Annotated in this window: 51 protein-coding genes and 1 pseudogene (2 of these 52 running past the window's edge); 32 read left to right on the forward strand and 20 right to left on the reverse strand. The window is 66.2% G+C overall.

What is annotated here, in order from left to right; all coding sequences use genetic code 11:
* From AC3A6Y_RS07215 to AC3A6Y_RS07245, 7 genes are all read left to right on the forward strand, one after another.
* A protein-coding gene (locus AC3A6Y_RS07215) for a TRAP transporter small permease subunit (protein WP_487867507.1) crosses the window boundary here: on the forward strand, positions 1 to 315 show its 3' portion. The gene continues 306 nt to the left of window position 1, outside the view; only the last 315 of its 621 coding nucleotides appear in the window; the start codon falls outside the window, past its left edge; its stop codon occupies positions 313 to 315.
* Positions 312 to 2285 carry a TRAP transporter large permease gene (locus tag AC3A6Y_RS07220; protein WP_487867508.1) on the forward strand — a complete coding sequence of 658 codons (1974 nt, stop codon included), beginning with the start codon at positions 312 to 314 and terminating at the stop codon, positions 2283 to 2285. The genes AC3A6Y_RS07215 and AC3A6Y_RS07220 overlap by 4 nt, the downstream gene beginning before the upstream one ends.
* 58 nt (positions 2286 to 2343) lie before the next feature.
* Positions 2344 to 3288 carry an extracellular catalytic domain type 1 short-chain-length polyhydroxyalkanoate depolymerase gene (locus AC3A6Y_RS07225; RefSeq protein ID WP_487867509.1) on the forward strand — a complete coding sequence of 315 codons (945 nt, stop codon included), beginning with the start codon at positions 2344 to 2346 and terminating at the stop codon, positions 3286 to 3288.
* Between the two features lie 126 nt (positions 3289 to 3414).
* Positions 3415 to 5394, forward strand: a complete 1980-nt coding sequence (locus tag AC3A6Y_RS07230) for a DUF6600 domain-containing protein (RefSeq protein ID WP_487867510.1) — start codon at positions 3415 to 3417, stop codon at positions 5392 to 5394.
* Positions 5395 to 5463: 69 nt separating this feature from the next.
* Entirely contained in the window at positions 5464 to 6819 is a 1356-nt protein-coding gene (gene gorA / locus AC3A6Y_RS07235; protein ID WP_487867511.1) for a glutathione-disulfide reductase, read from the forward strand.
* Between the two features lie 49 nt (positions 6820 to 6868).
* The gene (locus tag AC3A6Y_RS07240) at positions 6869 to 8386 is read left to right on the forward strand and encodes an AMP nucleosidase (protein WP_487867512.1); all 1518 of its coding nucleotides are present in this window, start codon (positions 6869 to 6871) and stop codon (positions 8384 to 8386) included.
* Positions 8387 to 8506: 120 nt separating this feature from the next.
* Positions 8507 to 9502, forward strand: coding sequence for a Bug family tripartite tricarboxylate transporter substrate binding protein (locus AC3A6Y_RS07245; RefSeq protein WP_487867513.1), 996 nt, complete (start codon positions 8507 to 8509; stop codon positions 9500 to 9502).
* Between the two features lie 15 nt (positions 9503 to 9517).
* On the opposite strand, the gene AC3A6Y_RS07250 is transcribed toward AC3A6Y_RS07245, so the two are convergent.
* Positions 9518 to 10204, reverse strand: coding sequence for an ArsR/SmtB family transcription factor (locus AC3A6Y_RS07250; RefSeq protein WP_487867514.1), 687 nt, complete (start codon positions 10202 to 10204; stop codon positions 9518 to 9520).
* A 52-nt stretch (positions 10205 to 10256) separates the two neighbouring features.
* On the opposite strand from AC3A6Y_RS07250, the gene AC3A6Y_RS07255 reads away from it, so the two are divergent.
* Positions 10257 to 11414 (forward strand): cytochrome P450, encoded by a 1158-nt coding sequence (locus AC3A6Y_RS07255; protein ID WP_487867515.1) that lies wholly within the window; start codon positions 10257 to 10259, stop codon positions 11412 to 11414.
* Positions 11415 to 11429: 15 nt separating this feature from the next.
* Here the strand turns inward: AC3A6Y_RS07255 and AC3A6Y_RS07260 are convergent, their stop codons facing one another.
* The gene (locus AC3A6Y_RS07260) at positions 11430 to 12386 is read right to left on the reverse strand and encodes a flavin-nucleotide-binding protein (RefSeq protein WP_487867516.1); all 957 of its coding nucleotides are present in this window, start codon (positions 12384 to 12386) and stop codon (positions 11430 to 11432) included.
* Complete coding sequence (locus AC3A6Y_RS07265) at positions 12383 to 13018, reverse strand: glutathione S-transferase family protein (RefSeq protein WP_487867517.1); 636 nt, start codon at positions 13016 to 13018, stop codon at positions 12383 to 12385. The genes AC3A6Y_RS07260 and AC3A6Y_RS07265 overlap by 4 nt, the downstream gene beginning before the upstream one ends.
* Before the next feature lie 108 nt (positions 13019 to 13126).
* On the opposite strand from AC3A6Y_RS07265, the gene AC3A6Y_RS07270 reads away from it, so the two are divergent.
* The 4 genes and pseudogenes from AC3A6Y_RS07270 to AC3A6Y_RS07285 all read left to right on the forward strand — a co-directional run bounded on the left by AC3A6Y_RS07270 (position 13127) and on the right by AC3A6Y_RS07285 (position 15836).
* The gene (locus tag AC3A6Y_RS07270; protein WP_487867518.1) at positions 13127 to 14011 is read left to right on the forward strand and encodes a LysR family transcriptional regulator; all 885 of its coding nucleotides are present in this window, start codon (positions 13127 to 13129) and stop codon (positions 14009 to 14011) included.
* A 120-nt stretch (positions 14012 to 14131) separates the two neighbouring features.
* Positions 14132 to 14632 (forward strand): annotated as a pseudogene (locus AC3A6Y_RS07275) (ATP-binding cassette domain-containing protein); the annotation flags it as partial.
* A gap of 15 nt (positions 14633 to 14647) precedes the next feature.
* Entirely contained in the window at positions 14648 to 14986 is a 339-nt protein-coding gene (locus AC3A6Y_RS07280) for an ATP-binding cassette domain-containing protein (protein ID WP_487867811.1), read from the forward strand.
* Between the two features lie 88 nt (positions 14987 to 15074).
* Positions 15075 to 15836 carry an ABC transporter permease gene (locus tag AC3A6Y_RS07285; RefSeq protein ID WP_487867812.1) on the forward strand — a complete coding sequence of 254 codons (762 nt, stop codon included), beginning with the start codon at positions 15075 to 15077 and terminating at the stop codon, positions 15834 to 15836.
* A gap of 37 nt (positions 15837 to 15873) precedes the next feature.
* Here AC3A6Y_RS07285 and AC3A6Y_RS07290 read toward each other — a convergent pair whose 3' ends face one another.
* Together AC3A6Y_RS07290 and argE are read right to left on the reverse strand one after the other, a co-directional pair.
* Positions 15874 to 17001, reverse strand: a complete 1128-nt coding sequence (locus tag AC3A6Y_RS07290) for a DUF445 domain-containing protein (protein WP_487867519.1) — start codon at positions 16999 to 17001, stop codon at positions 15874 to 15876.
* An 89-nt stretch (positions 17002 to 17090) separates the two neighbouring features.
* The gene (argE, locus tag AC3A6Y_RS07295; protein WP_487867520.1) at positions 17091 to 18302 is read right to left on the reverse strand and encodes an acetylornithine deacetylase; all 1212 of its coding nucleotides are present in this window, start codon (positions 18300 to 18302) and stop codon (positions 17091 to 17093) included.
* A 108-nt stretch (positions 18303 to 18410) separates the two neighbouring features.
* Between argE and AC3A6Y_RS07300 the strand changes: the two genes are divergently transcribed.
* Complete coding sequence (locus AC3A6Y_RS07300; RefSeq protein WP_487867521.1) at positions 18411 to 19625, forward strand: M20 aminoacylase family protein; 1215 nt, start codon at positions 18411 to 18413, stop codon at positions 19623 to 19625.
* On the forward strand, positions 19622 to 20713 hold the full coding sequence (locus AC3A6Y_RS07305) for a M14 family metallopeptidase (RefSeq protein WP_487867522.1): 1092 nt from the start codon (positions 19622 to 19624) through the stop codon (positions 20711 to 20713). Before AC3A6Y_RS07300 ends, AC3A6Y_RS07305 begins: the two co-directional genes overlap by 4 nt.
* A gap of 6 nt (positions 20714 to 20719) precedes the next feature.
* Here the strand turns inward: AC3A6Y_RS07305 and AC3A6Y_RS07310 are convergent, their stop codons facing one another.
* Positions 20720 to 21844, reverse strand: coding sequence for an ABC transporter substrate-binding protein (locus tag AC3A6Y_RS07310; protein ID WP_487867523.1), 1125 nt, complete (start codon positions 21842 to 21844; stop codon positions 20720 to 20722).
* Between the two features lie 80 nt (positions 21845 to 21924).
* Between AC3A6Y_RS07310 and AC3A6Y_RS07315 the strand changes: the two genes are divergently transcribed.
* The 3 genes from AC3A6Y_RS07315 to AC3A6Y_RS07325 all read left to right on the forward strand — a co-directional run bounded on the left by AC3A6Y_RS07315 (position 21925) and on the right by AC3A6Y_RS07325 (position 25510).
* Positions 21925 to 23955 (forward strand): molybdopterin-containing oxidoreductase family protein, encoded by a 2031-nt coding sequence (locus AC3A6Y_RS07315; protein WP_487867524.1) that lies wholly within the window; start codon positions 21925 to 21927, stop codon positions 23953 to 23955.
* A gap of 78 nt (positions 23956 to 24033) precedes the next feature.
* Positions 24034 to 25176 carry an aminopeptidase gene (locus tag AC3A6Y_RS07320; RefSeq protein ID WP_487867525.1) on the forward strand — a complete coding sequence of 381 codons (1143 nt, stop codon included), beginning with the start codon at positions 24034 to 24036 and terminating at the stop codon, positions 25174 to 25176.
* Entirely contained in the window at positions 25169 to 25510 is a 342-nt protein-coding gene (locus AC3A6Y_RS07325; RefSeq protein ID WP_487867526.1) for a polyhydroxyalkanoic acid system family protein, read from the forward strand. The genes AC3A6Y_RS07320 and AC3A6Y_RS07325 overlap by 8 nt, the downstream gene beginning before the upstream one ends.
* 18 nt (positions 25511 to 25528) lie before the next feature.
* Here AC3A6Y_RS07325 and AC3A6Y_RS07330 read toward each other — a convergent pair whose 3' ends face one another.
* The 4 genes from AC3A6Y_RS07330 to AC3A6Y_RS07345 all read right to left on the reverse strand — a co-directional run bounded on the left by AC3A6Y_RS07330 (position 25529) and on the right by AC3A6Y_RS07345 (position 27977).
* Positions 25529 to 25783: an acyl-CoA-binding protein gene (locus AC3A6Y_RS07330; RefSeq protein WP_487867527.1), complete on the reverse strand. Its 255-nt coding sequence runs from the start codon at positions 25781 to 25783 to the stop codon at positions 25529 to 25531.
* 65 nt (positions 25784 to 25848) lie between these two features.
* Positions 25849 to 26679 carry a hypothetical protein gene (locus tag AC3A6Y_RS07335; RefSeq protein WP_487867528.1) on the reverse strand — a complete coding sequence of 277 codons (831 nt, stop codon included), beginning with the start codon at positions 26677 to 26679 and terminating at the stop codon, positions 25849 to 25851.
* Between the two features lie 7 nt (positions 26680 to 26686).
* On the reverse strand, positions 26687 to 27361 hold the full coding sequence (locus AC3A6Y_RS07340) for a TetR/AcrR family transcriptional regulator (RefSeq protein ID WP_487867529.1): 675 nt from the start codon (positions 27359 to 27361) through the stop codon (positions 26687 to 26689).
* Between the two features lie 112 nt (positions 27362 to 27473).
* A complete protein-coding gene (locus AC3A6Y_RS07345; RefSeq protein WP_487867530.1) occupies positions 27474 to 27977 on the reverse strand; it encodes a phasin family protein in 504 nt (167 codons plus the stop codon).
* Between the two features lie 198 nt (positions 27978 to 28175).
* Here AC3A6Y_RS07345 and rfbB point away from each other — a divergent pair, with 198 nt between their 5' ends.
* Genes rfbB through AC3A6Y_RS07370 form a run of 5 tightly spaced genes read left to right on the forward strand, consistent with a single transcriptional unit; the run spans position 28176 to position 33289 of the window.
* Positions 28176 to 29237, forward strand: coding sequence for a dTDP-glucose 4,6-dehydratase (rfbB, locus tag AC3A6Y_RS07350; RefSeq protein WP_487867531.1), 1062 nt, complete (start codon positions 28176 to 28178; stop codon positions 29235 to 29237).
* The gene (gene rfbD, locus AC3A6Y_RS07355; RefSeq protein WP_487867532.1) at positions 29234 to 30124 is read left to right on the forward strand and encodes a dTDP-4-dehydrorhamnose reductase; all 891 of its coding nucleotides are present in this window, start codon (positions 29234 to 29236) and stop codon (positions 30122 to 30124) included. The genes rfbB and rfbD overlap by 4 nt, the downstream gene beginning before the upstream one ends.
* A gap of 21 nt (positions 30125 to 30145) precedes the next feature.
* Entirely contained in the window at positions 30146 to 31033 is an 888-nt protein-coding gene (rfbA, locus tag AC3A6Y_RS07360; RefSeq protein WP_487867533.1) for a glucose-1-phosphate thymidylyltransferase RfbA, read from the forward strand.
* A complete protein-coding gene (gene rfbC, locus AC3A6Y_RS07365; RefSeq protein ID WP_487867534.1) occupies positions 31030 to 31578 on the forward strand; it encodes a dTDP-4-dehydrorhamnose 3,5-epimerase in 549 nt (182 codons plus the stop codon). The genes rfbA and rfbC overlap by 4 nt, the downstream gene beginning before the upstream one ends.
* Positions 31579 to 31600: 22 nt before the next feature.
* Positions 31601 to 33289, forward strand: coding sequence for a hypothetical protein (locus tag AC3A6Y_RS07370; protein WP_487867535.1), 1689 nt, complete (start codon positions 31601 to 31603; stop codon positions 33287 to 33289).
* A gap of 227 nt (positions 33290 to 33516) precedes the next feature.
* On the opposite strand, the gene AC3A6Y_RS07375 is transcribed toward AC3A6Y_RS07370, so the two are convergent.
* Genes AC3A6Y_RS07375 through rfbF form a run of 9 tightly spaced genes read right to left on the reverse strand, consistent with a single transcriptional unit; the run spans position 33517 to position 42199 of the window.
* Positions 33517 to 34929, reverse strand: coding sequence for a hypothetical protein (locus AC3A6Y_RS07375; protein WP_487867536.1), 1413 nt, complete (start codon positions 34927 to 34929; stop codon positions 33517 to 33519).
* A gap of 11 nt (positions 34930 to 34940) precedes the next feature.
* A complete protein-coding gene (locus AC3A6Y_RS07380; RefSeq protein WP_487867537.1) occupies positions 34941 to 35888 on the reverse strand; it encodes a glycosyltransferase family 2 protein in 948 nt (315 codons plus the stop codon).
* Positions 35885 to 36247 (reverse strand): GtrA family protein, encoded by a 363-nt coding sequence (locus AC3A6Y_RS07385; protein WP_487867538.1) that lies wholly within the window; start codon positions 36245 to 36247, stop codon positions 35885 to 35887. Before AC3A6Y_RS07385 ends, AC3A6Y_RS07380 begins: the two co-directional genes overlap by 4 nt.
* A 4-nt stretch (positions 36248 to 36251) precedes the next feature.
* A complete protein-coding gene (locus tag AC3A6Y_RS07390; protein ID WP_487867539.1) occupies positions 36252 to 37169 on the reverse strand; it encodes a transketolase family protein in 918 nt (305 codons plus the stop codon).
* Positions 37166 to 38020 carry a transketolase gene (locus AC3A6Y_RS07395; RefSeq protein ID WP_487867540.1) on the reverse strand — a complete coding sequence of 285 codons (855 nt, stop codon included), beginning with the start codon at positions 38018 to 38020 and terminating at the stop codon, positions 37166 to 37168. The genes AC3A6Y_RS07390 and AC3A6Y_RS07395 overlap by 4 nt, the downstream gene beginning before the upstream one ends.
* Positions 37975 to 38997, reverse strand: coding sequence for an NAD-dependent epimerase/dehydratase family protein (locus tag AC3A6Y_RS07400; RefSeq protein WP_487867541.1), 1023 nt, complete (start codon positions 38995 to 38997; stop codon positions 37975 to 37977). The genes AC3A6Y_RS07395 and AC3A6Y_RS07400 overlap by 46 nt, the downstream gene beginning before the upstream one ends.
* A 22-nt stretch (positions 38998 to 39019) precedes the next feature.
* The gene (rfbH, locus tag AC3A6Y_RS07405; protein WP_487867542.1) at positions 39020 to 40351 is read right to left on the reverse strand and encodes a lipopolysaccharide biosynthesis protein RfbH; all 1332 of its coding nucleotides are present in this window, start codon (positions 40349 to 40351) and stop codon (positions 39020 to 39022) included.
* The gene (gene rfbG / locus AC3A6Y_RS07410) at positions 40344 to 41429 is read right to left on the reverse strand and encodes a CDP-glucose 4,6-dehydratase (protein WP_487867543.1); all 1086 of its coding nucleotides are present in this window, start codon (positions 41427 to 41429) and stop codon (positions 40344 to 40346) included. Before rfbG ends, rfbH begins: the two co-directional genes overlap by 8 nt.
* Positions 41429 to 42199, reverse strand: coding sequence for a glucose-1-phosphate cytidylyltransferase (rfbF, locus tag AC3A6Y_RS07415; protein WP_487867544.1), 771 nt, complete (start codon positions 42197 to 42199; stop codon positions 41429 to 41431). Before rfbF ends, rfbG begins: the two co-directional genes overlap by 1 nt.
* 298 nt (positions 42200 to 42497) lie before the next feature.
* Here rfbF and AC3A6Y_RS07420 point away from each other — a divergent pair, with 298 nt between their 5' ends.
* Genes AC3A6Y_RS07420 through AC3A6Y_RS07445 form a run of 6 tightly spaced genes read left to right on the forward strand, consistent with a single transcriptional unit; the run spans position 42498 to position 48927 of the window.
* Positions 42498 to 43721 (forward strand): FkbM family methyltransferase, encoded by a 1224-nt coding sequence (locus AC3A6Y_RS07420; protein ID WP_487867545.1) that lies wholly within the window; start codon positions 42498 to 42500, stop codon positions 43719 to 43721.
* Positions 43718 to 44371, forward strand: a complete 654-nt coding sequence (locus AC3A6Y_RS07425; protein WP_487867546.1) for an acetyltransferase — start codon at positions 43718 to 43720, stop codon at positions 44369 to 44371. Before AC3A6Y_RS07420 ends, AC3A6Y_RS07425 begins: the two co-directional genes overlap by 4 nt.
* A complete protein-coding gene (locus AC3A6Y_RS07430) occupies positions 44368 to 45405 on the forward strand; it encodes a glycosyltransferase family 4 protein (RefSeq protein WP_487867547.1) in 1038 nt (345 codons plus the stop codon). The genes AC3A6Y_RS07425 and AC3A6Y_RS07430 overlap by 4 nt, the downstream gene beginning before the upstream one ends.
* Positions 45402 to 46436 carry a glycosyltransferase family 4 protein gene (locus AC3A6Y_RS07435; protein WP_487867548.1) on the forward strand — a complete coding sequence of 345 codons (1035 nt, stop codon included), beginning with the start codon at positions 45402 to 45404 and terminating at the stop codon, positions 46434 to 46436. Before AC3A6Y_RS07430 ends, AC3A6Y_RS07435 begins: the two co-directional genes overlap by 4 nt.
* A complete protein-coding gene (locus AC3A6Y_RS07440) occupies positions 46433 to 47743 on the forward strand; it encodes a glycosyltransferase (protein WP_487867549.1) in 1311 nt (436 codons plus the stop codon). The genes AC3A6Y_RS07435 and AC3A6Y_RS07440 overlap by 4 nt, the downstream gene beginning before the upstream one ends.
* A 35-nt stretch (positions 47744 to 47778) precedes the next feature.
* Entirely contained in the window at positions 47779 to 48927 is a 1149-nt protein-coding gene (locus tag AC3A6Y_RS07445; RefSeq protein WP_487867550.1) for a DegT/DnrJ/EryC1/StrS family aminotransferase, read from the forward strand.
* An 88-nt stretch (positions 48928 to 49015) separates the two neighbouring features.
* Here the strand turns inward: AC3A6Y_RS07445 and gmd are convergent, their stop codons facing one another.
* Positions 49016 to 50053 (reverse strand): GDP-mannose 4,6-dehydratase, encoded by a 1038-nt coding sequence (gene gmd, locus AC3A6Y_RS07450; RefSeq protein ID WP_487867551.1) that lies wholly within the window; start codon positions 50051 to 50053, stop codon positions 49016 to 49018.
* Positions 50054 to 50476: 423 nt separating this feature from the next.
* Here gmd and AC3A6Y_RS07455 point away from each other — a divergent pair, with 423 nt between their 5' ends.
* The 4 genes in view from AC3A6Y_RS07455 to AC3A6Y_RS07470 are tightly spaced (at most 55 nt apart) and all read left to right on the forward strand, a layout consistent with a single transcriptional unit that may run on beyond the window.
* The gene (locus tag AC3A6Y_RS07455; RefSeq protein ID WP_487867552.1) at positions 50477 to 52891 is read left to right on the forward strand and encodes a glycosyltransferase; all 2415 of its coding nucleotides are present in this window, start codon (positions 50477 to 50479) and stop codon (positions 52889 to 52891) included.
* Positions 52892 to 52896: 5 nt separating this feature from the next.
* On the forward strand, positions 52897 to 54033 hold the full coding sequence (locus tag AC3A6Y_RS07460) for a glycosyltransferase (RefSeq protein WP_487867553.1): 1137 nt from the start codon (positions 52897 to 52899) through the stop codon (positions 54031 to 54033).
* Positions 54034 to 54088: 55 nt separating this feature from the next.
* Positions 54089 to 55045 (forward strand): GDP-L-fucose synthase family protein, encoded by a 957-nt coding sequence (locus AC3A6Y_RS07465; protein WP_487867554.1) that lies wholly within the window; start codon positions 54089 to 54091, stop codon positions 55043 to 55045.
* Positions 55038 to 56464: the 5' portion of a glycosyltransferase family 4 protein gene (locus AC3A6Y_RS07470; protein ID WP_487867555.1), read on the forward strand. Its footprint extends 721 nt past the window's final position; only the first 1427 of its 2148 coding nucleotides appear in the window; it begins with the start codon at positions 55038 to 55040; the stop codon falls past the right edge of the window. Before AC3A6Y_RS07465 ends, AC3A6Y_RS07470 begins: the two co-directional genes overlap by 8 nt.

Here is a 56464-nt window from a genome sequence, read left to right on the forward strand (position 1 = left end):
ATCGTCGCGCTGACCTGGGCCGGCTGGATCTACGCCGGCGAGTCGCTCTCGATCCGCGAGCAGACCTTCTCGGCCGATCCGATCCCGCTCTATCCCTTCAAGTACGTGATCCCGCTGGCCGGCCTCACGCTGCTGTTGCAGGGCATGGTCGAGATCGTGCGCTGCGTGCAGTGCATCCGCGACGGCGAGTGGCCCTCGCGCGAGCAGGACGTCGAGGAAGTCGACGTCGAGAAGCTGAAGGAAATGGTGCACGTCGACGATGCCGACATTCGCGCCCTCGACCAGGTGGTCGTCGCGAAGGGGGCGAAGCCATGATCCGCCGCGAGCTCTGGTTCGGCCTGTCCTTCATGGTGCTGATCGTCGCCGCGGCGGTGATCATGCTGCTGCGGGTGGAGACCATCACCAACGGCCACCTCGGCCTGCTGATGCTGTCGCTGGTCGTGGTCGCGATCATGCTGGGCTTTCCCACCGCCTTCACGCTGATGGGCATGGGCATGATCTTCACCTGGTTCGCCTACGACCGGAACACCACGCACACGCTCGACCTGATGGTGCAGGCGGCCTACAAGACGATGGCGAACGACGTGCTCATCGCGGTGCCGCTGTTCGTCTTCATGGGCTACCTGGTGGAGCGGGCCAACCTGATCGAGACGCTGTTCAAGAGCCTGCACCTGGCATTGGCGCGGCTGCCCGGTGCGCTGGCGGTGGCCACGCTGGTGACCTGCACCATCTTCGCCACCGCCACCGGCATCGTCGGCGCGGTGGTGACGCTGATGGGCCTGCTGGCGCTGCCGGCCATGCTGCGCGCGGGCTACAGCATTCCCCTGGCCGCGGGCTCGATCACGGCGGGCGGCTGTCTCGGCATCCTGATCCCGCCCTCGGTGCTGCTGATCGTCTACGGCGCCACCGCCGGCGTGTCGGTGGTCCAGCTCTATGCGGGCGCTTTCTTCCCGGGGCTGATGCTGGCCTCGCTCTACGTCGTCTACGTGATCGTGGTGGCCAAGCTCAAGCCCGCCTGGGCGCCCCCGCTGTCGGCTGCCGACCGCGCGGTGACGCTGCCGCCGTTGACACGGCGGCTCACCGCCGATTCCGATCGCCATGCGCTCGCCGGCCTGGTCGGTGCGCTCAAGGGCCGCCGCAATGCCGAGGTGCCCGCCGGCTTCCTGCTGCGGCAGCTGGGCATCGTGTTGCTGCCCGGCCTGCTCTTCGCGCTGCTGGCCGTCACCAGCTACGAGGCCGTGACCACGGTGGCGGCGGCGGCGAAGTACGACATCCAGGAGATCGGCGCCGGGCGCAGCGCGCCCGAGGCGGCTTCGGGTGGCGTGCAGGAGCCGCCGGCCGAGAACGAAGGCGGCCTGCAGGAGCCGCCCGGCGAGGGCGAAGGCGGGCTCGCCGAGCCTCCCGGCGCTGGCGGTGTGCAGGAACCCCCGGGAGCGGCCGGGAGTGCCGTGCAGGTGCCGCCCGGCAGCACTGCCGCCACGCCCGCGGCGGAGCCTGGTGCCGCTGCGGCCACGGATGGCAGCTCCATTCGGCCGGCGCCCACCTGGTGGTGGGTCTGCTTCGCGGTGATCGGCGCCATGGTCGCGCTGTTCTACCTGTTCCTGAGCTTTGCGCGGCTCGAGATCTTCAAGATGCTGCTGGCCTCGTTCTTCCCGCTGATGATCATGATCCTGGCCGTGCTCGGGTCCATCGTGCTGGGCCTGGCCACGCCCACCGAGGCTGCCGCCATGGGCGCACTCGGGGGCTTCCTGCTGGCCGCCGCCTACCGCCGGCTGACGCTGGGCGTGCTCAAGGAGTCGGTGTTCCTCACGGCCAAGACTTCCGCCATGGTGTGCTGGCTCTTCGTGGGCTCGGCCATCTTCTCGGCCGCCTTCGCCCTGCTCGGCGGCCAGCAGCTGGTCGAGGAGTGGGTGCTGAGCATGAACCTCTCGAAGGTGCAGTTCCTGGTGCTGAGCCAGGTGATCATCTTCATCCTGGGATGGCCGCTCGAGTGGACCGAGATCATCGTGATCTTCATGCCGATCTTCATCCCGCTCCTGGACAACTTCGGCGTCGATCCGCTGTTCTTCGGGCTGCTGGTCGCCATGAACCTGCAGACCGCTTTCCTGTCGCCGCCGGTGGCGATGGCGGCCTTCTACCTGAAGGGCGTGAGCCCGCCGCACGTGACGCTGAACCAGATCTTCCTCGGCATGCTGCCTTTCATGGGCATCCAGGTGCTGGCGATCCTGATGCTGTACATCTGGCCGCAGATCGGGCTGTGGCTGCCGCAGCTGCTCTACAAGTAGGGCGGCGAGGCGGGGGCGAGGGCTGGCCGACAATCGGCCCTTTTTTCCCGTACCCGACGTGACAACCCTGCTCGAACGACTGGCGCGCTGGATGCGCGCCGTGCCGCGCGCCATGCGGCGCATCGGCCTGCTGCGGCCCGCGGCGCCGGACCAATGGCTGGACGGCCATTTCGAGCACCAGCACCGCAGCGTGGCCTACAAGCTCTTCGTGCCGGCCCGCCGCGCGGGCGGGCCCCGCCCCTTGCTGCTGATGCTGCACGGCTGCACCCAGGACCCGGAGGACTTCGCCACCGGCACCCGGATGAACCGGCTCGCCGCCGAGCTCGGCTTCCTCGTGCTCTACCCGACGCAGACCCAGAAGCACAACCCGGGCAAGTGCTGGAACTGGTTCCTGCCGCAGCACCAGCAGGCCGGGCGCGGAGAGCCTGCGCTGCTGGCCGCGCTCACGCAGGCGGTGATGCGCGAGCACGGCGCCGATCCGGCGCGCGTCTACGTGGCCGGCCTGTCCGCCGGCGGCTCGATGGCCGACATCCTGGGGCGCGTCCATCCCGAACTGTTCGCCGCCATCGGCGTCCACTCGGGGCTGCCGGGCGGCGTGGCGGACAACCTCGTCTCCGCCATGGGCGCGATGAAGAACGGCCCCGGCAAGTCCACGGCCAACGGCCCGATGCGGCCGACCATCGTCTTCCACGGCGATGCCGACGAGACCGTGCATCCGCGCAACGGGGAGCAGGTGGCGGCGGATGCGGTGGCACGCCTGCTGGCGGGCGGCGAGCATCCGCCTGCCCACGAGATGCGCGGGCGCTCCGAGGGCGGCCGCGCCTTCACCCGCTGGACCTATGCCGATACCCGCGGCGTCATCGCGGTCGAGCACTGGCTGCTGCACGGTGCCGGCCATGCCTGGGCCGGCGGCAGCGCCGACGGCTCCTTCACCGACCCGGCCGGGCCGGACGCCAGCGCCGAAATGCTGCGCTTCTTCCTCAGCCATCCGAGGCTGCGATAAGTCCCTTGCTTACACGCGGTTGCGCCGCAGGCAGGATAGTTCCAAAGTAGTTCCGAAGCTTTGCAAAGCAGATGCCAGCGCCGGCCTGCGCTGGCGCGTTGCAGGGTCTGGACACGAGGACCCATCATGAAACATCGCACCCATGCACACGCCATCCGCCGTGCCGCCGGCTGGCTGCTCGGCCTGGTGCTGCTGCTCGCAGCCGGCGCAGCAGCCTGGGCGCAGCAGGACCCGCCGGGACGCGTGGCCCGCATCAACGAGCAGCAGGGCACCGTCAGCTTCTCGCCGGCCGGCGACGACAGCTGGTACGACGCGGTGCCCAACCGGCCGATCACCACCGGCGACCGCCTCTGGACCGACCGCAACGCCCGCGCCGAGCTCTACGTCGATTCGACCGCCCTGCGCCTGGACGACCAGACGCAGCTGGTGGTCAACGAGCTCGACGACGACAGCGCCCGCTTCACCGCCACCCAGGGCCGCTTGCAGCTGCGCGTGCGCGAGGCCCCCGCCGGCCAGCGCCTGGAGATCGGCACCGCCAACCTCGCGATGGTGGTCGAGGTTCCCGGCGACTACCGCATCGAGGTCGATCCGGCCGCCGGCACCACGCGCGTGGCGGTCGCTGCGGGCGGGGTCACGCTGTTCGGCGAGAACGGGGAATCGGTGGCGCTGGGCGCCCACCAGCAGCTCACCGTGACGGGGCGCCAGCTGGCAGCCGTGAGCGGCGCCGCGGTGCGTGCCGGCGACAACGCCTTCGACCGCTGGGTGGCGGAGCGCGACCGGCTGGAAGACCAGTCGATCTCGGCGCGCTATGTCCCGCGCGACCTGCTCGGCTACCAGCAGCTCGACCGCTACGGCGAGTGGCAGAACGATCCCACCTACGGCAACGTCTGGGTTCCGCGCAACGTCGACGCCGACTGGGCCCCTTACCGCGACGGCCAGTGGGCCGACATCCAGCCCTGGGGCTGGACCTGGATCGATGCCGCGCCCTGGGGTTTCGCGACCTCGCACTACGGCCGCTGGGCGCGCATCGGCCCGCGCTGGTGCTGGGTGCCGGGGCGATCGACCGCGCGGCCGGTGTATGCGCCGGCGCTGGTCGGCTTCGTCGGCGGCGGCGGCCATGCCAACGTGGTGGCCGGCGGCCGGCCGGGCGTGGGCTGGTTTCCGCTCGCGCCCGGCGAGCCCTGGCGGCCGGGCTTTCGCGCCAGCCAGCACTACATCGACGCGGTCAACCGGGCCATCGCCCACCAGCGGCAGCTCGCGCGCGCCGACTACCTGAACCGCAACACCCCCGGGGCGCTCTCGCTGGTGCCGATCGACATCTTCGGCCGCGGGCCGATCGCCCGCCGCGACTTCCTGCGCGTGCCGGAGGATCGCGTCGCGCAGCTGCCGATCACCACGGCCGTGCCGATCTCGCCGCGCGGCGAGCGGCACTTCGGCGGCTTCGGGCGCTCGGCCGCGGCAATGCCGCCGCCCGACCTGCGGCCACGGCAGATCCAGGAGCTGCAGGCGCGGCAGCTGCAACAGGCCCAGCAGGCCCAGCAGGTCCAGCAGCAGTTGCTGTTCCAGCAGCGAGCCGTACAGGCCCAGCAACAGCAGCAGCTTCAGTTGCAACAGCAGCAGGGCGTGCGTGCGCAGCAGGAGATGCAGCAGCGCGCAGCCCAGGCGGCGCAAGCCCAGCAGCTGCAGCAGCTGCAGCAGGCGCAGCAGTTGCAACAGATGCAGCAACGCGCCGCGCAGGCCCAGGCCCAGCAGCAACTCCAATTGCAACAGCAACAACAGGCGCTGAGGGCCCAGCAGGAAATGCAGCAGCGGGCCGCGCAAGCGGCGCAGGCCCAGCAGCTGCAGCAGATCCAGCAAATGCAGCAGATGCAGCAGCAACAGCAGACGCTGCGGCAGCAGCAGATGCAGGCGCAACAGCAGGCCCAGCAACAGGCCCAGCAGCTTCACCAGCAGCAGCTCAACGCGCAGCGCCAGGCGCAGGAGAGCCATCAACAGCGCGCGCTGCAGCAGATCCAGCAGATGCAGCAGCGCGGCGCCGAGGCGCGCGCCCAGCAGCAGCAACGCATGATGTCGAGGGATTCCGCCCAGCAGAACGACCGGCCCTGACACCGGATCGAGGCGCGCGGCAGCCCGCCCCGCGGCCGGCTACAGTCGGCCGCAAGGAGCGGGCCTTCCATGCGCACATTCGACTTCGACCTCTTCGTGATCGGCGGCGGCAGCGGTGGCGTGCGCGCGGCACGCATGGCGGCCCAGCGCGGGGCCCGCGTGGCGGTCGCGGAATGCGCCGAGCTGGGCGGCACCTGCGTCAACGTCGGCTGCATTCCCAAGAAGCTGTACAGCTACGCGGCCGGCTATGCGGAGTCGTTCGAGGAGGCGCCCGGCTACGGCTGGACCCTCGACAGCCCGCCGCGCTTCGACTGGGACCGGCTCAAGGCCAACCGCGCCAGGGAGATCAAGCGCCTCAACGGCGTCTACCGCAACCTGCTCGAAGGCGCGGGCGTCACGCTGATCCAGGGTTGGGCGTGCCTGGCCGATGGCCATACCGTGCAGGTCGGCCAGAAAAAACACACGGCGCGCCACATCCTGGTGGCCACCGGCGGCATGCCCTTCGTGCCGGAGCTCGCGGGGCGCGAGCACGTCGTGGTGTCGGACGCGATGTTCGACCTCGACCCCTTTCCCGAGCGCCTGCTGGTCGTGGGCGGCGGCTACATCGCCTGCGAGTTCGCCTCCATCTTCAATGGCCTGGGCGCGCAGGTCACCCAGCTGTACCGCGGGCCGCACCTGCTCAACGGCTTCGACGAGGACCTGCGCCAGTTCCTCGCGAAGGAGATGGGCCGCGCCGGCGTCGACATCCGGTTCAACTGCGAGATCGACATGATCACGCGCCTGGACAGCGGCCTGTGCGCGTTGCTCTCGCGCGGCCAGCGCGTGGAGGCCGACGTCATCCTCTATGCCACCGGCCGGGCGCCCAACACGGAAGGCCTGGGCCTGCAAGCCGCCGGCGTGGCGCTCGACGAGCGCGGCGGCGTGGTGGTCGATGCGCACTACCGCAGCTCGGTGCCGTCGATCTACGCCGTGGGCGACGTGTCGACGAAGCAGCAGCTCACGCCGGTGGCGCTGGCCGAGGCCATGGTGGTGGTGGACACCCTGTTCGGCCCGGGGCCGCGCGAGCTCGACTACGAGTTCACGCCCACGGCCGTCTTCACCCATCCCAACATCGGCACCTGCGGCTACACCGAGGCCGAGGCGCGCGCGAAGTTCGGCAAGATCCGGGTGTTCTCGAGCGAGTTCAAGGCCCTGCGCCACACCCTCTCGCAAAGCGGCGAGCGCACCTTCATGAAGCTGGTGGTCGAGCGCGACACCGACCGCGTGGTGGGACTGCACATGGTGGGGCCCGATGCCGGCGAGGTGGTGCAGGGCTTCGCGGTCGCAATGCGCGCGGGCGCGACCAAGCGGGTGTTCGACAGCACCATCGGCATCCACCCGACGGTGGCGGAGGAGTTCGTGACCCTGCGGGAACCGATGCCGTGACAGGCCCGCTGTCGCGTCGGGCATCCGCGGCAAGCTGCACAATCGCCGAATGCCCTACATGCCCACCTTCATCGCCCCGGCCCGCTTCACCGACCCCGTTGCCGCGCTCGAGCAGGTGCGGCTGATCTACGGCAGCGGACTCGCGCACCTGCGCGACGCGATGCAGCGCTTCGTCGCCGGCGAGAGCATGCCGGGCCGGGTGCGGGCCTGCTATCCCTTCGTGCGGGTGCACACCCACACCGTCTCGCGCCGCACGCCGGTGGCCAACGCCTGGCTCAGCTACGGCTTCGTGGCCGGCCCGGGCCGCTACGAGACCACGCTGACGCGGCCCGACCTCTTCGAGCGCTACTACCGCGAGCAATTCCGCCTGCTGCTGGAGAACCACGAGGTCGAGCTCGAGGTCGGCACCAGCACCCAGCCGATCCCGATCCACTTCTCCTTCGCCGACAACGAGCACATCGAGGGCGACCTGAGCCCGGAGCGGCGCGCCCTGATGCGCGACGTCTTCGACCTGCCCGACCTGGGCGCGATGGACGACGGGATCGCCAACGGCACCTTCGAGGCCCGGCCGGGCGAGGCGCAGCCCCTGTCGCTCTTCACTGCGGCGCGGGTGGACTACTCGCTGCACCGGCTGCGCCACTACACCGGCACCGCGCCCGAGTGGTTCCAGAACTTCGTGCTCTTCACCAATTACCAGTTCTACATCGACGAGTTCGTGCGCCTGGGCCGGGAGGCCATGGCCGACGAGAACAGCGAATACATCGCCTTCATCGAACCCGGCAACGTGGTCACGCGCCGGCGGGGGCTGGAGGCCGGCTCGAGCACCTTCTACGGCTCGATGCTCGACGGCAGCCAGGGCACGCCGCCCGGGCGCCTGCCGCAGATGCCGGCCTACCACCTGGTGCGCGAGGACTGCAGCGGCATCAGCATGGTCAACATCGGCGTGGGCCCGGCCAACGCCAAGACCATCACCGACCACGTGGCCGTGCTGCGGCCGCACGCCTGGATGATGCTGGGCCACTGCGCCGGCCTGCGCCAGGGGCAGCAACTGGGCGACTACGTGCTGGCCCACGCCTACGTGCGCGAGGACCATGTGCTCGACGAGGAGCTGCCGCTGTGGGTGCCGATCCCGGCCCTGTCGGAGATCCAGCTCGCGCTCGAGAAGGCGGTGGCCGATGTCACCGGCATGCAGGGCACCCAGCTCAAGAAGATCATGCGCACGGGCACCGTGGCGAGCACCGACAACCGCAACTGGGAGCTGCTGCCCGGCAACCAGCCGCAGCGCCGCTTCAGCCAGAGCCGGGCGGTGGCGCTGGACATGGAGAGCGCCACCATCGCGGCCAACGGATTCCGCTTCCGCGTGCCCTACGGCACCCTGCTGTGCGTGAGCGACAAGCCGCTGCATGGCGAGATCAAGCTGCCGGGCATGGCCAACCACTTCTATCGCGAGCGCGTCGAGCAGCACCTGCGCATCGGCATGGCCGCGATCGACGTGCTGCGCCGCGAGGGATCGAGCCGGCTGCACAGCCGCAAGCTGCGCAGCTTTGCCGAGGTGGCGTTCCAGTAGCTGTCCGGCGCGCGATTCCGTGAAATCCTGAACCCCGCCCGACGTTTTCGTGCCACAGGCGCAGGCCTGAGGCAGCGATGCCTGGCTACGATTTCCAGGATCGAAATTCCGGGAGACATCATGGTCCAGCCGACGCGGCGCCTCTTCACCTCGTGGCTCGCTGCCACGGCCGCCGGCGTCTTGCCGGCCGTGGCCTCGGCCCAGGCCCCGCGTCCGGCCGCGGCCCCGGCGGCGACCCTGCCCAGGCTGCGCATCGTCATCCCCGCCAACGAGGGCGGCGGCTGGGACCAGACCGGCCGCGCCCTCGGCGCCGCCATGGTGGCCGCCGGCGCGGTGGCGCAGATCGAGTACGAGAACGTCGGCGGCAAGGGCGGCACCATCGGCCTGGCGCGCTACGTCGAGAAGTACGACGCCGACCCCGACACCCTCTTGATGAGCGGCATGGTCATGGTCGGCGCCGTCGCGCTGCAGAAGCCCGCGGTCGACATGAGCCGCATCGCGCCCATCGCGCGGCTGACCAGCGACTATGAAGTCGTCGTGGTCAAGGGCGACTCGCCGATCATGACCGCGAAGGACCTGATCGCGAAGATGCGCAGCGATCCGGCCAATGCCGCCATTGCCGGCGGCTCTGCGGGCGGGATCGACCACATGTTCGCCGGCATCCTGTCGCGCGCCACCGGCAATACCGCCGCGCTGGTCTACCAGCCCTTCGCGGGCGGCGCGCAGGTGGTGTCGGCGGTCGAGTCGGGCAAGGCCATTGCCGGCATTTCCGGCTACAGCGAGTTCAGCGAACACATTGCCAGCGGCAAGCTGCGTGCGATCGGCGTGTCCGCGAGGAATGCCTTCATGGGCGTGCCCTCGGTGCGGCAGCAGGGCGTCGATGCCGACCTCGCCAATTGGCGCGGCGTTTTCACGGGCAAGGGCGTGCCCGCAGCGCGCCAGGCCGTGCTGCTCGAAGCCGTGCGGCGCGGCGTGGCCACCGATGCGTGGCAGAAGGCGCTCAAGCGCAGCAACTGGGACCACTACTGGATGGAGGGCAAGGACTTCCAGTCCTTCCTCGAACTGGATCAGTCCATGGCGGGCGTGCTGACCTACATCCTCAAGCTCAAGACCTGAACCGGCGCGGCGCCCTCAGGCCAGTCCGAAGAGCTCCGGCATCTCCCGCTGCGCCTTGGGCGTGAGCGTGAGCGCGCGACCGTCGAGCGCCTGTCGCACCCAGCCTCGGCGCAGCGACAGCTGCAGCCAGGCCGCACCCAGCGCGCCGCCCAGGTGCGGCCGCCGCTCGCTCCAGTCGAGGCAGGCGCAGGCGAAACGGCGGCGCGAACGGCGCGCGCTTTCGATGTCCAGGCCCAGGCTTTCCAGCGCCACTGCGCCCTCCGCGGTCAGTTCGTAGACATCGCCCTCGGTCCTGAGCCATCCCTGGGCATGCAGCCGGTCGTGCAGCGCGACGCCGGCCGTGCCGGCCATGTGGTCGTAGCAGGTGCGCGCGGCGCGCAACCGGCTCGGGGTGCCGGGCTGGAACCCGCTGCGCGGCGCGCCGGCCACCACCAGCAGTCCTTCGAGCACCGCGGCGACCTCGCTGCCGGCCAGGCGGAAATAGCGGTGCTTGCCCTGCGCGACGGATTCCACCAGCCGCTGTTCCTTCAGCCGCGCCAGGTGCGCGCTGGCGGTCGAGGCGGCGACCTCGCCGACCGCCGCCAGCTCGGTCGCGGTGCGGGCATGGCCGTCCAGCAGGCAGCACAGCATGCGGGCGCGGGCCGGCTCGGCGATCGCGCCGGCCAGGCGCGCGAGGTGGGTGTCGGCACTCGGTGCATCCATGATTCGATGCTAAGCGAAGTGTGGGCGCGCGCGAAGGACGACACTGCGCGGCATGGAACAAGCGCACATCGACCCGCCTGCCGACGCCATCGCGGCCGTCACCCACCCCGACCCCTATCCCTGGTACGCGCGGCTGCGCGAGGGCCCTGCGCTTGCGCGCGACGAGCGCCTGCGCCTCTGGATCGCGAGCCGCGCCGAGGTGCTGCAGGAAGCCTTTGCCCATCCCGCGCTGCGCGTGCGCCCGGCGGCCGAGCCGGTGCCGCGGGCCATCGCGGGAACGCCGGCCGGCGAAGTCTTCGGCCGGCTGGTGCGCATGAACGATGGCGCGGCGCACGCCGCCCACAAGCCGGTGCTGCAGCGCGCGCTGGGCCGGCTCGATCTCGGCGGCGTGCGCTCGGCCATGCCGCGCATCGCGGCGCAGCTCCCGGCGCCCACGGTGGACGAGGCCTGCTTTGCCTGGCCGGTCGCGGGCGTGGGCCACCTGCTGGGATTTGCCGACGAGGCGCTGCCGCTGCTTGCGCACTGGACGCGCGATTTCGTCGCGTGCCTCTCGCCGCTGTCCACCGAAGCCCAGTTGCACGCCGCCGGCGAGGCCGCGGCCGCGCTGATGGCGCGCTTCGAGGCCCTGGTGGCGGCGCGGCCGGGGCGCGAGGGCAGCCTGCTGGCCGCGGTGCGCGCAGAGGCGCCCGGCGATGCCTCGCGCGCGCTGCTGGCCAACCTCGTCGGCCTGTTGTCGCAGACCTGCGAGGCCACGGCCGGACTGATGGGCAACAGTCTGGTGGCGCTGGCGCGCGAGCCGGGCCTGGCAGATGCAATCGCCGCGCGCGCGGAACGGATCGCGGCCCTGGTGGAGGAAACGGCGCGCCACGACCCCTCGGTCCAGAACACCCGCCGCTTCGTCGCCGAGGCCACCACCGTGGCGGGTACGCGGCTCGAAGCGGGCGATGCGGTGCTGCTGGTGATGGGGGCGGCGAACCGCGATCCGCTGCTGAACGCGCAGCCCGAGCGCTTCATGCTCGAGCGCAGCGATCGCCGCATGCTGGGTTTCGGCCATGGTCCCCATGGCTGTCCGGGCCAGGCGCTGGCCTGCGCGTTGGCTGCGGCCGGGGTCGAGGCCTTGCTGGCGCGTGGCGTGGACGTCGCGGCGCTGCGCCGGCGCGGCTGGGTCTATCGGTCCTCGGTCAACGGCCGTATTCCCATCTTCCGATAGGAAGGGAGCAAGCCATCAAACCCCGTCGGGCCAGCGTCCGGTGGCTTCCAGAAAGGGCGAGAGGCTTGCCGCCCCGAAGCGCAGCGGCAGCGCGGCTGGCGCATGCTGTGCGCACAGCACCTCCATGCGCAGCAAACGTTCGGCGCCTGCGAAGGCATCGACCTCCGGCCCCTCCCACAGCACCTCCGCCTTCACCGACAGCTGCAGCAGGTCGCCCGTCTCGAAGTCGACGAAGAGCAGGCCGGCCATCGGATTCAACGCGATGTTGCCCAGCGTGTTGAAGAAGGTGTTGCCGACGAAATCTGGAACCGTCAGCGTGCCTTCGCCTTCGATCCGCACGAAGCCCGGCCGTCCGCCGCGGTGCGAGACGTCGACGCCTTCTGCGGGCGAGCGTGGATGGCCCGCCGAAGGATGCGCCGTGGCGATGAAGAAAGTATCGGCCGCGCGCACCATGTGCCGGGCTGCCGCGTCGAGGCCCTGCACGCGTGGTCCGAAGCCCGCGCCCGGCACGCCGCCGACGAACACCGGCTCGCGCGCCTGGATGTACTTCGGGCAGTTGCCGAAGCTCTGACCCACCGCCACGGAAAAACCGCGCGCATCCAGCGCCTCGACCGTGCCGTTCATCCGGTTGCGCCGCCGCGTATGCGGCTCGATGCCGAGCAGCCCCAGGGGTGCGCCGCCCGCCAGCGCTTGCGCCAACGGATCGTTGGCCAGGGGCAGTGCATCGACGCGCAGATGCCGCGGGTCGGGCGAGTGCGCAAAGCCGGGCGGGGCCGCCAGGACGCTGGCCCAGGGCCGGCCTTTCTCATCCAGGCTGCCCGCAATCAGGAAGGGCAGCTGCGCGAAGAAGCTGCGATGCTGCTCCGGCATGTGGTCGCGCAGCACGCGCGGCCCGATCTCGGCCATGCGCGCGGCGATGCCGGCACGCGCTTGCAGGGCGCGCTCGCCTTGGTGCCAGGCGGGCGTGTTCATGCTGCCAACCCGATCGGCGAGGCGACCATCGGCACAAAGCCCGGCAGCGCCTCGATGCGCCGCAGCCACTGGCGAACCCGCGGGTAGGGCTCCAGCGAAACGTTGCCTTCGGGAACGTGGGCCACGTAGCTGTAGTTCGCAATATCGGCCAGCGTCACGCTGGCGCCCGCGAGGAAGGGCTGCTGGGCGAGCTCCGCTTCCATCACCCGCAACAGGTTGTGCGAGCGCGCGATCACGTCGGATGGGTCGGCGGCCAGGCCGAAGAGCACGATCACGCGCGCCATCGACGGGCCCTGCGCCAGCGGGCCGGCCGCCACCGAGAGCCAGCGCTGCACGCGCGCCGCGCCCAGCGCATCGCGGGGCATCCAGCGCGCGGGGTCGGACGCATAGCGCTCATTCAGGTACAGCAGGATGGCGTTGGAGTCGGCCAGGGTCACCTCGCCGTCCTCGATCACCGGCACCTGGCCGAAGGCGTTGCGGCGCAGGAAGTCGGGGCGGCGCTGTTCGCCGGCGCGCAGGTCGACCTCGACAGTCTCGAAGGGCTGGCCCAGCAGCGAAAGGAACAGCCGCACGCGGTGGCAGTGGCCTGAGATGGACGAGTTGTAGACGGTGATGGGACGGGCTGTGGGCATCGATGTTCTCCGGTCAGGGTGGATGAAGACGATTGTTCTTTGAGCCGGTCTGCGGAGTAATGGCGCAATTTGCATTTCACTGCTTCGATATACGGTCTAATCGCCTTCATGGACCGCCTCAAAGCCATGCAGACCTTCGTGCAGATCGCCGAGCAGGGCAGCCTGACCAAGGCTGCCGATGCGCTGGAGAGCTCTCTGCCGGCGGTGGTGCGCTCGCTCGCGGCCTTGGAAGCGCACCTGGGCGTGCGGCTGTTCCACCGCACCACCCGGCGCATCTCGCTCACCGAGGAAGGGCGCCAATACCTGCAGAGCGCGCGCGAAGTGCTGGCCGCGGCCGACGCGGCCGACCGCGCGCTCACGCTGGAGTCGGCCGAGCCCGCCGGGCAGATCACCGTCACCGCGCCGGTGCTCTTCGGCCACATGTACGTGGCGCCGGCAATCGTCCGCTTCCTCCAGCGCTACGAGAAGGTGCGCTGCAGCGTGCTGCTGCACGACCGCACGGTGAACCTGCTGGAAGAGGGCATCGATGTCGGCATCCGCATCAGCCCGCTGGAGGATTCTTCTCTCGTGGCCCAGCAGCTCGGCACCATCCGCCGCGTGACCGTCGCGAGCCCGGACTACCTGCGCGCCCACGGCACGCCCCGGCATCCGCGCGAACTGCCGGGGGCCAACTGCGTGCGGGTCCAGCCGAGCGCACCGGTGCATTTCCGCGAGAACGGCCGCAACTTCGCCGTCGCTGCGCGTGGCAACCTGGAGTTCAACCACATCGCGCCCGCGGTCGAGGCCTGCGCGGCCGGCATGGGCTTCGGCTTCTTCTTTTCCTACCAGGTGCTGCCGTTGGTGCGGGCGGGGCGGCTTCGCATCGTGCTCGAGGATTTCGAGCTGGCGCCGCGGCCGGTGAGCGTGATCTACCCGCATGCGCGCCTGCTGCCGGCGCGCACGCGGGCTTTCATCGACTGGATGAAAAACGAGTTCCAGGGCTTGCACCTGTAGGAGTCTGTGCGGCCCAGGCCATTGCGCCACAATGCCCCGGTGCCCAGCCCTTCCGCCCCTCTCTTCCAAGCGAACCACCTGCACAAGCGCTACGGTGCGACCACCGTGGTGGACGACCTCTCGTTCACCATCGCACCCGGCGAATGCCTGGGCGTGATCGGACCGAACGGCGCGGGCAAGACCACCACCATCCGCATGTGCCTGGGCCTCACCGCGCCCGACGGTGGCAGCATCGAGGCACTGGGCGGGCTCTCGATGCCGCGCGACGCGCGCGCCATCAAGGCGCAGCTCGGCGTGGTGAGCCAGTTCGACACCCTCGACCCGGACTTCAGCTGCGCCGAGAACCTGATGGTCTATGCGCGCTACTTCGGCATGAGCCGGCGCGAGATCATGCCGCGCATTCCGCAGCTGCTGGATTTCGCTTCGCTGTCGCACAAGGCCGACGTCCGGCCGGGCGAGCTGTCCGGCGGCATGCGGCGGCGGCTGTCGCTGGCGCGCGCGCTGGTCAACGACCCGAAGCTCCTGATGCTCGACGAGCCCACCACCGGCCTGGACCCCCAGGCGCGCCACCTGATGTGGGAGCGCCTGCAGTTGCTGCTGCAGCAGGGCAAGTCGATCCTGCTGACCACGCACTTCATGGACGAAGCCGAGCGGCTGTGCTCCCGGCTCATCGTGATCGACCACGGCCGCAAGATCGCCGAAGGCCGGCCGCGCGACCTGATCGCCGAGCATCTCGAGCCCGACGTGGTCGAGGTCTACGGCAACGGCGCGCTGGGGCTGGCGCAGTCGCCGCTCAAGGACTATGCCGCGCGCGTCGAGGTCAGCGGCGAGACGGTGTTCTTCTACACGCAGGATGCGCGCGGCCTGCTGAACGCGCTCGATGGCCACAAGGGCCTGCGCACCTTTCATCGGCCTGCGAACCTGGAGGACCTGTTCCTCAAGCTCACCGGCCGCCAGATTCGGGAAGACGGTTGAAGATGACCGCTTGGAGAAATACGTGAGCGCCCTGATCGACGACGCATTGCCGCCCGCGCCTTCCGTGTGGCGTCCGCCCGAGCTCTCGATGCGCTGGTGGCCGGTGTTCCTGCGCAACCTGCTGGTGTGGCGCAAGCTCGCGATCCCCAGCCTGATCGGCAACATCGCCGAGCCGCTGATCTGGCTGGTGGCCTTCGGCTATGGCATGGGCGCGCTGGTGGGGCAGGTGTCGGTGGAAGGCACGCAGGTGCCCTACATCCTGTTCCTTGCCAGCGGCTCGATCTGCATGAGCTCGATGAACGCCGCCTCCTTCGAGGCGCTCTACTCCGCCTTCTCGCGCATGCATGTGCAGAAGACCTGGGACGGCATCATGAACGCGCCGGTGGGGCTGGACGACGTGGTGCTGGCCGAGATGCTGTGGGCCGCCTTCAAGGCCATCTTCACCACCACCGCCATCCTGTTCGTGATGCTGGGGCTGGGCATCAGCCACAGCCCCAAGCTGCTGGTCGCGTGGCTGGTGCTGGGCGGAGTGGGCGTGACCTTCTCGTGCATCGCGCTGATCTTCAATGCGCTGGCGAAGGGCTACGACTTCTTCACCTACTACTTCACGCTGTTCATGACGCCGATGATGTTTCTGTCGGGCGTGTTCTTTCCGCTGGAGCAGCTGCCCGACGTGGTGCACCGGTTCGCGAACTGGCTGCCGCTCGCGAACGCGGTGGCGCTGGTGCGGCCGCTGTTCATGGACCAGTGGCCGCAGGACTGGTGGCGGCATGCGGTCGTGCTGGGGGTCTACACGGTGGCGGCCTTCTGGGTGGCGCTGGGCCTGACGCGCAAACGGTTCCGGGCGTGACCCCGGCTTGTTCCCTCCCCCGGAAAGGGAGGTGGATTCAAGCCAGCGCCTGGGTGATCGAGTGAATGAGCAGACCCACCAACCCGCCCACCAGCGTCCCGTTGACCCGGATGAACTGCAGGTCCCGCCCGATGTGCTTTTCCAGCTCCACGCTCATCTCCTCGGCGTTCCACTGCCCCACGCGCTCCACGATGTAGCGCCGGATGTCCTCCCGGTAGCGCTCGATCGCCCGCGGCGCCGCATCCACGATCTGCTCGTTGATCCAGCGCCGCATCGCCTCGTCGGCTTCCAGCCGCGCGCCGAGCGTGCCGGCCATCGCGACGACGCGCTGCCGGATCGCCGAGTCGCTCTTCGCCAGGTCTTCATGCAGCCAGCCCAGCAGCTCGCTCCACAGCCCGTGCAGGTACTCGCCGATGGCCGGATGCGCCTGCAGCTCCGCGCGAATCGCCTCGCCGCGGCGCTGGAACTCCGGGTCGGTCTTGAGCTTGTGGACGAACTCCTGCATGAACGCGTCGAAGCGCTGCCGCATCGGATGCGCAGGGTCGCTCGCCATCTCGGCCACCGTGCGCGCGGCGGCCGCCACGATCTTGCGCGTGGCCAGCCGGGCCGTGACCTGGTCCAGGCCGACGTAGCGCAGCGCCCGGATCTCGCGCGCGATCGCCTCGGTGATCTGCAACTGCACTTCCTCGCCCTCGACCGCGGCCGCAACCTGGGCCAGCAGATCGTCGAGCAGGGCCTGATGCCGCCCGTGGGCGGTCAGCGCATCGAGGGCCTGCCCCGCCAGCCGCGCCATGTCGACCTGGGCCAGCCCGGCCGCTGCCGCACGGGCCAGGAATTCGCGCACGCGTGCGTCGTCGAAGGCGGCCAGGCCGTAGCGCGCCGCCCCCGCCAGATGCCCGCCGAGCGTGGCCGCATGCGCGGGCTGCGACAGCCAATGGGCCAGCCGCGCGGCAGGATCGAGCTGCTCGAGCTTGGCCAGCACCTGCGGCGTGCTCAGGAAGTTGTTGCAGATGAAGCCCGCCAGCCGGGCGCCGATGCGGTCCTTGTTGGACGGGATGATCGCGGTATGCGGGATGGGCAGTCCCAGCGGGTGCCGGAACAGCGCGACCACCGCGAACCAGTCGGCGATCGCGCCCACCATCGCGGCTTCGGCGAAGGCGGCCACGTAGCCCCAGGCCGGATGACGCGCCGCCAGCGCCGTCGCCGCCGCGTAGAGCAGGGCAGCGGCGCCGAGCAGGCCGAGGGCGACGCGCTTCAGCGGATCTCCCGGGTCGCCGCGAGCCCCTGCAGGAACTGCTCGCAGCGTGCGAGTTGGGCCAGCGTGACGTACTCGTCGGGCTGGTGCGCCTGGGTGATGCTGCCGGGGCCGCACACCACGGTCGGGATGCCGGCCTGCTTGAAGAGGCCGGCCTCGGTGCCGAAGGCGACCAGCGTGGTGCCCGCTTCGCCGGCCAGCCGCTGGGCCAGCCGGGTGACGGGGTCGTCGGCCGTGGTCAGGAAACTGGGGATCTCGCAGATGGTTTCGAAGCTGAAGCCGGCCTCGGGCGCGATCTTCTTCATGCCGGCCTCCAGGCGGTTGGCATGCAGCCGCATCTCCCGCTGCATCTTCTGGGCGTCGGCCGTGGGCAGGTCGCGGAACTCGTAGCGGAACTCGGCGTCGCGCGGCACCACGTTGTCGGCGATGCCGCCGTGGAACTGGCCGACGCTGGCGGTGCTGTAGGGCACGTCGAAGCCGGCGTAGCGGGGCTCGTCGCGCTCGAAGCCCTCGGCCATGTCGCGCAGCTTGCCGACCAGGCGCGCCGCCATCTCGATCGCGTTGACCGAACGCGGCGTGAGCGAGGAATGGGCCTCCTTGCCGCGCACGCAGCAGCGGTAGCGGTAGACGCCCTTGTGCGCGATGGCCGGCACCATCATCGTGGGCTCGCCGACGATGCAGGCCAGCGGCCGGATGCCCTGGTCCTTCATGTCGGCAATCAGTTCGCGCACGCCGAAGCAGCCCACCTCCTCGTCGTAGCTGAAGGCGAAGTGCACCGCGAAGGGCGAGTCGCTCTCGACGAAGCGCTCGGCGTTCGCCAGCGCAATGGCGATGAAGCTCTTCATGTCCGCCGAGCCGCGGCCGTAGAGGCGGGGCTCGACCTGCATCGCCTCGCCGTCGTGCTCGTCCTGCGGCCAGTCCTGGACCAGGGCCGAGAGCGGGTCCACGCTCCAGGCCTGTCCGTCCCAGGGCACGGTATCGGTGTGGCCCGAGACGATCACGCCGGCCGGCTTGCCCGCGCCCAGGGTGGCGAACAGGTTGGCCTTGGTCTTGTCGGCGTTGTAGGTGAGGCGGCTGCGCACGCCCAGGCCCGCCAGGTGGTCGCGCGCGAAGTCGATCAGCTCCAGGTTGCTGTGGGTGCTCACGGTATTCATGCGAACCAGCGTCTGCGCGAACTCGAGGCTGCGGGTGGAGAGAGGGGGAGACGGCATGCGGGCCATTGTCTCGGAACTTGTCCCGCGGCCGTAAGGAAATTGGCCTCTGACTCGACAGAGCCACGGGCTTTGCGAGTACTTCCGGCTAAGCCTAGACTCTTCCCCATGAAACTCATCGACTCCCTGGTCACCCAGGCGGGCGGCATCGCCGCCGTTCGACGTGACCTGCACGCCCACCCTGAACTCTGCTTCCAGGAGCAGCGCACCGCCGACGTGGTGGCGGCCAAGCTCACGGAATGGGGCATCCCCGTCCACCGCGGGCTGGCCACCACCGGCGTGATCGGCATCGTGAAGAACGGCAGCAGCGCCCGCGCCGTCGGCCTGCGCGCCGACATGGACGCGCTGCCGGTCACCGAGCTCAACACCTTCGCCCATGCCAGCAAGCACCCCGGCAAGATGCACGCCTGCGGGCACGACGGCCACACCGCGATGCTGCTGGCCGCGGCGCAGCACCTGGCGAAGAACCGCAACTTCGACGGCACGGTCTACCTCATCTTCCAGCCGGCGGAGGAGGGCGGCGGCGGCGCGCGCGAGATGGTCAAGGAGGGCCTTTTCGAGCAGTTCCCGATGGAGGCCGTGTTCGGCATGCACAACTGGCCCGGCATGAAGGCGGGCCAGTTCGCCGTCAGCCCCGGGCCGGCAATGGCCTCGAGCAACGAGTTCACCATCACCATCCGCGGCAAGGGCGGCCATGCGGCGCTGCCGCACACCGGCATCGACCCGGTGCCGATCGCCTGCGAGATGGTGCAGGCTTTCCAGACCATCATCTCCCGCAACAAGAAGCCGACCGAGGCCGGCGTGATCTCCGTCACCATGATCCACGGCGGCGAGGCGAGCAACGTGATCCCCGATCGCTGCGAGCTCAAGGGCACGGTGCGCACCTTCACGCTGGAGGTGCTGGACCTGATCGAGGCGCGCATGAAGAAGATCGCCGAGCACGTGAGCGCGGCGCACGACGCCGAGTGCGACTTCCACTTCCACCGCAACTACCCGCCCACCATCAACACCGCGGCCGAGGCCAACTTCGCGCGCCGCGTGATGGCCGGCATCGTCGGCGAGGACAACGTGCTGGCGCAGGAGCCGGCGATGACGGCCGAGGACTTCGCCTTCATGCTCCAGGCCCGGCCCGGCGCCTATGCCTTCATCGGCAACGGCGACGGCAGCCACCGCGCGCTGCACCATGGCGGCGGCCCCTGCATGCTGCACAACGCGAGCTACGACTTCAACGACGAGCTGATTCCGCTGGGCGCGACCTGCTGGGTGCGGCTGGCCGAGGAGTTCCTGAACAGCCCGAAGCCGGCCCAGGGAAGCGCCGCATGATCGGCGTCGGCGAGGCGTTTGCGCCGCGCTACGCACAGGCCCGCCGCAAGTTTCTCGAAGCTTGCGCGAGCGCGGGCCTGGCCGTGCAGTCCCATGTGCATCCGCTGCGTGGCCGCGACGGCGAGGAGCTGGCGATCGACGTGGCGCTCGATGGCGATGCGAATGCCGCAAGCCTGCTGATCGTGAGCAGCGGCTGCCACGGCGTCGAAGGCCATTGCGGCAGCGGCGTGCAGGTGTTCGCGCTGTACGACGCCGAGTGGCGCGAGAAGGCACGCGACCAGGGCGTCGCGGTGCTCTACGTGCATGCGCTCAATCCGCACGGCTTCTCGCACGGGCGGCGCGTCACGCACGAGAACGTGGACCTGAACCGAAACTTCCTCGACTTCTCGAAGCCGCCGCCCGTGAACGAAGCGTATGCCAGCCTGCATGCGCTGCTGGTGCCCGAGCAGTGGCCGCCGTCCGCGGCCAACCAGGCAGCCATCGACAGTCTCATCGCGCGCGAGGGGCTGGGCTTCTACCAGGCCGCCGTGTCGCGCGGCCAGTACCAGTTCGCCGACGGCCTGTTCTACGGCGGCAACGCGCCGACGTGGAGCAACAGGAGCGTGCGCGAGGTGCTGCGCACCCATGCAGGCCGGGCACGCCGGCTCGGCTGGATCGACCTGCACACCGGCCTCGGGCCCAACGGCATCGGCGAGCGCATCTTCGCCGGCCGCAACGACAAGGCCGCGTATGCGCGAGCCAATGCCTGGTGGGGCAGCTCGGCGGCGCCGGTCACCTCGATGTACGACGGCTCCTCGACCTCGTCCTTCTTGACCGGACTGATGTGCTACGCGCTGGACGACGAATGTCCCCAGGCCGAGCACACCTCGATCGCGCTGGAGTACGGCACCGAGCCGATGCTGGAAGTGACCGCCGCGCTGCGCGGGGACCACTGGCTGCACCGCCACCCGGAGGCGCCGGCCGAGCTGGCCGAGTCCATCCGCGCGCGCATGTTCGCGGCCTTCTACAGCGACACCGATGCCTGGCGCGGGCAGGTGATCAGCCAGGCGCGGCAGGCGATGTTCCAGGCGGTCGACGGCCTGGCGTGACGTCCCTCAAGTCCGGATGCGGCCATCCCCGGTGATCATCGACAGCTCCACGAACTTCGATGCCACGTGGTTGCGCGGCGAGAAGGACACCTCGAAACCGCCGAACTGCTGGCGGTCGATGCTCTCCAGCCCCGCGATCAGGCTCTCGCGCGTGAGCTTGCCGGGCGCGCGGCGCAGGCCTTCGGCCAGCACCTTGGCGGCCAGGTAGCCCTCCATGCTGGAGAAGTTGGACTGGACCGAGCCGCCGCTCTTCTTCACCGCCTCGTTGAACTCGCGCGTGATCCCGTTCGCGGCGTAGTAGGGGGAGGGCACGACCTGGGTGACCACCACCCCGGCACCATCCTTGCCCAGCTCGTCGGCCAGGGCCTGCGTGCCGACGAAGGACACGTTGTAGAAGGTACCGCCATAGCCCGCCTTGCGCGCCTCGCGGATGAAGGCGGCGCAGGACTTGTAGGCGCTGACCTGGACCACGGCGTCGGGCCGGGCGGCCACGATGGTCTTCACCGCCGCGGCGACGTCGACCGTGTTGCGCTCCACCGTCGCCAGGGCCGCCGGCTTCAGGTCGAGCTGCGCGAGGGCCAAGGTCACGCCGTCCAGGCCGGCCTTGCCGTAGGCGTCGTTCTGATAGAAGACCGCGATCTTCTTCAGGCCCAGGTGGGTGAGCTGCTTCACGATCAGCGCCGTCTCGTCGTTGTAGGAGGCGCGCAGGTGGAACACGTTGCGCTGGAACGGCTCGCGCAGCGCCATGGCCCCGGTGAAGGGCGCGATGAAGGGCACCTTGGCATTCACCGCCAGCGGCAGGGCCGCCAGGCTGGTGGGCGTACCGATGTAGCCGAAGAGCGCGAACGCGTCTTCGTCGATCAGCTTCCTGGTGTTGGCGGCGCAGCGATCGGGCTCGTAGCCGTCGTCCAGGAACTTGATCCGCACGTCGCGGTGGCCGGAGGTCGCGTTGTACTGGTCGAGGTACAGCTTGGCGCCCTGGTGGAACTGGATGCCCAACTGCGCCGCCGGCCCGCTGAAGGGCGCCGACTGGCCGAGTACGACGGGCGCTTCGCTCTGGGCCCTCGCAAGGTTGAAGCCGCCGAGTGCCGCGGCACCGGCCGCCATCGAAAAGTGCCTGCGATGGATCATCGTGAAAACTCCAGAGCGCCGCTGCGGCGCAGAACTTAGACTCGACCGGTCGCTCTTGTTGTTGTTGCCCGGCCCATTTCATGACCTCCCCGACCCAGGTGCTCGGCGCCTGTCCCCACGACTGCCCCGACACCTGCTCCCTCCTCACCACCGTGCAGGACGGCAAAGCCGTCAAGCTGCAGGGCAACCCGGCACATCCGCATACGGCCGGCGTGCTGTGCACGAAGGTCTCGCGCTACATCGAACGCAACGACCACCCCGAGCGCCTGCTGCAGCCCCTCAAGCGGGTCGGCCCCAAGGGCAGCGGCCGCTTCGAGCCGGTGAGCTGGGAAGCGGCCCTGTCCGACATCGCCGAACGCTTGAACGTGTTACGGCGTAACAATTCGTCAGAATCGATTCTGCCCTACAGCTATGCGGGAACCATGGGTTTGGTGCAGGGCGAGTCGATGGATCGTCGCTTTTTCCACAAGATCGGCGCATCCCTGCTGGACCGCACCATTTGCTCGACGGCAGGGGGTGAGGCCTTAAGTTTTACCTTGGGCGGCAAGGTCGGCATGCGCGTCCAATTTTTTGCCGAGGCGAAGCTGATCCTCATCTGGGGCAGCAACTCGATCGCGAGCAACCTGCATTTCTGGCGCCATGCGCAGGCCGCCAAGCGCGCCGGCGCCAGGCTGGTGTGCATCGACCCGCGCCGGACCGAGACTGCCGACAAGTGCGACGAGCACATCGCGCTGCTGCCGGGTACCGACGCGGCCCTGGCCTTTGCCCTGATGCACGAGCTGATCGTCAACGACTGGCTGGACCACGACTACATCGAGCGCCACACCCTGGGCTGGGAGCAGCTGCGCGAGCGCGCCCTGCAATGGCCGCCCGCGCGCGCGGCCGCGGTCTGCGGCGTGCCGGAGGCGCAGATCGTGGCGCTGGCGCGCGACTACGGCACCACCCGGCCGGCGGCGATCCGCCTCAATTACGGCATGCAGCGGGTGCGCGGCGGCGGCAACGCGGCGCGCGCCATCGCCTGCCTGCCCGCGCTGGTCGGCGCCTGGCGCGAGCGCGCGGGCGGGCTGCTGCTGAGCAGCTCGGGCCAGTTCCCGGTGGATCGCGCCGCGCTGCAGCGGCCCGACCTGCTCGCCGGCCGGCGCCCGCGCACCATCAACATGAGCACCATCGGCGATGCCCTGCTCGACACGGCGAACCCGGTCCGCGCGCTGATCGTCTACAACAGCAACCCGGTGGCGGTCGCGCCCGAGTCGGCCAAGGTGGTGGCCGGCTTCGCGCGCGAAGACCTCTTCACCGTGGTGCTGGAGCAGTTCCAGACCGACACCGCCGACCATGCCGACTACGTGCTGCCGGCCACCACCCAGCTGGAGCACTGGGACATCCACACCAGCTACGGCCACACCGACGTGCTGCTGAACCGGCCGGCGCTGGCGCCGCGCGGCGAGGCGCGCAGCAATGCCTGGGTGTTCCGCGAGCTCGCCCGCCGCATGGGCTTCGACGAGCCCTGTTTCTCCGACGACGACGAAACGCTGTGCCGCAGCGCTTTCGCCCCCGGCACGATCGATGTCGAGGAACTGCAGGCGCAGGGCTTCAGCAGCCTGAAGCTCCCCGACGCGCCCTTTGCCGAAGGCGGCTTCCCCACGCCCTCGGGCCGCTGCGAGTTCTTCAGCGCGCGCCTCGCGGCGCAAGGCCAGGACGGGCTGCCCGACCACCTGCCCAACTACGAGCCGGCCGGCAGCTCGACGGAGTTTCCGCTGGCGATGATCTCGCCGCCGGCGCGCAACTTCCTCAATTCGAGCTTCGTCAACGTCAGGAGCCTGCGCGCGATCGAGGGCGAGCCGCTGCTGGAGATCCACGAGGACGATGCCGCCGCGCGCGGCATCGTCGACGGCGCGATGGTGCGGGTCTTCAACCGGCGCGGCGAACACCGCTGCCGCGCCGAAGTCTCGCGCCGCGCCCGGCCCGGCGTGGTGCACGGCCTGGGCATCTGGTGGCGCAAGCTCGGGGTGGACGGCACCAATGTCAACCAGCTCACCAGCCAGCGGCTGACCGACATCGGCCGCGGGCCCACCTTCTACGACTGCCTGGTCGAGGTGGCCCCCGATGCCTGACGAGCGCAAGGCCTTCTTGCTCCCTTCCCGCAACCGGGAGAGGGAGCAAGAGGCGGTGCGCAGCAAGGGGGTCGACCGATGAGCCGGTGGCGCGCGGTCTTCGCGGCCACGGCCGTGCTGGCCCTGGGCGGCTGCGCCGACCTGGGCTATTACTGGCAATCGGCCAGCGGCCACCTGGCGCTCATGCGCGCGGCGCGGCCGGTGCCCGAGTGGCTGCACGACCCGAAGGCCTCCGAGGCGCTCAAGGCCAAGCTGGAGCTCGCGCAACGCATCCGCCGCTTTGCGGTCGCCGAGCTGGGCCTGCCCGACAACCCGAGCTACAAGGCCTACGCCGACCTGCACCGGCCCGCCGCCATCTGGAACGTGGTGGCGGCGCCCGCTCATTCGCTCACCCTCAAGACCTGGTGCTTCCCGGTCGCCGGCTGCGTCGGCTACCGCGGCTACTACGACGAGGCCGCAGCCCGCGCGGAGGCGGCCGCCCTGAGCGCCCAGGGCCTGGAAACGGTCGCCTATCCGGTGCCGGCCTACTCCACGCTGGGCTGGATGAACTGGGCCGGCGGCGACCCGCTGCTGTCCACCTTCATCGGATATCCCGAAGGCGAGCTGGCCCGCATCGTGTTCCACGAGCTGGCGCACCAGGTGCTGTACGTGGCCGGGGACACCACATTCAACGAGTCCTTCGCGACCGCGGTGGAGCGCATCGGCGGGGCACGCTGGCTGCAGACCCAGGCCAGCGAGACGGCGCGGCTCGAATACGCCCAGTTCGACGGCCGGCGCCAGCAGTTCCGCGCGCTCACCGCGCGTACGCGCCAGGTGCTGAAGGACATCTACGCCTCGAAGGAGGCGCAGGCCCAGGACTGGGCGGCTGTCGATGCGCAAAAGAAGGCCGCCATGGAAGACTTCCGCCAGCGCTACGCGGCCATGCGCGCCGGCTGGAGCGGTCCGCGGCAGGGCGCCTACGACGGCTGGGTGGCCCGCGCCAACAACGCCCTGTTCGGCGCGCAGGCCGCGTACGACGAGCTGGTGCCCGGCTTCGAGGCCCTGTTCGAGCGCGAGGGGCGGGACTGGCAGCGCTTCTATGCAGCCGTCAAGCGCCTGGCCGCGCTGCCCAAGGACGAGAGAATGGCGGCGCTGCGCCCCGGGGCCGTCGCGGCGCCCGCGGCCCGCGAGCCGATCGAAGAACCCCAACACCCAAGCCGACAGGGAGGGCCCGGTGCCTGACATCCACATCGAACGCAGCCATCAGCTCGGCATCGACGCCGCGCGCGCCATCGCGCGCAAATGGGTCCGCCAGGTCGAGCAGGAATACGGGCTGGAATGCAGCTACGAGGAAGGCCCCACCCGCGACCTCGGCCGCTTCAGCCGCGCAGGCATCGACGGCAGCGTCGAGGTCAGCGGCGACAGCTTCAGGCTGCAGGCGACGCTGGCCGGACTGTTCGCCAGCTTCAGCGGGCAGATCGAGCAGCGCCTGCGGCAGAAGCTGGACGACCTGCTGGGCCGGCGCAAAGACGAAGACGAAGACGACGACGCCTACAACGACAAGGACTGGTTGTAAGGCCGCAGCGCCTGCTGCTCAGCGCAGCGACTCGATCAGGTCGATGTACTTCTGCTTGGCCTCGTCGGCGCCGAGGCCCTTCTGGGCGGTCCAGGCGTCCCACTTGGCGCGCGCGACGATGTCGCTGAAGCTGGGCTTCTTCTCGGTGTTGTCGCCCTGCGTCGCCTGCTTGAACAGGCCGTAGATCTTCAGCAGCGTCGGGTTGTCAGGACGCTCGGCGAGCAGTTTGGAGTTGGCTTGGGCGGCTTCGAAGCGGGCGTTCAGGTCGGACATGGCGGCAATCGTTGGGCTGGGGCCCGCATCTTAAGTGACGATGCCGTTTACAAAGCGGCCGGAGTTCATTCGGACAGCCCCGCGCGCGCCAGCTCGACGTCGAGCCGCTCGCGCGCGTCGACCGGCTCGATGGCGGCGGCCCGTTCGTAGAGGGCGGTGGCCTCGGCCGTGCGTGCCTCGCCTTCCAGCATCAGCAGGCCGCGGGCGTATTCCATCAGCGCGCCCGGCGAGTTCGGGTGGAGTTCCAGCCCGTGCTTGAACAGCTCGATGGCGGTTTCTGCCCGTACGCCGTAGGTCATGCGCCCGACCAGCGCCCCGACCTTGTCGATCACCTCGGCGTGGAAAGCAGCCAGCGCCACATGCGCGGCGGCATGCCGCGGCTGCAGTGCGATCACGCGTTCCAGTGCGCCCTTGACCTTCGAGCCCAGGCCCTGCGCGAGCGCCCTTGCCACGCTGATCCCCTGGCTGTAGCGGCCCAGCGCGTAGGCCTGCCAGTACAGGGCCTGCCAGTTCTCCGGTTCGTCTTCGACCTGGGCGGCGGCGCGCTCGGCGACCTGCTTGAACATGGCCTGCCGGCATGCCTCCCGCGGCTCCAGGTAGTTGGCATAAATGGCCGTGGCCTGGTTGGCCAGCACCAGGCCTTCGCGGCCATGCCGCAAGCCCAGGTTGGCAGCCCGCTCGAACTCGCCGCTGTGGTAGAGCGCCCAACCCTCCGCCAGCGGGCCGGGGGCCGGCGGCGGCATCCCGTGGCCGACATGCAGCCGCCGCCACTGCTGCAGCACCGTGGCGGCATCGAAGCGCGGCGCGTCCCGATAGGGCATCGCAGCCCAGGGCTCCATGCCCGGCACCGTGTCGGAGGCCAGCAGCGAGAAAGGGTGAAGGTCGGGGTGGGCCATGCGATGTTCAGACGATTGCCGCCTGATCTTCGCCTGTGTAGGCGCTGCTCAGTGTCAGCAAATGCCGTCGTTGTTCGGCGGCGAGATAGGGAGCGAGCAGATGCAGCGTGTGGTGCGCGCCGCGCAAGAGGGCACCCTGGGCATGGCCGGGCTCCAGCGCCTCCCGCGGATTGCGCACGTACTCGAAGCTCAGCCAGTAGGTCAGCACCACCACCATGCTCTGGGCCAGCGGATCGACCTCGCGCGGGTCGATGTCCAGGTGGCCGGCCCGGCTCATGCCGGCAAGCAGGGTCCGGATGGCGCGTGCCTTGTTCTGCAGCACCAGCTGGAACTGCATTTCCAGGTGCCGGTTCTTGGACAGCAGGTCGTTGAGATCGCGGTAGAGGAAGCGGTAGCGCCAGATCAGCTCGAACAGGCTGTGCATGAAGAACCAGGCGTCTTCCACGTCGTGCACGCCTTCGCTGGCGTGCAGCAGCTCGTTGAGCTCGGTCTCGTAGCTCTCGTAGAGCCGGTTGATCAGCTCATCCTTGGCGGGGTAGTGGTAGTAGAGATTGCCGGGGCTGATGTTGAGCTCGCCCGCCACCAGCGTGGTCGAGACGTTCGGCTCCCCGAACCGGTTGAACAGGTCCAATGCGGCTTCGAGGATGCGTTGCGCAGTGCGTCGTGGCGCTTTCTTGGCCATGTGCTCGTAGCCCCCGGGTTGTCTCTGCAGGCGACTCTAGCGCAAGTCCCGGGCCGCGGGGGATTGCTGCACTGCGGCGGGACCGCCGGTGGTCCCGCCGGGCCGGCGGGGGTCAGGCGTCGCTGCTCGGCTTGCGTCGCCGCGAAGGCTTCGCCGCAGCTTCGGCCGGATGGCGAGCGGCCGTCTTGCGCGGGGCGCGCGCGGGGCGGGTGGCGCCGTCCTTGTGCTTGAGCTGGGCTTCGAGCGCCTCCACGCGTGCCTTCAGCGTCGCGACCTCCTCCGCCGAGGGGATGCCGAGCTTTTCGAGCGCGCGCGCCACGCGGTCCTCGAAGATGGATTCCAGCTTGCCCCAGCCGCCCGCGGCCCGGTTGCCGAAATCGCTCGCGAAACCGCTCATCCGGGCCTGGGCCTGGGCCAGGGTTTCCTCGGCGGCCTGCTGCGTCTTCTTCTGGACGCCGAGACCGTCGTTGACCAGCGCCTCGAAAGCCTTGCTGCCTTCCTGCTGCATCTTGGCGAAGGCGCCGAGGCCGGCGAGCCAGATTTGTTGGGCGGAGTCCTTGATGCGCTCGGACTTGTCGTCCGGCTTGTCGTCGGGCTTGTCGGTTGGCTTTTCCATGGGTTGACCTCCGGATGCGAATGGGGCGACTTTAGAGCACGAGCTCCGCGGCTTTTAGAGCCGGATGCTCATCTGCGTCAGACGTCGTGCTGGAGGCGGATCGACGGCCGGCGGGCGGACCGACCCCTGTCTCGCGATGGGATAATCCCCGGCTGCCGGCGCAAGGCGGGCTTTTCACATTCCACAACGGGAGACTGCATGATCCTGGTTACCGGCGGCGCCGGCTTCATCGGCGCCAACTTCGTTCTCGATTGGTTGGCTCAAAGCGACGAGCCCGTTGTCAACCTCGACAAGCTGACGTACGCCGGCAACCTCGAGACGCTGGCGTCGCTCGACAACAACCCGAAGCACATCTTCGTGCAGGGCGATATCGGCGACAGCGCGCTGGTCGACGGGCTGCTGGCCGAGCACCAGCCGCGCGCCGTGCTGAACTTCGCGGCCGAGTCGCATGTGGACCGCTCGATCCACGGGCCCGAGGACTTCGTCCAGACCAATGTGCTCGGCACCTTCCGCCTGCTCGAATCGGTGCGGGGCTACTGGGGGGCTTTGCCGGCAGAGCAGAAGGCCGCCTTCCGCTGGCTCCATGTCTCGACCGACGAGGTCTACGGCTCGCTCTCGGCCAGCGACCCGGCCTTCACCGAAGAGAACAAGTACGAGCCCAACAGCCCCTACTCGGCCAGCAAGGCCGCGAGCGACCATCTGGTTCGCGCCTGGCACCACACCTACGGCCTGCCGGTGCTCACCACCAACTGCTCCAACAACTACGGCCCCTTCCACTTCCCCGAGAAGCTGATCCCGCTGATGATCGTCAACGCGCTCGCCGGCAAGCCGCTGCCGGTGTACGGCGACGGCATGCAGGTGCGCGACTGGCTCTACGTCAAGGACCACTGCAGCGCCATCCGCCGCGTGCTCGAGGCCGGCCGGCTCGGCGAAACCTACAACGTGGGCGGCTGGAACGAGAAGCCCAACATCGAGATCGTCCACACCATCTGCATGCTGCTCGACGAGCTGCGCCCACGCGCCGACGGCCGCAGCTACCAGCAGCAGATCAGCTTCGTGACCGACCGGCCCGGCCACGATCGGCGCTACGCCATCGACGCCCGCAAGCTCGAGCGCGAGCTGGGCTGGAAGCCGGCCGAGACTTTCGACAGCGGCATTCGCAAGACTGTCGAGTGGTACCTGGACAACGCAGCCTGGGTGCACAACGTGCAAAGCGGCGCCTACCGCGACTGGGTAAAGAAGCAGTACGAGGCCGCATGAAGCTGTTGCTGCTCGGCAAGACGGGGCAGGTGGGCTGGGAGCTGCAGCGCAGCCTGGCGCCGCTCGGCGAACTCGTGGCGCTGGGCTCCGCGAGCACCGATTTCGCGGGCGACCTGCGGCATCCGGAGCAGGTGGCGCAGACGGTGCTGACGCTTCGGCCCGACGTGATCGTCAATGCCGCCGCCCACACCGCGGTCGACAAGGCCGAGAGCGAGCCCGAGCTCGCGCGCACCCTGAACGCGACCGCGCCCGGCGCCATCGCGCAGGCTGCCCAGGAGGTCGGTGCGCTGATGGTGCATTACTCCACCGACTACGTGTTCGACGGCAGCGGCGAGCGCCCCTGGCAGGAAGACGATGCCACGGGGCCCCTCAGCGTTTACGGCCGCACCAAGCTCGAGGGCGAGCAGCTGATCGCCGCGCATTGCCAGAAGCACCTGATCTTTCGCACCAGCTGGGTTTATGCCGCGCGCGGCGGCAACTTTGCCAAGACCATGCTGCGGCTGGCCAAAGAGCGCGAGCGGCTGACCGTGATCGACGACCAGTTCGGCGCGCCGACCGGCGCCGAGCTGCTGGCCGACGTGACGGCCCATGCGATTCGCGACACGCTGCGCGATCCGGCCAAGGCCGGGCTCTATCACCTGGCGGCCGGTGGCGAGACCACCTGGCACGGCTATGCGCGCTTCGTGCTCGAGCAGGCCGAGGCGGCCGGCATGGCGTTGAAAGCCGGCCCTGCCGCGGTCGACGCCGTGCCGACGAGCGCATTCCCGACGCCGGCGACGCGTCCGCGCAATTCGCGCTTGAGTACGATCAAGCTCCGATCGGCCTTCGGCCTCAGCCTCCCGCACTGGCAGACCGGCGTCGCGCGCATGCTGCACGAGACGCTCTGATTCAAGACCCGAGAAAAATCCATGACGCAACGCAAAGGCATCATCCTCGCCGGCGGCTCCGGCACGCGCCTGCATCCGGCCACGCTGGCGATCAGCAAGCAGCTGCTGCCCGTGTACGACAAGCCGATGATCTATTACCCGCTCAGCACGCTGATGCTGGGCGGCATGCGCGACATCCTGATCATCAGCACGCCGCAGGACACGCCCCGCTTCCAGCAATTGCTGGGCGACGGGAGCCAGTGGGGTATCGACATCCGGTATGCGGTGCAGCCGAGCCCGGACGGGCTGGCGCAGGCCTTCATCATCGGTGACAAGTTCGTGGGGAATTCGCCGAGCGCCCTGGTGCTGGGCGACAACATCTTCTACGGCCACGACCTCGTGCCCCTTCTCGCCGATGCTGATGCCAAGGACAAGGGCGCCACTGTCTTTGCGTATCACGTGCAAGACCCTGAACGCTATGGCGTGGTGGCCTTCGATGCGAACGGCAAGGCCAGCAGCATCGAAGAAAAGCCGGCCAAGCCCAAGAGCAGCTATGCGGTGACCGGCCTTTATTTCTACGACAACCAGGTGGTCGACATTGCCAAGGCGGTGAAGCCCAGCGCGCGTGGCGAGCTGGAGATCACGGCCGTCAACCAGGCCTACCTGGAGCGCGGCCAGCTCAACGTCCAGATCATGCAGCGCGGCTATGCCTGGCTGGACACCGGCACCCACGAGAGCCTGCTCGAAGCCGGGCAGTTCATCGCGACGCTGGAGCACCGGCAGGGGCTCAAGATTGCTTGCCCCGAGGAAATCGCGTGGCGCAATGGCTTCATCACCACCGAGCAGCTCGCGATGCTGGCCAAGCCGCTGGAGAAGAGCGGGTATGGCAAGTATCTGAATCACCTGATGAAGGATGAGGTGCGCTCGTGAAGGTCACGCCTACTGCGATTCCGGATGTGCTCGTGATCGAGCCGAAGGTGTTCGGCGATGCGCGCGGGTTCTTTTATGAGAGCTTCAATGGAAGGGCCTTCGATGAGGCGGTCGGCCGCCACGTCGAGTTCGTGCAGGACAACCATTCGCGATCGGTCAAGGGTGTTCTGCGCGGGCTGCACTACCAGATCCAGCAGCCGCAAGGGAAGCTGGTGCGCGTGGTGCGCGGCGCGGTTTTCGATGTCGCGGTGGATATTCGCAAGTCATCGCCGACCTTCGGAAAGTGGGTGGGCATGGAGCTTACTGAAGAGAACCACAAGCAGATGTGGGTGCCTGAGGGATTTGCGCATGGGTTTCTGGTGATGAGCGAGTCGGCGGATTTTTTGTACAAGACGACGGACTACTATGCGCCGGCGCATGAGCGGTGCATTAAGTGGGATGACGAGCGCCTGAGCATCCGCTGGCCGGACGTTGGCGCAGCACCGCAGTTGTCGGCAAAGGATCAGGCGGGCGCTGCGCTCGTCGAGGCCCAACTCTTTGCCTGAGGCAAGGCCGAAGCTGGCGGCCTTGCCGCCACTCGTGCTCGGACTTTGCGTCGCGGCACTCGCCTTTCGCATTACCCTCGGCGTCGACTTGGGAGACGAGTCCTACTACGCCGCCTTCATCGACGGATGGCTGAAGCGGGGCTTGGATGGCTCCCCGTTTCTGATGGTCCACCAGACCGCCGATCTCCTCGTCTATCCGCTGGCGCTTCTCTATCGAGCGGTGCGCGGGAATCCGGAAGGTCTTGTTCTGTTCCTGCGGGCTGTCTATCTGGGCGTCTCCGTTCTCTCGGCTGCTTGCTTGTATCGCGCAGTCGCTGCTTATCGAGGCGGGGTTGCAGCCACGTTGGTCGCGGCATTCGCACTTTTGTTCATTCCCTTCGGCTTGCCGGCCCCTTCGTACAACACTTTGGGCATGTGCTCTTTCGTCGGGGCAATGTCACTGTTTGCCATCGGAATGAGTCGTTCGTCGGCCGAGCGCATTCCTGCTGCTGGTTGGATTGCTCCCTCGCTGTGGCTCTCGGCCGTCTGGTGGGCGGTTGCATGTACCGCCTACCCGCCTTTGCTGGCGCCGCTGGCGGTATTCCTTCTTCTTGCACTGGCTGCACTGCGAGCCCCCGCCCAGCGATCGCTCATCGTCCGCTACGGGATTGCGTGCGCTTTTCTTCTCGCAGTGGCAGCTTTGCTGCTCTGCTGGGTGCTGGGGCCCTCACGCCTGCTTGAAATGGTGCGATTCACCAATGCTTTCAACAACATTTCAGGCGGCTTGAGTGGCAAATTGGGCTTGGCGATCGATGCATTCGCCGCACACCGGGCCTTTGCGCTCATGTGCCTCATGGCCTTGCTGGTCGCGAGCGCCCAATGCCTGAGGACGCCCAGCGTGCGCCTGCCTTGCGACATGGTGCTGGGCCTGCTCGTTGTTGGTGTAGCAGCGTCGGAGGCACCGACATTCTTCAGCCGGGCACATGACTTGGTGCTGCTGTTGTCCTTGACGGGCGTTTGCGTCGCGATCCGTGCTTTGGTTTTTGCTGACGCGAACCATCGCGAGCGCGTGATCGCCGTGATCTATGGTGGAAGCTTCATGGGAGGACTGGCCACTGCGGCCACAGCATTTAACGGGCTTTTCAACTTTCCGATCGGTGGTTTGCTTGCGTCCGGCCTCGCCTTGGTCCTGCCCAGGAGGGAGGCTGCAACTTCTCGCATTTCGGGCTTGATCGTCATGATGCTGGCGTGCGGGGTGATGACCTCGGCCACCTTCGGTAACTACTACGGGCAGATCGGTGCCTTTTCGCCGCGCAATACGGTACAGGTGCCGGGCGGTGCTTTTGCGGGCCTCCGTACGGATGCGGACCAAGCAAATTTCATTGCACAGATGTCCGAGGCCATTGAGCGACAGCGCGGTTGTGGAAACATGTTTGCGGTGCTCGGCACGGGGCCGGGGTTCTACCTTATGACAGCCATGTTGCCGAGCGCGCTGTCGACCTGGAACTATCCCGGCGACGACCGGAACTTTGCAACCGAGGCAGTGAGGGCGTTCTACGAAGTTCCGGTAAATCGACCCGATGTCCTTGTGGTCAACAACTGGCAGTGGGCCACGCCGTTGTCGGTGTCCGACCGCGCTCTCCTGGACAACTATGTGCTCGCTCAAAGAGTCCAGCTCGGTCTGCGCGATGCTTCCGTCTATCGGCGAGGCGATTGCACTTCGCCCGGCTAGGCGCTAGAGAGGCAGCCCTCGACCAGCGCAGTTGCCGCACATCCGAGGCCATTCTCATGAAGGCTTCGGTCGGAGTTAAACCACCGTATTACCCGCAGTCCGGTCCGCGACGACATAGGCCTCCAGCACCTTGGGCATGTCTACCCCGAAGTTTGAGGCGCCCAGACTCACGCAGTGCATTGCCATGCGTGCGAATCTGGCGCTTGGCAGCGGGGGAGCCCAAGAGTTCACTGCGACTTCAGGCATGCGGCCGGGACTATTGCGTACGTGGCGCTTTCCGCAAATCGCTCGTTGCAGGTTGCATCGAGACTGGGGGAGCGCTTGACCATCACGTACTCGGCTATATCCGCAGCCTTCGTTTTTCTCTGCAGCCAATCGATCCCTTTGGCGTCGAACGGGTACTCGAAAGATGTGAAGGAAACGAGGCCGTCGACAAAATCCGAGTGCATCTCGGCCAACGTGGTGCCAGGCCGGTACCCAGGCCAGCGAAACTGCGCCGCGCCGTTCGCGTAATTGATTGCTTCCACGATCGGACGCACGGGCGTTGTGAACGAATGAAGTATGACGAGTGACGCCAATCCTGCAGCTACTGACGACAGCACACGTGCAGAGAGAAGATCTTGACCGATATGGATGCGCCGCGCGATCAACCTTGCGCCGTTCATGGCCCCCAAGGTCACGATCAGGAACATATGCTTCTTGACTGCATACAGTGACCCATCGTGACCTAGCTTCCAAGCTGCAAACTGGAGCAGAGCCAAGCCGCTCGCCGCAGTGACGGCGCATCCGAGAACAGCATCGGTGAAGTCAGCTCTCTTCGTGAGCCATCGCCAAAGATTGAGTAGACCCACCGCTGAACATACGGACGTCACGAGCATCAGATTCGAATAGCCGAGGTTGAGCCCCCCGTTGTTCGCGGAGATCATTCGCATGACCTTGAAAGCAGGGTGGGTCGCGACGACTATCGCGCTCACCGTCAAGACGCCCAGCAATGCAAGAACACACCATTTGACGGACGGCGATCTGGCTCGCCATAAGCCAATGCACTCGAGCGCCAGCAATGCAATCCCGGCGGCAAATATATGGAGTGCTACCAAAGGCTGTATCCACATCGTTGCCAGCCCGGCGATCACGATGACGACTACACGCTCCGGGATTGCGGAGCTCCTCGCCAGCCAAAGCAGGGTGCCGAGATATACGACGTCTGCGACCAACTGGGGATAGAAATAGTTCTCGATGACTTCCCAGCCGAGCAATGAACGAGACCGGATCAGGGCAACGAAGAAGATGCCAAAGACGATGATGGCAACAGGTTTGTCTGTCCCCACCAGTCGGGCAATCAGAAGATAGGCAAGGAAAACCGCCGAGATGGTCACCAGCGTGATACCTACAAGACCTGATCCACCCACCCACCCGATGAGTGCAGCCATCCAGTGAGACCCGGGAGGGTAGATGGCCATGGTCGCGATGTTGGGAATCGGCGGCGGCCGGACGGCGCCATGCTTCATTATTTCGTCGACAAGGAAATAGTGCTGGGCCAAGTCGAAACTGAGCGACTGTATATACGGACCAAATCGAAAAAACAGTGCCAAGAGAATGCCAAGCGGCAAGACTACGGAAAGAACTACGTTGCGACGCATCGATACAGCTTTCAAATATCCGATGCAATGTCCATGTTGATTCTTTCCCGCTCAACGACCAGCGGTCTTTTCATCACGTGCGTAAGAATTGCGCCTACGTATTCCCCCAGCAGTCCGATAAAGAACAACTGCACCGACGCAAAGAAGAACATGCCGATCAGAATTGGCGCAGTGCCGGCGGAGAACTCGTTCCAGAAGACGAGCTTCAGCACGAGATAGATCAGCGAGATGAGCAGGCTCAAGCCGGAAAGGACGAAGCCCGCCATGGTTGCAATTCGCAAGGGCACGCGCGAATGCGAGGTGATGCCCAGCATTGCGATGTCGTACAGCGTGTAGAAGTTGTTCTTCGTGATGCCTCGCTTGCGCCGAGGCTGGTTGTACGGGATCTGGACGGGCTCGAAGCCCACCTCCGAGATGAGGCCTCGAAGATAGGGGTAGGGATCGTCGATCCTGCGCAACTGCTCCAGCACCTGCCTGTCGTAGAGGCCGAATCCGGTGAAGTTCTGGATGAGCTTGACGTCCGCAATGCGCGTCACTGTCCGGTAGTACATCCGCCGTATCGCGAACATCAAGCTCGACTCGTCCGCACTCGGCTTGACGCCAATGACCAGCTTCGCTCCCTTGCGCCACTCGTCCAGGAAATTCCGGATGAGTTCCGGTGGATCCTGGAGGTCGCAGACGAGCAGGATGGCCGCATCGCCGCCTGCCTGCAGCAAGCCGTGGTATGGCGAGCGGATGTGCCCGAAATTGCGCGCGTTCAGGATCACCTTGACATGGGGATCGGCTGCGGCCATGACACGCAGCAGGTCCGGCGTGCGGTCGGACGAACAGTTGTCGATGAAGAGGTGTTCGTAGCTCACGCCTTCGATGGTCGCGAAGACCTCGCGGGTCTGCCGGTAGACCTCTTCGACATTGTCTTCCTCGTTGTAGCAAGGGGTGACGACGGTAATGTGCTTCATGAAACTTCAAAGACGAATCGGCGCTGGAGCACGAAGGCAAGAAGAGCCAATGGGAGAATGACCAAGGCGTTCGCGAGGTAGACATTGAGCCCGGTGCGCAGCAGAAGGGCTACCGAGCCGACGTTCACGAGATAGACCACGACGTAGACGGCGACGAAGCGGCCGAGGTGAGACAACGGAGCACCGCCGAAGACAAGCCGTCCTGTGCTCTGGAAGTTGAAGGCGACGCCCAGCACGGTCGCCAGGCCGATCGCGATCGGATACGGAACGCCGGCCCAGGTGAACCCGGCGAAGAGCCCGTAGCCTACGACGGTGTTCAATCCGCCGACGAGCAGGAAGCGAAAGAGCTGCGAACTCACCACTTCAGGAGGCCTTCCATCGGGCTGCGAAGGGAAGAACCCTTGCGCGGACCGAGGCGAGGTCCAGGCCATGCTCGCGAATCGCATGCGCGTAGCTGCCGCATGTCTCCGAGAAGCGCTCGCCGATGCCGACGCGCAGCACCGGCAGCGGGGCGGTCTCGGAGAGCATTTCCAGGACAGCGCCCCCCAGCCCTCCCGACGTCGAGTGCTCTTCGAGCGTTATGAGCGCCGTGGCGCTTCGGGCGAGCGCGTCGAGTTGCTGCGCATGGAGCGGCTTGAGCCACGGCGCGCTCCAGACGGAGGCGTCAAGCTCGTCCCCAAGGGCGCAAGCTGACTTGACCATGGACCCGGTGGCGATCAGCGCTACGGGATGTCGGCCGTTGCGGACCTGCAGGAGTTCGCCGCGCCGCAGCTGCGGCAAGGAGGCATGAACCTGCCCGACGTCGGCCTTGCCCATGCGGATGTACACCGGAGTTTCCTCGCGCAGCGCCATCCTCATGCAGGCGGTCAGCTCATGGGCGTCGCAGGGGGACATGATGTCGATGTGCGGCACGGCCCGCAGGCAGGCGATGTCCTCAAAACTCTGGTGGCTGGTGCCAAGGGTGCTGTAGACGAGGCCTGCTCCGTCGCCGGTGAAGATGACCGGAAGCTTCTCGTAGCAGACGTCGATCTTGATTTGTTCCAGCACGCGCACGGGAACGAAGGCACTCAAGCCGTAGACGATGGGCCGCAGCCCTGCCTTCGCCAAGCCGGCAGCGACACCGACCATGTTTTGTTCGGCGATGCCGGCATTGATGTACTGACCCGGGCATCGCTTGCGGAACTCGTCGAACAATGCGTAGCCGTGGTCTCCGGTCAAGAGAACCACGCGCTCGTCCTGTGTGGCGGCCTCGACGAGGGCGTTGGAAAATGCCGTTCTCATGGCGTTGTTCCTTCGAGTTCGCGCAGGGCCTGTGCATACAGGTCCGGGTTCAAGCGCGAGTAGTGCCAGGCGTTGACGTTCTCCATGTAGGAGACGCCCTTGCCCTTGACGGTCTTGGCCATCAGCGCCTTCGGGCGGCCGTTCTTCCTGGCCTCCAGGCCCTCGATTGCGGCGGAGATGGCATCGAGGTCGTGGCCGTCGACCTGCTGCGTGTCGAAGTCGAAAGCGGAGAACTTTGCGCAGAGGTCTCCGAGTTGCATCACCTCGTCGGTGGTCCCCATTGCCTGGAACCCGTTCGCATCGACGATGACCATCAGGTTGTCCAGCTTGGCATGGGCCGCGAACAGCATCGCCTCCCAGATCGGCCCTTCGTTCATCTCGCCGTCGCCAACGACGGCGTAGCACTTTTGCCCCGTCTTTTTGCGGGCTGCCGCGAGCGCCAGACCCACCCCGACAGAGAGCCCGTGGCCCAGCGTACCGGCGGTCACTTCGCAGCCCGGCACGTGCGCGTCGGAGAGGCCTTTGAGCCGCGATCCGTCATGAAAGTAGTTGTCGATGTCCTTGCGATCGAGCCAGCCCAACTCGTACAGGCAGGCGTACTGCGCCATCACGCCATGGCCTTTGCTCAGCACCAGGTAGTCGCGTGCCGGATCGTCGGGGTTCGTCTCGTCATAGCGCATATGGCGGCTATAGAGTCGCGAGAGCAACTCGACGATCGAGAAGGCACAACCCAGGTGGACAGCGTTGCCGGCGAACGCCATTTCGACGACCGTCTTCCGCAGTTTTGCGGGATGGAAGGAGGGTTTCATATTGAAGCCGTTGAAGTTGCGTCTGGCGCTTGCCGGCGCCATGCGAGAGTTCGTCGAATCGCTTCTTCGAGATCGACAGCGTTGGCCAATCCGAGCTCCGCGCGTGCGCGTCGCAGGTCGGGTATATAGCGATGGCCTGCAAGCCCCTGCGTGGGTAGGCCGGCGATGCGTGGGGGGATACCGGTGCCAGCAAGCCGTGTCACTTCCGACGCCAGACGGGCAATTGTGACCGCTCTGTCGCTTCCGATGTTGTAGACGCGGCCAGGCGTCCCGAGGACCAGGCAGCTCAAAAGCCAGCGCGCCATGTCGGCTGCGTACTGATAGGTGCGCATGGCTTCGCCGGTGCCCTGCACGACAATGCCTTGGCCGCTCGCTGCATCCTCGATGAACTGGGCAGCGGCCGCGCCGCTCGACGGAAGCAGGCAGGGGCCGATGAACGCGAAGCAGCGTGCGATCACCACGTCGAAAGGACGGTGCTGCAAGACAACCGTCTCGGCGAGGCGCTTGCCGCGCGTGTAGTCATTGACGATCTCTGCGTCATCCCAGCTCGCTTCCTCCGCCAACGGAGCGGCAGTGCGCTGAGCGCCATAGACCGCACCGGAGCTGATGTGCAGGAGTCGTCGCACCCGGCTGGACGCAGCGAACTCGCAAACGCGCCGCGCGCCCGCCAGGGCCAACTGGTCGAGTTTGCCGCCGCCGGACTGCGGCGCGACTGGGAGGGCGGCGTGGATCACCGAGGAGAACTCGCCAGTTGGAACCGAGAAGTCCTGCACGTCGCCGCAGACCAGCGTCACGGCCGACGAAAGCGCGAGATGCGGGCTGGTTCGGGCGAAGGCTTCGGGGTCGCGCGTCAGCACCGTCAACGTGATGCCAAGCCCCATCGCCCGCTCGGCATGCAACAGGCATTCGAGCAGCCATTTGCCCACGAAACCCGTGCCTCCGGTGATGAACAGCGACTGCTTGCGCAATCCGGTCCATACATCCGGAGAGGTCATGCGCAGGACCTCATCGAGATCCATTGCCGGCACGGGTGGAATGGGGTCAGTCAAATCGCAAACCGAGATAAGTTTCAATGCTCTCGATGGTGTGGTCGAGCATGTCTTCCGTGAGCCCAGGGTAGACGCCGACCCAGAACGTGTCGTTCATGATGCGGTCGGTATTCCTGAGCTCGCCGACCACGCGATAGTTGCGGCCGGCCATGTAAGGCTGGCGAACAAGGTTGCCGGCAAACAGCAGACGCGTCCCGACCTTCTGTTGGTCGAGATAGGTCAGCAAGTCGACGCGCCGGGTGTTGGCCGCTTCGCGCAGGGTGATCGGAAAGCCGAACCACGATGGTTCCGAGCCAACAGTGGCTTCCGGCAATTCCAGGAACTCTTCGGCCCCGCGCAGACGCTCCTTCAGATAGTCGAAATTCTTCTTGCGGGCAGCTATGAAGCCATCCAACCGATCAAGCTGGGCAAGCGCGCAGGCGGCTTGCATGTCGGTGATCTTCAGGTTGTAGCCGAGGTGTGAATAGGTGTACTTGTGGTCGTAGCCTTCGGGCAGATCGCCGAGCTTCCAGCAGAAGCGCTTGCCGCAAGTGTTGTCCTTGCCAGGCGGGCAATAGCAATCACGTCCCCAGTCTCGGATGGATTCGGCAACAAGACGAAGCTCATCGCTGTTGGTGAACACCGCGCCGCCCTCGCCCATCGTGATGTGGTGGGCCGGATAGAAGCTCAGGGTGCCGATGTCGCCGAAGGTGCCGACCAGTTGGCCCTCGTATCGGGACCCGAGCGCGTCACAGCAGTCCTCCACCAGCCAGAGCCCGTGTTTTTCGCAGGCCGCCTTGACCACCTTCAGGTTGTAGGGGTTGCCCAGCGTGTGGGCCAGCATGATGGCCTTGGTGCGTGGGCCGATGGCCGCTTCAAGCAGATCGGCGTCGATGTTGTAGGTCGGAATGTGAACGTCGACGAAGACCGGCACCGCGCCGCATTGAAGGATCGGATTGACGGTCGTCGGAAAGCCGGCCGCAACGCCGATGACTTCGTCGCCTGGTTTGATGGCGCGATCCCCGAGCTTGGGCGATGTCAGGGTCGAGAACGCCACCAGGTTCGCTGAAGAGCCGGAGTTGACCGTGATCAGGTGCTTCACCCCGATATAGGCGGCCAGGCGACTTTCGAACAAGGTATTGAAGCGGCCCGTGGTCAGCCAGGCGTCGAGCGAAGCATCGACCATCAATTGCATTTCGGGTGCGCCGACGACCTTGCCGGAGGGCGGGATCAGCGTTTCGCCCGGAACGAAGGGTTGCGGCTTGCCGGCCAGTTCGCCGTATTCGGCCACCAGCGCCAAGATCTTCTTGCGCAGTTCGTTCTTCTGAAATGAGACTTCAGTCATGAGTGGGGGTGCTTTCGTATTGCTCGATCTGTTCGAGGGTGAAGTCAGTCATGTCGCGGTCGGCTAGCCAGGCTTGTTGCCACTCGACGATCGCGCCAAGGCTTCGAGGCAAGTCCCAACGCGGAATCCAGCCGAGGGTTTGCCGAGCCTTGGAGCAGTCCAGCTTGAGCCAATTGGCCTCGTGAGGTTGATCCTTGCGCACCTCGGTGCGCCACTGCGCGTTGCCGCCCCACAGCGCCGTCAGCTTGTCGGCGATCCAGGACACGGGTCGCGTGTCTGAATCGTGGGGGCCGAAGTTCCAGGCCTGGGCCCATGGCGCGCCTTCGGTGTACAGCTTTTCCGCCAACATCATGTAGCCGTGCAGCGGTTCGAGCACGTGCTGCCAAGGACGCACGGCGGAGGGATTGCGAACTTCCGCGGCCCGATTTTCGCCGAAGGCGCGAAGCAGGTCGGGCACGAGCCGGTCGTCCGACCAGTCGCCCCCGCCGATGACGTTGCCGGCGCGGGCCGTGGCCAAGGCGACGCCATGCTCGACGTGCCGGGCTTCATTGAAGAAAGACGATCGATAGGAGGCTGCGACAAGTTCCGCGCAGCCCTTGCTGTTGCTGTATGGGTCGTAGCCGCCCATCGGCTCGTTCTCGCGGTAGCCCCATTGCCATTCACGATTCTCGTAACACTTGTCGCTCGTGACGACGACAACCGAGCGCACGGAGGGGCACGAACGAATAGCTTCGAGCAGGTTGACCGTCCCCATGACGTTGGTCGAATAGGTCTCGACCGGATCCGAATAGGAGCGGCGAACGAGCGGCTGGGCGGCGAGATGGAACACTATGTCCGGCGCGCACGCGTGCATGGCTTGGCGCACTGCATCGAGGTCGCGGATATCGCCGATGACGGAGTGGGCAGCTGCCGCTGGCGCCGTGAGCGCATGAAGGCTGGGTTGAGTCGAAGGGGCGAGTGCGTACCCTGTAACGGTGGCGCCTTGCTTAGCCAGCCACAGCGCCAGCCAACCGCCTTTGAACCCGGTGTGGCCCGTCAGGAAAACCCGTTTGCCGGACCAGAAAGAATCGCTGCGCATCACCAAACCTTCCAAGGCGCCTTGCCGCTCTGCCAGAGTTCTTCGAGGTAGGTTTTGTCGCGGAGCGTGTCCATCGGCTGCCAGAACCCCTCGTGTCGGTAGGCGCCGAGTTGCGCCTCCTCTGCCAGACGCTCCAGGGGATCCCTTTCCCAGACCGTGTGATCGTCCGTGATGTAGTCGATCACTGATGGTGATAGCACGAAGAAGCCCCCATTGATGAGGCCGCCGTCGCCCATGGGCTTTTCCTTGAACGCCATCACCTTGTCATCGCGCAAGTCCAGCGCGCCGAAGCGGCCGGGAGGCAATGTCGCCGTCAGGGTCGCCTTGAGTTTGCTGGCACGATGGAACGCCACGAGCTTCGTGATGTCGATGCTGCCCACCCCGTCGCCGTATGTGAAGCAAAAATCCTGTTCTTCCAGGAGATGCTCCGACACCCGCTTGAGGCGACCGCCCGTCATCGTTTCCTCCCCGGTATCGACGAGGGTCACCTTCCATGGCTCGGCGTAGCGCTGATGCACCCGCATCTGGTTGTGCTCCATGTCGAAGGTCACGTCGGACATGTGCAGGAAATAGTTGGCGAAGTACTCCTTGATGATGTACCCCTTGTAGCCGCAGCAGATGATGAAGTCGTGGATGCCGTGGGCGGAGTAGATCTTCATGATGTGCCAGAGCACGGGCTTGCCCCCGATTTCGATCATCGGTTTGGGCTTGAGATGGGTTTCCTCGGAGATCCGGGTTCCCAGGCCGCCGGCAAGAATGACTGCTTTCAAAATTTCTCCTTTGGCTGCGCTGAGTTTTGGGGGTGGGGGCGCGCACGAAGACGGGGACAACTGCGCCGATTCAGGCCGAGCCCGGGGGTCGAAACTGGGACGAAGGCTGCAGCTGGCGAGTGATTATCGCAAGTGTCGCAAGGCTCGCCGCCCTCGTGCCCGGCCCTGCCTCGTCCCGCTGTGGTGTCCACCGGCCTGATACCATTCTCGCCTTCCATCGAGGCCGAAGCGCTGCTCCACGGGGCAACATGCCGCGTACACGGGAGATCCGCTTATCGCAGACGGAGACTGTCCACAATTGAATACTCCACGGCCACAAGAGCAACTGAGCCTTTTTCGACGGGTGGGACGCAAGGGTCTACGCGGCATTCGGCCGCTGATCCTGCCGCTCCTCAACCGATTCCAAACGCGCCTCCAATCCGCCATCGACCAATCGGCACGACTGGATGCCATCGATCGAGGGCATTCTGCACGTCTCGATGCCATCGAGCGCGATTGCGTCGCGGTACTTGCTGCACTCAAGTCAGGGGAGGAACTCGCGGGCCAGAGGTTCGAAAGCCTTCGAGTCGCTATCGACGCACTGCGGAAGGACCAGGCGGAGACGGTGAGCACGATCGAAGCTGCGGCCGAACGCGTATCGCTCACATCGGCGGGAATTGCCGCAGGTCGCTCCGAGGATGCCGTCGCTGAGGCACGCCTGCTGTCGCGCATCGATGCTCTCCTTCAGCGCTCATCGCTTTCTCTCGGCAGCGAGGTGATGCTGCAGACCCCCGATGGCTTTCTCCTCGTGCCCGCCGAGGATCGGACCTTGCTGGCGGCCGTATGGGAGTCGGGTGGCCGCCTGGAGCCCGGGACCATCAAGGTCATGACGGCGCTGCTGCGCGAAGGCGACTATGTCGTCGATGTCGGGGCTCACATCGGGCTGACCGTACTCCCGGCTGCCAGGAAAGTCGGCCCTAAGGGCCATGTACTTGCCATCGAACCGGGTTCGCGAGTGGCCTCCTTATTGCGGCAGAGCATTGCGCTGAACTTCCTCGGCGACAGGGTGGTCGTGCAGCAGTGCGCTGCCGGGGATCAGCCTGGAATGGCGCGCCTTCATCTATCCGGCATTCTGGGTGAGTCGTCGCTGCTGAGCCTGCCGACATCGAAGGAGGCGGAGGACGTGGAAGTGAAGACCATCGATTCCCTCATCGAGCCGCAGCAGCCCGTGCGCCTCGTGAAGATAGATGCGGAGGGCTTCGAGCCGCACGTCTGGCGCGGGATGCGTCGGATCATTCGCGAGAGCCCCGAACTGTTGCTGTTGGTCGAATTCGGCCCTGTCCATCTTCAACGGGCGGGCATTTCGACCGAAGAATGGCTCGCTGAATTCAAGTCTTCCGGATTCACTGCGTATGAAATTCACGAGATGAGCGGTGTGGTAACCCCTTTGCGTCCCACCGACGCGCTCGGCTCGGTCGTTTCGCTCAATTTGCTCATGTCGCGGCAACCGCTCGAGATGTACCCGGAGCTCCAGGTCGGATGAAGAAGACACTGAATCGACGCATCGTCGTCGTAGGGGCGGGAGGTCACGCCAAGGTGGTGATCGAGTTGCTTCAGGCCTCCGGAAAATGGGATGTGGTTGGTCTGGTCGATCCGTCTCCCGCAGGAGACAAGGTGCTGGGTGTGCCGGTTCTGGGCGGCGACGAGGCATTGCCAGCGCTTTTGGCCGACGGCGTGTCGTCCGCGGTCATCGCGCTCGGAGGCAACCGATCTAGAGAGCGCCTGGGTCGGATGGTTCAGGCCATGGGCTTTGAACTTCCGGCCGCCGTGCATCCTTCAGCCCTGGTTTCGCCAAGCTCGCGACTTGGCGCTGGGGTCGTGGTGATGGCCCGTGCCGTGATCGGCACCGAAGCCTTCATCTCGGATATGGCCATTGTCAATACAGGGGCGGTGCTCGACCACGACAATTTTCTGGGTGTCGCCGGACATGTGGCGCCCGGTTGCGCGTTGGCCGGCAATGTGTCCGTGGGAGACCGGACGCTCGTCGGGGTCGGGAGTGCTGTCCGTCCCCAGATTCGCATAGGGGCAGACGTTGTGATCGGCGCAGGCTCGGCGGTTGTTTCCGACGTGCCGGACGGAGCAGTGGTCGGCGGCGTCCCGGCCCGCCCGCTGCGCAGGAAAGATTTGCAGTGAAGGTCGGCATCATCTCGACAGCGGTTCCGCTGGTGAAGGGGGGCGGCCGCTTCATCGTCGATTGGCTGCACGAAAAACTGGTGGAGCGAGGGCACCAGGCAGAGATCGTCTACATCCCCTATACCGACGAGATGGAGCACATACTCCCTCAAATGGCCGCGATTCGGATGATGAAGCTCGATGACTATTTCGATCGGGTAATCACGATTCGACCGCCGGCGCACGTCGTGCGCCATCCTCGCAAGGTCGTGTGGTTCATTCATCACATCCGCATGTTCTATGACCTGTGGCAGACGCAGTATTGTCCAGTGCCCGATGATGCTCGGGGGCGTGCGATGCGCGCGGCAGTCATGGATGCGGACAATGTTGCGCTCGATGAGGCCTATGCCGTCTTCACGAATTCGCGCGTCGTTGGCGATCGCCTGAGAGACTTCAACAAGGTCGACAGTCAGATTCTGTATCCACCAATCCTGCGGCCCGAGATTTTCCGCAGCGGAGAATACGGCGGCGAGATCGTGTCCGTTTGCCGCATGGAGCACCACAAGCGCCAGCACTTGATGGTGCAGGCGCTGGCGCATACCCGTTCGCCGGTGCGTCTTCGCCTTTGCGGCACTTCGATGAGTGCAGCGTACATCGGTGAGTTGGAGAGCGCCGCGCGGCGGCTCGGCGTCGAAGAGCGCGTCACCGTGGAGGCGCGTTGGATAACGGAGGAGGAGAAGGCGGCTCGACTCGAAAATGCTCTCGCGTCCGCCTATCTGCCTTTTGACGAAGACAGCTATGGGTATCCCACCATCGAGGCCGCGCACGCAAAGAGATGCACGATCACGGTCACCGATTCCGGCGGTGTGCCGGAATTCGTCACCGACGCCGTGACCGGTCTCGTCGCGGAGCCTACGCCGGAGGCCGTCGCCAATGCCTTCGATCGACTGTACGAAGATCGCGATTTGGCGCGCCGCTTGGGCCAAGCGGCGAGCGACCGCGTCTTCGAACTCGGCATCGACTGGGACACCGTCATTGCCAGGTTGCTCGCATGAAAGTGCTTGTGCTGAGCACGATGGTTCCTTTTGTCCACGGTGGTGCCGAGGAGTTGTTCTTCCATCTCGTTGACAGGCTCCAAGCGGCTGGCGTGGAGGCGGAGGGATTCCGGATTCCGTTCACCTGGAATCCTGCCGAGCGTCTGATCGACGAAATGCTCATCGCGAAGAGATTGCGGCTCTACAACGTCGATCGAGTCATCGCGTTGAAGTTTCCGGCGTATCTGGTGCCCTGGCACGACAAGGTTCTTTGGCTTCTTCATCAGTATCGCCAGGCTTATGACTTGCTCGATGCGGGTCAAAGCAACATTTCTTCCGATGCGCGCGGAGTTGAAATTGTTCGGGCAATTCGCACGGCCGACAACGCGGCCTTCGCCGAATCACGACGAATATTTGCCAACGCGCCGACAACCGCACGGCGCCTGGCGCACTACAACGGCGTCGCCAGCGAGGTATTGAGGCCGCCACTCAACGATCCGGAACTGTTTCCCGGCGGTGACAGCGACGGCTACGTATTGGCCACGGGACGCGTGAACTCGGGCAAGCGACAGCATTTGTTGATCCGTGCGCTTCGTTACGCGACCTCGACGCGATTGGTGATAGCGGGACCGCCAGACTCAGCCGAAGACGCGATGACCTTGAGGCGCCTTGCTGCAGAGGAGGGCGTTGGAGATCGCCTGGAACTCAGGCTTGGGTTTGTTCCCCGCCGCGAATTGGCCGAACTTGTGAACCGTGCGCTTGCCGTTGCTTATCTTCCATTCGATGAGGATTCATTGGGCTACTGCACGATGGAAGCCTTTCAGGCCGCCAAGCCGGTGCTGACTACGACTGACGCGGGCGGTGTCCTCGACATCGTGCGTCACGACGAGACCGGGCTGGTGTCCGCACCCGACCCTGAAGCCTTGGGCGCGGCACTCGCTGCGCTTTCAGGTGATCCGGCCCGCGCTGCCCGACTCGGTTGCGCAGGACGCGCGGCCATGAATGCAGAGGAGCTGACCTGGTCCGCCACGATCGAGAAGTTGGTCTCATGAGCCGCCTGAAGATCGCTTGGCTGACGCCCTGGAATGCCGAATCTGCAATTGCCAGATCGGCGTCGCAAGTGGCTTTCGAACTCCAACGACGCGGACATGAACTCACCATCTTCCGTACCGAGATTGGGGAAGCGTTGGATCTGCCCCCGCTGCCCGCAGCCTGCGGAGTCGAGGTGGCGGCACATTGGTCGGGGCACGATATTCGCCGTGAGTTCGATGTCTCAGTGGCGCAGATTGGCGATCATCTCGGTTTTCACGGTGCGCTCCTGCCCAAGCTGCGCGACCTGGACGCGGTGGGCATCTTCCACGATGCGTTCCTGGCAGATCTTGCTTATTGTTGGCTCGACGGAGACGAAGCGGCGCTGCGGGAGTTGACGACGCGAACCTACGGCGAGGACGCCTGGCCGAGCGGCGAGCCCTTTCTGCACGACTTGGCGAACGTTATGAAGCATCGGCCGATGCTCGAATGGCTGGCCTGCCAGACCCAGGCGGCTGTTGCGCATGCGGAGCACTACGCGCCGCGCCTGCGTCGGTCGTGTCCTGGTCCTGTCGCGGTCATCCCCCTGGCATTTGCATACCCCGACCTGCCGCCGATGCCCGCGGTTTGGAATCGGATCACGATCGCCACCGTGGGGCATGCCAATGCCAACAAGCGAATCGATCAGATCGTTATGGCCGTCGCTTCGTCCTATGAGTTGCGCTCGCGCTGCCGGATCAAGGTGATTGGCGCAATCGTCGAAACCGAGCGTACCCGGCTCGAGCGGCTTGCGAGGGCAATGGGCGTGGCGCCATTGGAATTCACCGGATGGGTGACGGACGACGATCTTCCCTTTCGGTTGCGCGATGTCGATGTCATATCGTGCCTTCGCAACCCAGTATTGGAGGGCGCCTCGGCTTCGCTGATTCTGGCCATGTGCTCCAAGCGGCCGACACTTGTAACGGACCACGGCTGCTATGCCGAGCTCCCGGACGATACCCTGCTGAAGTGTTCGCCGCATGACGAAGCCGTCGACGTGATGCGACATCTGGAGCGCCTGTTGCGCGATCCTTCCCATATCCAGATGCTCGGCGAGCGGGCCCATGCGCTTGCGGCCCGCCGTCATGCGCCCTCCGCTTACACCGATGCGCTCCTGCCTCTGCTACAAGAGACCGTCGAGCGGCGGCCCAGGATGGAAGCTTTGCGTGCTCTCAGGGGCACGCTCGCCAGCTTCGGTCTGGGGGAAGAAGACCCGGCCGGGGCGCGTGCTCAGGACGCGCTGACCCTGCTGCTCAAGCGACGAAGCACATCTCGCGATAATTCGCCATGACTACAAGACAAACCCTTCCGACGCAGAAAGAGGCCATGCGCACCATCCCCGTCTATGAGCCTGACCTTTCGGGAAACGAGCGCAAATATGTGCTCGAATGTGTAGACAGCAGTTGGATCTCGTCCATCGGAGCGTTTATCGGCAAGTTCGAAGCCGCTATAGCGTCGACGACCGGCGCGCCGCACGCGATCAGCGTATGCAATGGCACGGTCGCCCTGCACCTTGCGCTTCATTGTCTGGACATTGGCCCTGGTGACGAAGTGATCGTTCCGACGTTCACCTATATCGCATCGGTCAACACGATTGCACAGACGGGAGCGACACCGGTGTTTGCTGAGAGTCGCAGGGGTGACTGGCAGCTGGATGCTGCGGATGTAGAGCGCCGAATCACGCCAAGGACCAAGGCCATCATGCCCGTTCACCTGTTCGGTGGCGCCTGTGACATGGCGGCGTTGATGAAGGTCGCCGAACGGCACGGACTCAGGGTCATCGAAGACTGCGCTGAGTCGCTCGGAACAACCATCGCAGGCCAGCACGTCGGCACCTTCGGGGATGTCGGCACCTTCAGTTTCTTTGGTAACAAGACGGTGACCACCGGTGAGGGTGGCGCAGTGATCGCAAACGACGATGCGCTGGCTGCTCGGCTGCGCATGACCAAGGGGCAAGGTCAATCCCTGACGCGCCGGTATTGGCACGAGGTATTGGGCTTCAACTACAGGATGACGAACATTGCCGCTGCCATCGGTCTGGCGCAAATCGAGCGCCTCGAGCCTGTGTTGGCGCGCAAACGTAGCATCGCCACCGCATACAGGGAACGGCTTTCGCGTCTTCCCGTCACCTTTCAGGTGGCGAACCGCGATGTCATCGGTTCCGATTGGCTGGTCAGCCTGCTTCTGCCGCCGGGCACAGACAGAGATCGTCTCATGCAGGACATGAGCGAAGCCGCCGTCGATACGCGGCCCGTGTTTTACTGTGCGCACACCATGCCGATGTACCGGAGCGATGAGAAGTTTCCGATCGCGCAGGACATTGCTGCACGGGGCCTATCCGTTCCCAGCTATCCCACGATGACGGATGATGACGTGGCGCGGGTTTGTGAGGCACTCCAAGGCGCGCTCCAGCGACAAGAAAAAACCACTCGCGAGAGCCGACCCGAGCGGAAGACGGCGGCAATGGGCGGTTAGGCTCGTCCCATAGATGGGGTGCTCGGGCGCGCATGGCGAACTTGACGGAGCCGCTTGCGCGGCCCCATCGCTGCGTCCGCGGGAGCGGTCAGAATGAGCGCCCCTCGGCGTTCCGACGCAGATCCGCCTCCACCATCATCGTGCACAACTGCTCCAACGTCGTCGTCGGCTCCCACCCGAGCTTCTCCTTGGCCCGCGCCGGGTTGCCGATCAGCAGATCCACTTCCGCCGGCCTGTAGAACTTCGGGTTCACGCGCACCAGTGTCTTGCCCGTCTTCACGTCGACGCCAATCTCGTTCTGTTCCGTGCCTTCGAAGCGCAGCTCGTAGCCGGCTGCCTTGAAGGCCATGTCGACAAATTCCCGGACCGTCTCTGTCCGGTTGGTGGCCAGCACGAAGCTGTCCGGCTCCTTGGCCTGCAGCATCATCCACATGCCCTCGACGTATTCCTTGGCGAAGCCCCAGTCTCGCTTGGCGCCCAGATTGCCCAGCTCCAGCATTTCCGCCTTGCCCAGCTTAATCTTGGCCACGCCGTCCGTGATCTTGCGCGTCACGAACTCGCGCCCGCGCAGCGGGCTTTCGTGGTTGAAGAGGATGCCGCTGCAACCGAAGATGTCGTAGCTCTCGCGGTAGTTGATGGTCATCCAGTGGGCGAACAGCTTTGCCACGCCATAGGGGCTGCGGGGATAGAAGGGGGTGTCCTCCACCTGCGGAATGGCCTGCACCTTGCCAAACATCTCGGAGGTGGACGCCTGGTAGAAGCGGATCTTCGGATTGGTAAGGCGAATCGCTTCGAGGAGATGCAATGCGCCCATGGCGGTGATCTGCGCCGTGGCGTCGGGCTGGTTGAAGCTCACGCCCACGAAGCTCTGTGCTGCCAGGTTGTAGACCTCGTCGGGGGCTGCTTCCTTGATGAGGGTCAGCGAGCTGCCGAGGTCCGTGAGGTCGTACTCGACGAGGTGCAGGTCGGGGTTGTCTTGAATGCCGAGCTCCTCGATGCGCCAGAAGTTGACGGAGCTGGTGCGGCGGTATGTGCCGTAGACGACATAGCCCTTGTTCAGCAAGAGTTCGGCGAGATAGGCGCCATCCTGGCCAGTGATGCCCGTGACTACAGCACGTTTCTTCATGGGGTCCTTCCGATAAGTACAGGCGCGCCATCCGCATGGCGCTGAACCTGGGGATTTTGCCCTAAAGCCCGCGGCGGCTTTTCGCGGGCAGATGCTTGAGAATCGACCCTCTCGCTTGCCCCCGTAAAATCGGAAGCTGGCGGCGAGCTTGAGGCGTGCTCTGCATGCGGGAGAAACAAGCCATGGCAAGACCTAGAAGAAGCGAGGCGCCGGCGTGCAAACGCAGAGGCGAACGCCCACTTTCAGAGAGAGGGCAGATACATTTTCTCCGATGTTTTTTCGTTTCGGTTCGTGGCCAGGCCCGAATCGTGCTCCGCCTTGTGTCCCAATGGCGTGCCTTGCAGGTGGGAGCAGCGTGCCGCGGGCCGATGTCGCGTACCCGCCCCCCGCACGTTTGCCTGTATCTATTGAATGATGAGTGAAATGAAACCGCGCCTGGCGCTGGATATGTATGTACTGGCGCAGGGCGTGAAGACCGGCGTCTATCGCGTCTGCGACGAGCTCTATGGGAGGCTGGCGGTTTCTTCGCGGTTCAGCCCGCGCCTGTTCGTGCGGCCGGGCGACGAGCTCAGGACCAGTGAGTACGTTGCAGCGAGGCGCCTGCCCGGCAAGCTGCACGACAGCCCGATCGCGCCTTCTGGCGACGCCGACATCCTTCTTTCCCCGTTCGGCGTTGCGCCAAGCGCTTGGCTGGACGACGAGAACGTTCTTCAGGCGCACATCATCTACGACCTGATAGCGATCCATCGGCCCGAGTACTTCAGCCTGGAAGCGTCGACGGAAGTGCGCAACATCGTCGCCAGCCTCGATGAGCGCACGGTGATCTTCGCGATCTCCGAGTACACCCGGAAGGAGCTGCTGGCCTATCGCCCCGACCTGAGCCCCGCACAGGTGACCGTGATCCCGCTGGCCGCGGGCGAGCGCTTCAAGCCTTGCACCGACGCCGGCGAGCGAGCAAGGGCGCGGGCAAAGTACGGTGTCCCCGCGGGCGTGCCGTACGTCCTGAGCCTGGCGACGCTGGAGATTCGCAAGAACCTGGACCAGGTGGTCAACGCCTTCGTTCGATACATGGAGGAGCACGGCGGGAGCGATATGCGCCTGGTGCTCGCCGGCATGTCCGGATGGAAGCTCGAGAAGCTGGACGAGGCGCTTGCGGCCGCCGGCCCGTGGCGCGATCGCATCGTCCTGACCGGCTTCGTGGACGACGACGACCTGTCGGCGCTCTACAGCGACGCGCTTTGCTTCGTCTACCTGTCGCGCTACGAAGGATTCGGCCTACCTCCTTTGGAGGCAATGGCCTGCGGCACACCGGTGATCTGCGCGGACAATTCATCGCTTCCGGAGGTAGTAGGGGACGCTGGCTTCATGCTGGATGCCGACGACGTCCAGGGCGTTGCGAACGCTATTCACGAGATCGCCACCTCCGACAGCTTCAGGAAAGAGCTTTCTACCAAGGGCCTCCAAAGGGCCTCCCTCTTCGACTGGAACCGCTGCGCCGAGATCGTGATGGATACGCTGGCCGCTGCATACGAACGGCATGCCGCCAGGCCCGCGCATCAAAGGCGCCGGCCTGCGGTGCTGCCCGCAACGCCGGAAGGGCTGGAAGCCATCAACGTGGACAGCCTGACCGAGGCCAGCTTCCTCGGATATCGAAATGGCAGCCTGGGGCCATCCTTTGTTGCGCATGGCGCCCCGTTGTCGAGCCGCGTCGACGCCGCTTGGCCCCTCTGGGCAGATCATCTGCCCAACAAGGGGGTGGAGAATCGCGTCGAAGGCGGGCTGCGGACCCTGGGCCAGTTGAAGTCGGGCCGTCCCGATTGGCCCTTGATCAGCTATGTCACCGTGGTGCGCAACAACACTGCCACGTTGGCGCGGACCATCGAGAGCGTCCAGAAGCAGACCTACGGCAATGTCGAGCACATCGTGCTGGACGGCGCCTCGACGGATGGCACGCTCGAGCTCATCCAGCAGTACGGCGACCGGCTCGACTACTACGTGTCCGAGCCCGATGCCGGCCTGTACGACGCGATCAACAAGGCGGTGCCGCTGGCGCGTGGACAGTTGATCTGCATCCTGAACTCGGACGACTGGCTGGAGCCGCATGCGGCCGAGATCGCTGCCTATCGCATGCGCGACCTGTGCGATGACCCGGCGCTGCTGCTGACGACCGCGCTGGTGCGCGATAGCGCGGTCATCCACGAATGGCATCCCGCCTTCGTGCACCCAGGGAGCTATTTCACCTGCGCGAATGATTGTCACAACGGCATCTACGCTACGCGCGCGGCCTATGAGCGCTCCGGGCCCTACGACATCGCATACAAGATCGCTGCCGATTTCAAGTGGATCATGACCTGCCTGGAGTCGGGTGCTCGCTTCGTCTATACCCGCGAGCCCACCGTCAACTACTCGCTGGGCGGGACTTCGGGCGACGTGCGCAAGCACAGCATCGAATGCATGCGCGTGGTCAGCGATCGCTTCGATTTCCTGTCCCCGATCGAAGTCAGCGGGCTCTATCACAGCTTCTTCGTGCTGGCGGGCTCGTTCGCCGCAGAGCAGGGTGGCCGCCCGAGCAACCACACGCTGTTCCTGCGAAGAGTCTTTGCGGCTCATGAGGGCAAGCCCGATTTCTTGAGTGCTCTGGGCTGGGCCTCGATGGCGACCCTCGAGCACCCGGTCGACGTGGCCGTTGCTCCTGAGCCAGCGGCTGCAGTCGGTGCTGTGCCGCCGCCGGTGCCCACTTTCAAGCGTTCTGTCAAGGAACTGGCAAAGAGCCTTCTCTACAAGCACCCCGGTCTCTACGGCGCCGCCGCGCGCGGGTACCGGCGGCTTCGAGGGTAATCGACGTGGCGCGAATAGCCTATATCGACCACTCGTTCCACCGAACCACCCGTTCCACCGAATTCCTGCCGGAAATACTGCGGCGCCACGGGCACGTGGTCGAGCAGTTCTGGGACGATGCCTGGCAGGGTGGCCCGCCCGTGGCGTGGCGCGAGGTCGCCTCGCACGACGTGGTGATCATGTTCCAGTCCTTTTGCCGGCCGGACGGGCCCTATTTCAGGCAGGCGCACCCGAACGTCATCTACATCCCGATGCTCGACCAGTTCGGGCTGTGGCAAGGGCCGATCTACAACCTGTCGGCGTTCTGGGAGCCGTTCCAGGGCTCGAAGGTGCTGAACTTCTCGAATGCGCTGCAATCGATGACGACCGCCTTCGGCATTGCCAGCCATTTCGTCCGTTACTACCAGCCTGCGACGACCTTGCCTGTACCGGTGCGGGCAGGCCTGCACGGCTTTTTCTGGCTGCGCCGGGAACTTCAATTGCCGTGGAAGACCATTCGCCAGCTCATCGAGGGCGTGCGCTTCGACAGCTTCCACATCCATCTCGCGACCGATCCCGGCACGCCCGCGCCACAGTTGCCCTCTCCGGAAGACATCGCGAGGCATCACATCACTACATCCACGTGGTTCGAGCACAAGTCGGATCTCCATGCCGTGATGGAGCGGGGGAATGTCTACTTCGCGCCGCGCGTGGAGGAGGGAATCGGACAGTCCTTTCTGGAGGCCATGGGGCGGGGCCAGTGCGTGGTGGCGCCCAACCAAGGGACCATGAACGAATACATCCTGCCCGGCGTCAACGGACTGCTCTTCGACATCCGGAATCCGAAGGCGCTCGATTTCTCCGAGGTGGCACGGTTGGGCGCACGGGCCAGGGAGAGCGCGGTCGCGGGCCGCGCTGCATGGGAACAGGCCGAGGAAGATCTGGTGCGCTTCATCCTCACGCCGAGTGAAGTGCTGTACGAGGGCCGTTACCAGCATGCGTTCGCCGCCCTTGCGCCGTCGGATCCACCGCCCGCCGAACAGGTCGCCGCGTCACTCGGGGCCCGGTTGCGCGCGTTCTCACAACGGCATGCGCTATTCCGATCCACACGGTCCATCTGGCATCCGATGATCCGGCTGGCCCGGCAGCTCCTCGGCCGTTGAGCATCACCATTCGCTGCTCTTGATTGCATTCACTGCGAGTTTCATGGAATCCACGATGGAAAAGAAAAAGGTATTCGTCGCCGGCCACAGGGGGCTTGTCGGCACGGCCACGCTGCAGGCCCTGAGCGGCCGCGCCGACTACGAGGTACTCACGCGTACGCATCGCGAACTGGATCTGGAGGACCGCGACGCCACTCGGGCGTTCTTCCTGGAGCACCGCCCTCATCATGTCGTGATGTCTGCGGCCAAGGTGGGCGGAATTCTCGCGAACTCGAATTTTCCGGTCGACTTCCTGCACAACAACCTGCGCATCCAGCTCAATGTTTTCGACGCGGCCCATGAGGCCGGCATCGAGCGGATGATCTTTCTCGGCTCCTCGTGCATCTATCCGCGCGATTGCGCGCAGCCGATCAAAGAGGACTACCTGCTGACCGGCCCTCTGGAAGCCACCAACCGCCCCTACGCGCTCGCAAAGATTGCGGGGGTGGAATCGTGCTGGGCCTTCAACCGCCAGTACGGCACGCGTTATCTTGCCGCCATGCCGACCAACATGTACGGGCCGGGCGACAACTACCACCCCGAGCATTCGCATGTGCTGCCCGCGCTGATTCGGCGCTTCCACGAAGCCAAGACCAAGGCCGACCCGGCCGTGGTGGTCTGGGGTTCCGGTACGCCGCGCAGAGAATTCATGTATTCGTCGGACGTGGGCGAGGCGATTCTGTTCCTCCTCGGGCTCCCGGAGGACAGATTCGCCGAACTCACCCGGCCCGACGTAACCCCGCTGATCAACATCGGGGTGGGAGAGGACGTGACCATCCGCGAAGTGGCCGAACTCGTGAAGGCGACGGTCGGTTACGCGGGCGAGCTCAAGCTCGACGCCAGCAAGCCCGATGGAACGCCGCGCAAGCTGCTGGACGTAGGGCGGCTGGGCTCGCTCGGATGGAAAGCCCGCACACCGCTTGCGGTGGGCCTCAAGAACGCGTATCAGGACTTTCTCCAACGCCATGGCTGAGCAATTGTTGAAGCGCTATGCCAGGCGTGTCGCCAAGGGTGCCTGGTGGCTCGCCACGCCCTGGCGCATGGGTGAGCGCCTGGAGTTCTTGCGCGAGCGCGCCGCAGCGCAGGCGCGCGCGACCGCATTCGAGATCCTGGCCAAGGTCGAGCGGGAGCGGCTCGCACTGCGTGAGCAGGGAATGCCCGTGCCGGTGCTTCCGCCTCTCGACCTGTTTGACGACGCAGCGGTGCGCCAGGCCGCCGAGTTGCCGCCTGACAGCATCTTCTGGCCCCCTGTCGCGCCTGGCGACGTGACCGACCGTTGGTCGGCTGCGCGCTTCCTCATCGATCTATGGCGCAAGCGCGCCGATGTTCGGGCGCGATTCCCGCAGGCGCTGGAGACTGGGCGAGCCGGCCCATTCGGCCAGTGGTTGCAGCAAGAAGGCGCTGCGCAGCTGCGTCTGGGCGATGCGCCCCTGCAATGGGTGCTCGATGCCTTGGACGCAGGCCTGGCCGATGCCGCGCGTCAGACCTTCCTCGCGAATCCCTTGCTGGGTCCCGTGTTGCCGCACGGCTTGACGCCGGCCGGCATGCCGCACCTTTTCCGATGGCTCATGCATCACGGGTCGGGCGAAGCCGGCCTGCGCCAGGAAGAGCTCTGGTGGCTCTTTCTCCAGGCGGCACAGGATCCTGTGCGTGAGCTCATGCTGGCCTATGCCTTCACACCGGCGTGGCAGGAACTGCATCCCGACGGGTTGACCGCCTTCGGCCGGGAGGCCTTCTGCGCCTGGTTCGCTGCGGAATACGGCGCCTCGGGTCCGTGGGTCGATGTGTCGACCTGGCCCGACTGGGAGAAGCCATCCATTCAGATCCGAAACGCCTACGCGGCGCGAAGTGGGTGGCGCAAGGCACATCCCGACGCCTTGGCCGACGAAGTGCATGCGCGCGCATTGCTGGACTGGCTGTCGTCGCCGGCGGCCGATGTGTCCGACGCGGCTCGCGCCTGGTGCAGGCGACTCGATGTCTCGTCGGTCGCGCGCGAGCTCGTCCAGCCGGGCGTCAACATGCTCGGCCACTTCTGCTATGCCTCCGGCCTGCGGGTCTCCGCCGAATCCATGGTGGAGGCCATGAGGCGCGTCGGCGTCTCCGCCTCGCTGCGCGATGTGTGGACCGACGCGAAGGACGATCCTCATCACGTCGACTTTCACGGCATGGAGACGTACGACGTCACCGTCATCCATACCCAGCCCGAGCCGTTCTTCGACGAGGCCTACCGGCGCGCCCACCTGTTCGAGCGCAACCCCCGCACCTATCGCGTCGGCTACTGGTACTGGGAGTTCGACTCGATCCCCGATTCATGGATCGGGCATGCGGAGAAGGTCGACGAAGTGTGGGCCGCGACCGAGTTCGTCGCCCGCGGATTCCGGGACCGCCTTTC

This window comes from Variovorax sp. Soil_C_17, assembly GCF_057657265.1.

Bases quoted from the DNA above. Each gene is read 5' to 3' on its own strand.
- AC3A6Y_RS07315 (WP_487867524.1), top strand. From the start codon at position 21,925: ATGACCTCCCCGACCCAGGTGCTCGGCGCCTGTCCCCACGACTGCCCC.
- argE (WP_487867520.1), bottom strand. From the start codon at position 18,302: ATGCCGTCTCCCCCTCTCTCCACCCGCAGCCTCGAGTTCGCGCAGACG.
- AC3A6Y_RS07395 (WP_487867540.1), bottom strand. From the start codon at position 38,020: ATGGCGCCGGCAAGCGCCAGACGCAACTTCAACGGCTTCAATATGAAA.
- AC3A6Y_RS07440 (WP_487867549.1), top strand. From the start codon at position 46,433: ATGAGCCGCCTGAAGATCGCTTGGCTGACGCCCTGGAATGCCGAATCT.
- AC3A6Y_RS07400 (WP_487867541.1), bottom strand. From the start codon at position 38,997: ATGGATCTCGATGAGGTCCTGCGCATGACCTCTCCGGATGTATGGACC.
- AC3A6Y_RS07240 (WP_487867512.1), top strand. From the start codon at position 6,869: ATGCCCTACATGCCCACCTTCATCGCCCCGGCCCGCTTCACCGACCCC.
- rfbD (WP_487867532.1), top strand. From the start codon at position 29,234: ATGAAGCTGTTGCTGCTCGGCAAGACGGGGCAGGTGGGCTGGGAGCTG.
- AC3A6Y_RS07465 (WP_487867554.1), top strand. From the start codon at position 54,089: ATGGAAAAGAAAAAGGTATTCGTCGCCGGCCACAGGGGGCTTGTCGGC.
- AC3A6Y_RS07260 (WP_487867516.1), bottom strand. From the start codon at position 12,386: ATGAACACGCCCGCCTGGCACCAAGGCGAGCGCGCCCTGCAAGCGCGT.
- AC3A6Y_RS07390 (WP_487867539.1), bottom strand. From the start codon at position 37,169: ATGAGAACGGCATTTTCCAACGCCCTCGTCGAGGCCGCCACACAGGAC.
- gmd (WP_487867551.1), bottom strand. From the start codon at position 50,053: ATGAAGAAACGTGCTGTAGTCACGGGCATCACTGGCCAGGATGGCGCC.
- AC3A6Y_RS07375 (WP_487867536.1), bottom strand. From the start codon at position 34,929: ATGCGTCGCAACGTAGTTCTTTCCGTAGTCTTGCCGCTTGGCATTCTC.
- AC3A6Y_RS07230 (WP_487867510.1), top strand. From the start codon at position 3,415: ATGAAACATCGCACCCATGCACACGCCATCCGCCGTGCCGCCGGCTGG.
- AC3A6Y_RS07270 (WP_487867518.1), top strand. From the start codon at position 13,127: ATGGACCGCCTCAAAGCCATGCAGACCTTCGTGCAGATCGCCGAGCAG.
- AC3A6Y_RS07335 (WP_487867528.1), bottom strand. From the start codon at position 26,679: ATGGCCCACCCCGACCTTCACCCTTTCTCGCTGCTGGCCTCCGACACG.
- rfbG (WP_487867543.1), bottom strand. From the start codon at position 41,429: ATGCGCAGCGATTCTTTCTGGTCCGGCAAACGGGTTTTCCTGACGGGC.
- AC3A6Y_RS07250 (WP_487867514.1), bottom strand. From the start codon at position 10,204: ATGGATGCACCGAGTGCCGACACCCACCTCGCGCGCCTGGCCGGCGCG.
- AC3A6Y_RS07255 (WP_487867515.1), top strand. From the start codon at position 10,257: ATGGAACAAGCGCACATCGACCCGCCTGCCGACGCCATCGCGGCCGTC.
- AC3A6Y_RS07345 (WP_487867530.1), bottom strand. From the start codon at position 27,977: ATGGAAAAGCCAACCGACAAGCCCGACGACAAGCCGGACGACAAGTCC.
- AC3A6Y_RS07305 (WP_487867522.1), top strand. From the start codon at position 19,622: ATGATCGGCGTCGGCGAGGCGTTTGCGCCGCGCTACGCACAGGCCCGC.
- AC3A6Y_RS07300 (WP_487867521.1), top strand. From the start codon at position 18,411: ATGAAACTCATCGACTCCCTGGTCACCCAGGCGGGCGGCATCGCCGCC.
- AC3A6Y_RS07220 (WP_487867508.1), top strand. From the start codon at position 312: ATGATCCGCCGCGAGCTCTGGTTCGGCCTGTCCTTCATGGTGCTGATC.
- AC3A6Y_RS07245 (WP_487867513.1), top strand. From the start codon at position 8,507: ATGGTCCAGCCGACGCGGCGCCTCTTCACCTCGTGGCTCGCTGCCACG.
- AC3A6Y_RS07435 (WP_487867548.1), top strand. From the start codon at position 45,402: ATGAAAGTGCTTGTGCTGAGCACGATGGTTCCTTTTGTCCACGGTGGT.
- AC3A6Y_RS07455 (WP_487867552.1), top strand. From the start codon at position 50,477: ATGAAACCGCGCCTGGCGCTGGATATGTATGTACTGGCGCAGGGCGTG.
- AC3A6Y_RS07330 (WP_487867527.1), bottom strand. From the start codon at position 25,783: ATGTCCGACCTGAACGCCCGCTTCGAAGCCGCCCAAGCCAACTCCAAA.
- AC3A6Y_RS07380 (WP_487867537.1), bottom strand. From the start codon at position 35,888: ATGAAGCACATTACCGTCGTCACCCCTTGCTACAACGAGGAAGACAAT.
- AC3A6Y_RS07445 (WP_487867550.1), top strand. From the start codon at position 47,779: ATGCGCACCATCCCCGTCTATGAGCCTGACCTTTCGGGAAACGAGCGC.
- AC3A6Y_RS07340 (WP_487867529.1), bottom strand. From the start codon at position 27,361: ATGGCCAAGAAAGCGCCACGACGCACTGCGCAACGCATCCTCGAAGCC.
- AC3A6Y_RS07425 (WP_487867546.1), top strand. From the start codon at position 43,718: ATGAAGAAGACACTGAATCGACGCATCGTCGTCGTAGGGGCGGGAGGT.
- AC3A6Y_RS07320 (WP_487867525.1), top strand. From the start codon at position 24,034: ATGAGCCGGTGGCGCGCGGTCTTCGCGGCCACGGCCGTGCTGGCCCTG.
- rfbH (WP_487867542.1), bottom strand. From the start codon at position 40,351: ATGACTGAAGTCTCATTTCAGAAGAACGAACTGCGCAAGAAGATCTTG.
- AC3A6Y_RS07310 (WP_487867523.1), bottom strand. From the start codon at position 21,844: ATGATCCATCGCAGGCACTTTTCGATGGCGGCCGGTGCCGCGGCACTC.
- rfbA (WP_487867533.1), top strand. From the start codon at position 30,146: ATGACGCAACGCAAAGGCATCATCCTCGCCGGCGGCTCCGGCACGCGC.
- rfbB (WP_487867531.1), top strand. From the start codon at position 28,176: ATGATCCTGGTTACCGGCGGCGCCGGCTTCATCGGCGCCAACTTCGTT.
- AC3A6Y_RS07280 (WP_487867811.1), top strand. From the start codon at position 14,648: ATGGACGAAGCCGAGCGGCTGTGCTCCCGGCTCATCGTGATCGACCAC.
- AC3A6Y_RS07285 (WP_487867812.1), top strand. From the start codon at position 15,075: ATGCGCTGGTGGCCGGTGTTCCTGCGCAACCTGCTGGTGTGGCGCAAG.
- gorA (WP_487867511.1), top strand. From the start codon at position 5,464: ATGCGCACATTCGACTTCGACCTCTTCGTGATCGGCGGCGGCAGCGGT.
- AC3A6Y_RS07265 (WP_487867517.1), bottom strand. From the start codon at position 13,018: ATGCCCACAGCCCGTCCCATCACCGTCTACAACTCGTCCATCTCAGGC.